Here is a 57,671-nt window from a genome sequence, read left to right on the forward strand (position 1 = left end):
ATAGATTTGTTGCTTGCTAAAGAGATGCATAATTGCGGTGGTCAAATTTTGCCCAGGTTTCGTAATAATAAATAGTTCATCTTCTAGCTGAGCAAGATCGATAAAGGGATATTGGTTGGAATTTCCATAATTGTTATCCAACTGTTTTATCAAGGGATGATCTATATTACCTGCTAGCAATATCTCCTCTTGCTTAAGCGTCTCATATGTGAGTTTTTCGTAATCCATCTCAGGGGGCAAATTCATTATAGCAAAATCTAGTTTTTCGTTAATTAACTCAGATACTAGAAAGTTAGATTTCCCTTCTGTAATATTTACTTCAATTTTCGGATATTTGGAGGTGAATGAAGGTAAAATGTCAGGCAATAGACAAGATCCTCTCCAAAGGGCAAGTCCGAGGCGGATTTTCCCTCGTTCATTATTTTGGATCTCTGAAAACTCTTTTTGAAGTTGTATATCTAAGGAAATATATTGCATTACATATGTATAGTAACGTTCCCCGATATGTGTCAATTTTAAAGGTGAGCTACTGTGATCAAATAATTCAACACCTAGATTCATTTCCAAGCGCTTTAGATATTTACTTAGAGACGGCTGAGTGATATAAAGTCGTTTTGCTGCCTTGGATAGTCCACCTTCTTCAACAATGGCTAAAAAGTATTCAAAGTTTTTGAAGATCATTCTTATAACCTCCTATATAATATAGCCAAAAGTCTATAATTACTATAGACTAATTCCCATTTGAATTCAAGGAATGACTGAAATACACTAAATATAAGCAACAAGCCTGATAATTTTGTTTATCTTGTAAATGTAAACGCATTCTATCCAAAGATAAACTACTAATTTTAAATTTGGCAGTTGTTTTTATGATTTTTCTGTACAGAGAAAATCTATAGAATATAAAAGTATGCACAGGAGGGAAATATGAATATTGAGGCGATCATTACTCTAATTGTACTTGTAATAATGGTTTTTTTCTTTGTAACAGAAAAATTACCATTAGCATTGGTTTCCATGTCTGGAGCTGTACTCTTAGCTACTGTTGGAATACTTGATAAAAAAGATGTCTTTATTTCCTTTGGAGGATCCACAATCGTATTGTTGGCTTCCATGATGATTATTGGCTCTGCTTTATTTCACACTGGAATTGCAGAGAAATTAAGTATATGGATAACTAAACTAACGGGAACATCGGAAAACGGTATTATGATAGCGGTGGTTCTAGTATCATTATTGCTTTCTTCAATTGCGAGTGGCCTTGGTGTTGTTGCAATGATGCTGCCCATTGTAATGGCGATGAGCATGAAAGCAAAAATTTCTGTCTCTAGACAGTTAATCCCTCTTTCATTTGCCGCAAGTATTGGTGGTAACTTAACTTTAGCAGGTGCTGCTAGTAATATCAGTACAGCAGGATTAATTGAAGATATGGGGATTGAGTTTGTTTCTTTCTTTGAAATTGGAAAAGTAGGTCTGCCAATAAGCATTCTCTTTCTTATTTACTTTCTCACAATTGGTAAGAAGCTACTAACCAAGGGGGATTCTTCTGACCCACAATATATAAAAGAATACACAAATAAAAGTGATGATCATCAAACATATAGTCCAATCAAAGCAATTATTGCAGGTGTTATCCTTGTTGCTGTTCTAATTGCCATGGCTGTAGATCATGATAGTTTTCCAATGTATTTTGTTGCTGCAATTGGAGCTGTTTTATTACTGTTAACAGGTTGTATGTCCGAAAAAGATGCTATAAAAGCTGTGGATTGGCCAACCTTATTTATTGTAGGTGGTATGAGTGCTGTTTCAATAGCAATGACTGAAAGCGGTGCCGGGGCAATGATTGCAGATGGTGTTATTTATATTTTGGGTGAAAATCCAAATAAACTTCTTTTTTTATTTTTTGTCTTATTATTAACAATGCTTTTAACCAACATGATGATGAATACATCGACCGTACTATTGGTAACACCTCTATTCATTCCAATAGCTGTAAGTCTTGGGGTGAATCCAGTAGCAACTGGGATAGCTATCTGTGTAGCTGCTTCTGCCCCATTCTTAACCCCGGTTGGTTCAGGTACTAATACCTTAATTATAAAACCTGGAAATTTAACTTTTAGAGATTTCTTCGTTCCCGGTATTGGACTTTCCATTGTTGTACTAATCGGGTGTATGATACTTATCCCATTATTCTGGCCGTTATAACAGGAGGAAAAAATGATATGAAAAAAGCGATTGTAGTTGATAAGAACTATGGAAGCGTTACTATTGAAGATTTAGTGATACTTCAAAAAAGATTTGCAGAAGCTGGAATTGAATTGGAACTAGCACATTTTAATTCTGAAGAAGAGATTATTGCAGGGTGTCAAGATGCGGATGCAATTTTAGGTACTGGCAATCCTCCAATTACAGAGAAAGTATTGAAACAGCTTCCCAACCTTAAAATCATTCAGAGGTTCGGTATTGGAGTAAATTCTATTAATCTACCTGCTGCAACAGAAACAGATACAGTTGTATTGTATATGCCGGGTTTTTGTGTGGAGGAGCTAGCGGCTCATGCTACCTCGTTAATACTAGGTTTATTTCGAAATGCAGCATATTATGATCGCCGCATAAGAAATGGAGAATGGCCAAAGGCAAAATATTATGCACCTAAGTCAATTCCTGAGATTACGCTTGGACTCTACGGATTTGGAGGTTCCGCTAAGCCTTTATATGAGGTTTTTAGAAAAGGTTTTCATTCAAGAGTGATAACTTGTGATCCATACTTACCGGAATCAATTAAAGAACAATTCGATGTAGAGATTGTTGACTTTGATACATTATTAAAAGAATCTGATGTCATTTCTCTTCATGCTCCACTTAATGACGAGACAAGACATATTTTCAACCGCGAAGCCTTTCGAAAAATGAAAAATGACGCAATGATTGTAAATATTGCTAGAGGTGCATTGATTGATGAAAAGGCGTTAATAGATGCTCTGCAAGAGGAAGAGATTCGCTTTGCAGGTCTTGATGTATTTGAAATCGAGCCATTAGATGCAAATTCGCCTCTTCGGAATATGGATAATGTTATTTTAACTAGTCATAGTGCATTTTATGGTGAAGGTTCTAAAAGAACTCAATTAAATTGGGCATACGAGCTTGTTGGCCAAGCATTAAATGAACGAAAAGTACAAAAGGAATTCGTTGCAAATAAAAAAATCTATAATTCCAATACTGAATTTTCTTTTGAATAGGAGCTGGAATAATGAAAAATGTAGGATGTTTAATTGTAAATAATTTTAATAGACCAGAATTAGAATTAGTGAACTTATTCTGTGATCTCCCTGTTGCAAATATTGGTGATTGTATGAATCGTATAGGGGCAATAGACCCGCATATCTATCCGATGAATAAAACACCATTACTAGGTGTTGCCTTTACAGTGAAGGTCCCTGAGGGCGATAATTTAATGTTTCACAAAGCGATGGATATGGCTAAACCTGGTGACGTGATCATGATTGATGCTGGTGGAGATATAAATAGAGCCATTCTTGGCGAATTAATGATTTCATATTGTCAATCTAAAGGTATTGCTGGTGTTGTTGTAGATGGTAGTGTGAGAGATGCTGAGGCGCTTAGAGAAATGAATTTCCCTGTATATGCTAAAGGTATAACTCCAAACGGACCATACAAAAATGGTCCTGGTGAAATTAGTACTCCAATTACTATTGGAGGTAAGGTTGTTAATCCCGGTGATATAATAGTTGGTGATCAGGACGGTATTGTGATTATTAAACCTGAAGATGCAGAGGAACTAGCTAAACAGACTAAACAAGTAATGGAGAAAGAAATTTCTATTATGGATAAAATATTAAATAAAGGGACCTATGATCGACCATGGGTTGATGAAAAACTAGTTGAGATTGGTTGTGAGTATAGGTAGTAGTATTAATTATTTTAAGGTTGATTCCCAACTATAGATATCAAATGCCTAAATCCTATAATGAGACAGGATTTAGGCATATTTTATTATAGAATTTTAAGCTGAATCTGCCTTAAGTTGATAAGCAACATCTATAAAAAAGACAATTACAGAAATAAATAATCATAGAAATGATACAGTTAACCTGTCTCTTACATAAAAAACAATCGGGATAGCAGGTGTACTAAACTAAAAGAAATAGTGAAATACTATTATTCCTCTGTCTTGTTCCTGGATTGGTTTGCTACTTCACTCTAGCCTTTAGTGAGTAAAGTCATTTACAAATAATTTAAACTAACTATATATTTCCTCAATATTTAACCTGTACAATTTGAAGATAAAGTATGTTGGATGATTCTTGTGAGGATCCAATTCTAAAGGGGATTTGTAAAGTGAAGGGAAAGCCGTTAGTTACATTTTTACTCCCTGCGTATAATGAGGGGGAAAATATTCATGAGTTGTATGACCAGTTGACCTCAGAAACGAAGAATTTATGTTACTCCTTTGAGTTTTTATTCATTGATGATGGCAGTATGGATGACACGTTAGAAAAAATCAAACATCTTACATATTGCGCTGATAATGTACGATATGTTTCTTTCTCTCGGAACTTTGGTAAAGAGGCGGCAATGTATGCTGGGTTAGAGCATGCGAGGGGGGAAGCTGTCATTATTATGGATACTGATTTACAACACCCACCCCATTTGATCTCATCTTTAATAAAAGGGCACGAGGCAGGCTACCACCAGGTAATTGCGAAGCGCAATCGAAAAGGCGAATCAAAGTTTAGCCAATTCCTCACGGGAAGCTTCTACCAGATGATGAATAAATGGAGTGCAGTCAATCTCCAAGATGGGGAAGGGGATTTCCGTTTGTTAAGTAGGAAAGCGGTAGACGCGCTTCTGAAGTTGAGTGAAGGGAATCGTTTTTCGAAAGGTCTCTATTCTTGGATAGGCTTATCCCAAACCACTGTTACGTATGAAAATGTAATCCGCAAAAAAGGAGAAAGCAAATGGAAGCTGTCTTCACTCATTACATATGCATTGGATGGCATGCTTTCATTTAACACGAAACCATTAAGATTGTGTTGTTATTTAGGACTCTTTACGATTTTGATCTCATTTATATATATTCTTATAACGTTTGTTTCTATTGTATGGAATGGTGTGGATGTGCCAGGATATTTTACAACGATTTCTGCAATTCTTTTTCTCGGTGGTGTTCAATTATTCTGTTTGGGAATTATTGGGGAATATATTGGTCGGATTTACAATGAAACGAAAAAACGCCCACACTATATTATTGATGAAAGTAATGCACGGAGATCGGATTTAGAAGTAAGAGCTATTATGCCATCAACACGAACGTGGGGATTATCAGAAAAACAGGAAAAAGAGAAAGTGAGTTCATGAATAAAGAATTTGTCCGTTTTGTCTTTGTGGGGATAATGAATACAATCCATTATTATGTTATCTATTTAATTTTAATACAGATATTGGGAGTGCATTATTTATCAAGTCATATTGCAGCAACGATCATCAGTATGTACATTTCCTATTTCTTGAACGTTTATTTTACATATAAAGTGAAGCCGTCATTAAAATCATTTTTGATGTTCCCGCTTACTCAAGTTGTTAACATCGGTGTACAAGCGTTATTACTCCTTATTTTAGTTGAGCTTTGGAATATCCCAAGTACATTTGCGCCAATTTTTGCGGTCGTTTTCACAGTACCAGTTACATTTTTCGTTACGAGGAGAATTTTACATTAATGCAAAAGCAAAATAGGAAGCAATGGATGATTATTGTCGTCGCTGCTTTAATTATTTCCATAGTATGCCATCTGTTTTTTATCGTTCAAAAAGAAGAAGGCATTCTTATGACAGGCTATAATGATGGAATTTCCCAGATGCTTCCATTCAAAAAATTTATTTATGATGAATATACGAGCGGTAATTTCTTTTATTCGGATTCGTTTGGTCTTGGGGGTGGATTTTATTCCCAACTCAGCTACTATTACACGACTAATATTTTTTTCATTTTTCATATTGCTTTTATTTTTATATTGGAAACGTTACATATTATTAATCATCCAGATTTAGCATTCTGGGCTTCAGCAATTTTACCAATGAGTATTGCGAAGCTTGCGGCAATCATCGTTATCACTACTATCTATTTTAAAAAAATAAATTTTCGACTTGCACCTGCATTGTTAGGCGCGATTGTTTACGCGACAAATGTTCTGTATTTCAGGCATGCAATGTATTGGGATTTCTTCACTGACGCGATGTTTTGGTTGATTTTATTACTAATCGGTGTGGAGAAAATAATACAGAAAGAATCCAAGGGAGTTTTTGTAGTTGGTGTAGCAGCAAATCTCATTACCAATTTCTATTTTGCTTATGTAAACTTCCTTTTAGCATTCTTTTATATTTTGCTTCGATTTGTAATCAAGTTTCATAAAAATGAAGAGAGTCCAGTAAAGCAAATCATACAATATTGTTATTTAGGGTTGATTGGATTTCTAATTAGTGGGTTCGCATTTATTCCGAGTATCGCTGCATATTTGGGAAATTATCGTCCGGAATATACGGATATAATTCCGTTATTGAATTTTACCGATAATATTTTATTTGACAGCCGAGTGCTTTTTTTGCCAGTTTTTATTGTCATGATGGTTTGTTTTATTCGTTTTTATAAATACCCTATTTTTCGCTTTTTTGCTGCTATATCAATAATGGGAACGTTTCTCCACTTTGTTCCTTATGTTGGAAGTATGTTTAACGGTTTTTCGGCACCACAGAATCGCTGGGAATATATCGTTTGCCTCGCTTTTGGAGGAGTAGCAGCGTTTGTTTTGCAACATATCAAGGAAGTAAAAGCAAAAGATGTTGCGATTGGTGTTGTTGCTTATACCCTTTTGGCTATTGCCTTTATCGAATATGATACGTATTCATTTGATCAAACATTTGATTGGATAATCCCGATTGCATCTGTTTGTTTCATTATTATCTTCTTTTTACGAAGGAATAAAACGGCGATTTCTATTAGTATTATCTTGATTATGGTCATTTCAGCAAATTTGTTTCAAGCAGTAAGATTAATGACTCCTCCCAAAGATGGGGAATTGGCTAGTGAATCGGTTTTGTTAAACTCGGACATCTACAATTCTTCAGAACAACGACAGCTCATTGAAGAAATGAAGAAAAATAAAGATACCGAGCATAGTCGAATTGATTGGATGGTACCGATGCGAAACAATACACCAATTGTCCAAGACTATGATGGGATGAGCGTATATTCGAGTATATTAAATGATAATCTGCTTTTTTTCTATTATCACTATGCTGAGATTAGTATGGACCGGGAAAGTGTGAGCAGATATGCAACACTTGGAGATAGAGCTAACCTTATGAGCCTATTTGATGGACAGTTTTATATGAGAGGAAAAGAAACAAAGACTGTGCCATATGGATTCATGCCATTGTTGGATAGTGAGCATTACGCAGCTTACGAAAATCAATTACTGCTTCCATCTTTTCGGAAAACCAATGTAAGGTATGATGCAAATGAATTGCTGGAGGAGCCTGTGTTAAAACGGGAACACGCGATGCTCTCAGGAGTAATTGTGGAAGAGGGCAATAATAATTCAGCTGAACAATTAGAGGCTACCGAGATTGATGATTACTCGATTCAAGCAGTAAATGCAACTTATGATGAAGAGAAGCTTCGTGTAGTGGAAGATGGTGGTGGGCTCGATATTTCCCTCGATCATCCAATAAAAAATGGAGATCTATATGTGTCCTTTTATATTGACGGGATTCGAAAACAAGATGAGTTTCTATTAGAGGTGAATGACTATCAAACGTTAAGGAAAGAGTCTGATTCCATTTATCAGACGAATATCAATGACCTTACGATTCGAGTTGAAGCGGATGACACCATTAAATTAAAGCTTCCAAAGGGGAATTACAGCTTAAAGAGTTTGCAGATTTTCCATGAGGATTATATGGTGTTGCGTGAAGTTCATGAACGATACGACGAGGAGGAAGCCTTACCTTTAAAATGGGAAAATGGCCTTGTGAAGGGGGAAGTTACTAGCGAAAAGAAAGCTGAAATGATTGTAACTCCTATTCCATATGAGAAGGGTTGGAGCTTGAAAATAAATGGTGACAAAGTGCCAATCGAAAAAGTTAACTATGCGTTTATCGGCATTCCATTAGAAGTTGGAGGTAATGAGATTGAGATGACCTACTATCCTCCGTATTTTGGCTGGACAGTCGGAATGACTGTTTTAGGGGTTGGAGTGCTTGGCTTTCTCTTTTATAGGGAGAAAAGGGAACCGGTAGATTACAGCAACAATGATAAAGGAGAAATCGACACACATGAATGAAACTATCTTACTCGAGAACTTACAAAAGAAAAAAATGGTTGCTGCCTTAAAAGAGCCAAAGTATATAGAAAAAGTAGTAAAATACAAACATAATTTAGGCGCGGCATTATTAATGACAGGTACGATTTTAACCGTGAAGCGCTATGTCGATTTTCTTCAAAAAAACGGACTCCCTGTTATTTTACATGTAGAACGAATAGGTGGTCTTGAAATGGACAAGGATGGGATCGACTTTGTGAAAAAATATGTAAAGCCAACTGCAATTGTTTCAACGAATCAGGGAATTATTAAACGAGCCAAAAAGGCAGGGTTATTCGTTGTTCAGCGTGTATTTCTAATCGATACTGATGTCTACCTCCACCTTGTTCAGGACCCTCGTAATATTCAAGCTGATATAATTGAATTAATGCCGAGCAGGGCACCGGACTTTATTGAAAAACTATCTAAAATATCACCTGTTCCTATCATTACTGGAGGGCTTCTGTCCTTACCGGAACATGCCAAAAGTGCATTTGATCATGGAGCTGCTGCTGTATCAACGTCTAACCCGGAAATGTGGAAGTTGGACTTGAACCAATTATAAAATTGAGCCAAAGAAAAGGCTGTTCACTCCAAACTATACGCAAAATTAACTTCTTCTTCACAATGATTTAGTATTTATACGTTACAATTGGGTGTGAAGTGAATAGTTTATTGGTGCAAATGAAGAGAGACCACAAATATTGAATGCTGTCTAAGGCATTTATATTATTTGTGGTCTCTTTTTTATGGAGGTGTTGGGAAACAAAAATTCTTCATTTAAAATCTTAGAAAACTTGGCAGTCGCCAAGCTCTTAGGCGATTGCCTTAGTTGCACTTATGCAAGCAGAAAAGTCATATACTTTCCTACTTGCCAAAAAAGGAGAGAACATGTGATTAAAATTGAAGATTATGATGTGTATAGTTTTGATTTAGACGGTACGATTTACATTGGAGATAGGCTATTGCCGGGAGCTGTGGAAACACTCGAATACATACGAAGCAACGGAAAGAAGGTTCGCTTTATTACAAATTCCTCGAACCTATCAAGAGAGGAATGTAAGGAGCGTTTAGAAAGACTCGGCCTCACCATTCAGCTGGAGGAAGTAGTAACTGCTCTTTATTTAGCGGGTCTATATTTTAAGGAACAGTATCCAGCAGCGAGGGTTTACGTTGTTGGCGATGATCAGGTGAAGGCGGAGTTGCATCGTCAATGTATTGAAACAATCGATGACCCAGCTAAAGCAACCCATGTTTTAGTTGGACATGACCGAGCTTTTTCCTATGATAGAATTCAACATGCAATGAATGCAATTTATCAAGGAGCTAAGCTTATTGTGATAAATCCCGATCCGATTTGCCCCGTCCCGAATGGATATATACCGGATACGATGACCTTTGCAAAGGCAATTGAGGTCGCTAGCGGTAGAGCGATCGACCAAATTATTGGAAAGCCAACTCATTATTATGCAGACAGATTGCTGGAGATAAGTGAGACAGACCCCAATCGGATTTTGATTGTTGGAGATAGGTTGGAGACAGATATTATGCTTGGACAAGCACACGGGTTTGCGACATGTCTTGTGCTAACCGGGGTAGTAAGTAAACAGGATATTCCTAAATCGAGAATCAAACCTGATTATGTGATAGAGAACCTATCTGAGCTGTTTGCATTCGAATTACCTTTAGAAAAAAGCCATCTTTTTGAACAACATCTTTAATAAAAGTTAACATTCGCTTCAAATCTAATTAATAGTAGTTTGATATAGTTAAAATTGTAAAGTGAATACATTCATGGTGCGATTAGAGAGACCTCAAAATAGGATATATGTGGGTATGCATATATATCTATTTTGGGGTCTTTTTTAGTATAAGAAGTGGAGGGGGTCATGGAAGAAATAAGTATCACTAATAGTGCGTGTACAAAAAGGAGGATGAAAAGGACCGAGGTCGGCTAAGGTCGCAACGTCCTGTTGCAACGCCGACACTAGCACGTCCTATGCGTCGAAGTTCGAGGCGGCGTAGCTTTGAGTAGCGGAACGTATGGGTTTAATACGTGAGCAGACGTTCTTGCACGCAGGAAAAGTGTTTTTTTGCGAGGAACGGAAAAGCAAGCCAACGAGCTTCTACAGGATGTGGTGACTTCGACGTTCGACACAGGACGTGTCGGTACTTAGTCGAAGATCTTCTGCTTTCGATGTGTCATTTTTACCGGACTTTTTGAACAACCTCTAATAGGTAAATAGAATTCTAATTTAAAACATGGAGGAATGAAAAATGAAGAAGCTATCTTATTTATTAATGTTTACTGTAATGATACTTGTACTTGCAGCTTGTGGTAATAGTGAGGCCACGGGTTCGAGTGGGGACTCAGGGTCAGAATCTGAAGGTAATGGTCCAATTGAAATTACGTATTGGTATGCATGGGGAGATAAGATTGGAGAAAACAATGAAAATCTAGTAGAGCAATTTAATGAAATGCAGGACGAAATACACGTTACTGCTGAATTCCAAGGTAGCTATGATGAGCTGCATTCAAAGACGCAAGCAGCATTTGCAGCTGGTAACGCTCCGGAAGTAACACAAAATGAAATTGCTTCGATTGAAACATTTGCAAAATCTGGTATGACCCAAGATTTAACAGCCTTTGTTGAAGAAGATGCAGATGAAATTGATATGGATGACTTTAATCCTGGTTTAATGGGGAACTCCTATGTTGATGACAAGCTTTATGGCCTACCTTACTTAAGAAGTACACCAATTGTATATATTAATAAGACAATGTTTGAAGAAAAAGGGATTGATCCAGCATCTATCCAAACGTGGGAAGATTTTCAATCAGCAGCTGAAAACTTAACAGATGACGAGCATGTTGGAATTTCAATGCCGGTAGATATTTGGTTCTATGAAGCATTTGTTGCTCAAGCTGGTGGAGAAATGGTTAATGAGAACGGCGAAATTGCATTTAACGGAGAAGGTGGAGTGGAAGCTCTTAACCTTTGGAAGGAAATGGTTGAAGCTGGAACAATGCGTGTTCCAGGTGGAGAACCACTGCAAGCAGCAGATATGGCGAGACAAGATTTTGCTACTGGCCGTGCGGGAATGTATTTCTCTTCTACAGCTGACTTAACATTAATGTTGCAGTTAGCGGAAGAAAATGGTTATGAATTGGAAACAATTATGTTCCCTGAAAATGAACAACGCAGTGTTCCAACTGGTGGGGCGAATTTAGTAATGACTACTGGATTAGATGAAGAAAAACAACAAGCTGCATGGGAGTTCATTAAATTTATGACTGCTCCAGAACAAACGGCTTATGCAAGTGAGTATACTGGATATTTACCAAGTCGACTTTCTGCAGTGGAGTCAGACACGATGCAAGAGCTTTATGAAGAAAAGCCACAATTTAAGGTTGCGGTAGATCAATTGCAATATGGAAATGCTCGTCCAATGATTGAAGGATATCCTGAGGTAGTAAAAATTCTTATCGAAGAAATTCAACGTTTAATGCTTGATCCAAGTTTGGAAGCTGGGGATGTGTTAGATCAAGCTGCAGAACGTTCGGCAAATGTGATTAAATAAGTGTTTTTACATAGGAACGTGGTGTTTCCTGTCACGTTCCTATGAATTAATTTTAACTTTAAGGAGTTATATCATGGCTAAAATTCAATTGAAAAATGTATCGAAAGCGTATGGTAATAATAAAAAGGTGATTGAGGATATGAATTTGGATATCCAGGATGGCTCATTTACGGTTTTGGTTGGTCCTTCTGGATGTGGTAAATCGACGACACTCCGAATTATCGCCGGTCTAGAAGACGTTTCAGCAGGGGAAATATGGATTGGAGATCAATTAGTTAATGATGTGGCACCTGGAAAAAGAGGCATTTCTATGGTCTTCCAAAACTATGCGTTGTATCCAACGATGTCTGTAAGAGGCAATATTGAATTTGGCTTGGAAAATATGAAAATACCAAAAGCGGAACGAAAAAAGATGGTAGAGGAAATAGCTGAGATTGTGGACCTTACCGAATACTTGGATAAGAAGCCGCAAAACTTATCTGGTGGGCAGCGTCAACGTGTAGCGTTAGCACGAGCAATGGTAAAAAAACCAGATGTTTTTATATTTGATGAACCATTATCCAATTTAGATGCGAAATTACGCGGGCAAATGCGAACGGAATTAATCCAGTTACATAAACGCTTGGGAACAACTTTTATCTATGTAACCCATGATCAGGTAGAAGCAATGTCGATGGGAGATGAAATTGTCATTTTAGATAAAGGTCATATTATGCAGCAGGCAGCACCGATGGAAGTATATCATAACCCGGCGAATCAATTTGTAGCGAATTTTATCGGTACACCATCGATGAACATTCTGTCAAAGTCAATGGTAGAAGAAAAAACTGGAACGATTACAGATGAGCGTATTTCCTATGTAGGTTTTCGCCCAGAGCATGCAGCTATGCAAGTGGAGAAGCTAGCTGCTTCTGGAATAAATCTCTCATGTGAAATAATTACAATGGAAACACTGGGTTCGGAAACACTATATTTGGTGAATAGTGATGCAGGGCAGTTTCAAGTGAAAAGCTTCCAAGCCCCATTAGTAGAAACGAAAAAAGTTGATATCACCATTCCAATGGATAAATTGTATTACTTTGATACGCAAGGTAATCGGGTTTTTGTAGAGGATATTCCTTTTCAGACTCCTGCCCGAGAGGTAAGAGGAGAGGTGCTCGTATGAGATCAGCGAAGTGGCGCCCATATTTTTTTGTTGCGCCCGCCATTATTGTTTTTCTAGTATTCTTCATTCAACCAATTTTTTATATGATTTACTTAAGTTTTCATGATTGGAACTTTATTAGCCCCGATAAAACATTTGTTGGTCTCGGGAATTTTAAAGATTTGCTGTCCGACCCTATGTTTTTAGAGGTAATTCGCAATACGCTGATGTATACATTTTTTACCGTTTTATTTTCAATTAGCCTTGCGCTGCTAATGTCTATTTGGTTGAATAAGCAAGGCTGGATGTACAGCTTTGTCCAAGGGGCTGTATTCAGTCCGCATATTATTTCGCTTGTATCCATTGCGATGCTATGGATGTGGATAATGGATGCTGACTATGGTTTATTAAATTGGGTTTTAAGTTTAGTCGGATTAGAAAAGGTTCCGTGGCTTACAGATCCCAACACGGCCTTGTCTTCGCTAATTATTATAGCAGTGTGGAAAAACATCGGTTATTTTACGTTAATCATTATAGCTGGCCTGCAAAGTATTCCAAAGCATTTATATGAAGCAGCTGCCTTAGATCGTACACCACCCTGGCGGCGATTTGCAAAGATCACTTTTCCAATGTTATCGCCTAGCTTATTTTTCTTAACGATTATAGGGATTTTGGACTCCATTAAGGTTTTTGAAACGATCAGCATTATTACAAAGGGTGGGCCACTTAATTCGACAAACACGCTTGTATACTACATATATGAAAACGGCTTTATATTCTTTAAAATTGGCTATGCATCAGCAGCCGGTGTTATTTTATTAGTCATTTTAAGTATTTTAACGTTGCTTTATTTTAAAGTTCTAAGTAAAAGAGTTCACTATCAATAGAAGGGAATGCGTACTTTGAAAACATCCTTGCCTTTAAAAATACTAAATGTGATTGGTTTAATTATAATGGTTGCAATCTTCGCTATGCCTTTTATTTGGATGATTTCCACGAGTTTAAAAACATTGGGAGAAACAATGGTGTTCCCGCCAAAGTGGATTCCAGATGAACTCATTTGGGAGAACTTTATATCAGCATGGAATTCTGGACCATTTTTACAATACTTTATGAATAGTGTCCTTGTATCGGTTGGAATTTTAATCTTTCAGTTTATTACCGTTATTCCTGCAGCATATGCATTTGCAAGGTATGAATTTCGCTTCAAAAATGTGCTGTTTAGCTTAGTCATGGTGACCATGATGATTCCGGCCCAGCTTATTTTCTTGCCAGTGTTTTTAAATTTAAGTGACTGGGGTCTTCTTGATACATTATGGGGCTTGATTCTGCCATTTGCTACAAGCGCGTTCGGGATTTTCATGCTGCGGCAAACGTTTAAACAAGTCCCAGAAGAATTATTAGAGGCTGCACGTTTGGACAATTCAACTGATTTCAAGATTATGATGAAGATTATGGTGCCAATGGCAAAACCAACGTTGATTACATTGGGCTTATTCAATTTCATTACGCATTGGAACGATTATTTCTGGCCGCTTGTTATGACAACTACAGAGAGTGCACGTACCCTTCCTGTTGGAATTGCACAACTGCGGCAGGTGGATGGCGGTGTTGCGTGGAATATTTTAATGGCGGGTAACGTTATTCTCGTCATCCCGATTTTAATAATCTTCTTCTTTGCACAACGCCATATTATTAGAGCATTTACGTATACGGGAGTTAAATGAATGGAGGATGGGCTTGTGGCTCATTCTTTTTTCGTTTGGGGAGAAGAAGAAAGGAGGTGCTAAATATAAGTCTCCATTCCAGAAAAAAAGGACCCTCCAGTAAAGGCCCTTGTTTCGTATTCTTAAACATATAAATTTCTTTTAATCAACTTTTCACGGTTAGGTGTAGTACCCATACCTAGTGGATTCAATTGGAAATGATTAATATTGGAACCAATTAGTTGTGCCATACCTCTTAATTCTGGACTTGCGACATGAGGCGATTGAATCGAAATTTCGTTATCATTTATTTCTAATATGCGGATACTTTGATCATCGAGTACAGCATTTGCTTGAACAAATGTCCAGTTATCTATTGTTTCAATGGAATCTTTGTGATTATGGCCGTTTATGTAAATACCGTTTCCTTTCTTCTTACGCAAAACGTCAAGAATTGGTACTTCAGGTTGAATGGATAAGTAAGGGAAATTAGAATTTGCTGTTGTATCGTAAACCGGATGGTGAGCAAAGATTATCACAAGCTTATCCTCACTCTCTGCAATTTCGGCTTCCAGCCATTGTAATTGCTTATCGTTTACGTAACCACTATAATCTTCGTGATCATGGTCCCGGGCAGTTTCCAAGGAGATAATGTTTACTTCATCTGTTGCAATTGAAATATTTTGTTCGCTGTTAGAAATGTTTAGAACTTCATCTCTTGAGACGCCGTATAGGTCATGGTTGCCAAATGTGTGAATAAAAGGTTTATCGTATTTACGAATGATTTCATAGACTTCGCGCAGTTCATCTTCTCTGCCAAAGTTGGTTAAATCACCAATAGAAACATAGTAGTCAGCTTCTATTTCAAAAAAAGTATGAAGAAATTTAGCATAGAATGCATCCCTAGCTTCTTTTACTTTCTCATTTTTACCAATCATAGATGGATAATGTAAATCTCCAATAAAAGCAATTCTCAAATGTATCCTCTCCTTATTGTTAATAACTCCATTATGCCAGTGAAATATTAACGGAGATTGGAGAGACTGTTAAGATTGCTTAAAATAAATCGCAAAGCATTGTTCTGAAACAGTATCATCCATAATAGAGTAAGAGGATTATATTATCTGCTTACTCTATCTAAGATGGTTTGTAAACATCTAAAACACACTTGGATAAGCTTTCACCATCGCATCGGAGATTGTATCCGCCATATGTCTTGCTTGTTTCTCAATTTCATCATATACTTCGATATCCTTTTGATAGTCTTTGTTAATCATCGCTACCGCTTCTTGTTTTGTTAAGTCTAAATGGTGATAAAACATTTCGCGGACTGCCTCTTCTGTTAAATAAGGATTAATGCTGTTTAGGAAAACAGCAATTTCATCTGCGTTTGCGTACCATTTTTGTTCTGCTGTCATTGCTGCTTGCTCATCACCGGCTATTGCTGCCTTGACAAGGTCTGCCGCAATTAGAAGATGCTCTTTAATTAAGTTGCCATACGTTTCCGCAACAACATCCCCGTATAGGCGGCGAATCATATTACCCATGTCTGTCGCATTTCTCAGCAGACGTGTGAGGACAAAGTCGATATCTGGCAAATTAAATGTAAGACTAATAATGGCCATTCTCGTCCATGCGACATGTTCCTCCCAAAGACTTCGCATATCATTTCGATAATCAACCTCTGCCTGGCTTATACAATGATCTGGTCGTACTTGCTGGTTGGGCGAGTGTGCGACTGGTATCGAAATTTTTTGTCCGGTATGCAGATAGTTGGGGTTTATTCCAGGATTAACAGCAAAAATTTCTTCTGCAGTTGTTTGATATCGATATGCCAATAACCAGTAATTATCGCCTGGTTGAACGGTATGGTAAAAAAGATTATTCATCTTACACGTTCACTCCTTTGTTTATATTCAACTCTAATAAAATTGAATTGGGTGTGATTATAGTTTATTCAAATTGTGTGGGTGGGTGCTTGGAGATGCGAGGAAAAATGATGGGGAATTTTATGGTCGCTCACTTATGATGATGAAAAAACTTGGTGCTAATTGTATAGCACCAAGTTTAGGATCAATAATAAAATTTAATCAATTCTTGAATAGGGCAATAAATAATACTTATCTGTATATAGGGTGCTTTTAAGGGCTTCTAACAGTGACCCCAATTGGGTGCAGTTCACCTGCCTCCATGTACTCTAAGATAATACGTCATTTAAGTATGTTTTTACAGCTTCTGGATTTCCTAAAATATTCTTAGCACGTTCATTATCTAACTCCAGCTTTTTTAACGCCTCTTTTAATACGTCTTGTTCTATTGGTCTTGGAATAACAACGACACCATCAGCATCACCTGCGATAATATCACCAGGATTAATGGCTGTTCCACCACACGAGATGGGTACATTAATTGTCCCTCCGCCTGCTTTACCGCATGCTGCAACGGTCGTTCCTTTACAGAAGACAGGAAACTCCAGGTTTTTACTGCCTTCTAAATCGCGAATAACCCCATCAGCCACTAATCCACCAAGGCTAAGGGTTTTTGCCATACCGATTACAAAGTCACCAGCAATTCCGCGGTACGTGTCATCCTTGGCGTCGACTACGAGGACATTTCCAGCTTTTGCTGTTCTAATTGCTTTTAAAACGGCAACATTATCACCGACAGGCATCTTCACAGTGTATGCCCTGCCAATTAATTTATCATTTGTTTTTAACGGTTTAATTGATGAATGTAGATTATTAAGTCCATTCATTGCGTCAGATATACAAGTTGTTGGAATACGGCTAAATTGTTCAAGAATACTCTACACCCGATTACCTCCTGATAATGCAGACTTGAAATTAATCACTTTCTTAAAATATAGTATACTAGCAATAGTTCGTAAAATACTAAAATCGTATTATCAACCATAATAAAAATGAATAGCAAAAAAGGTGGAGGAGTTGCGATATGCGGAGTCAAGATTGGTTAATTTTAAAGCATCTTTATGCAACGAAAAATATTACCAAAGCGGCACAGCGTTTATATATTTCACAGCCGGCATTTTCTAGTCGGTTAAAACAGCTCGAAAAGGAATTTGGCATCAAAATTGTAACTAGAGAAAGAAGGGGCGTGAATTTTACCCCTCAAGGAGAGTATTTAGCAAAGAGCGCAGAAGAAATGCTGCTGAAGATACAGGAGATAAAGGAAAATATAGCAAACATGGATCGTGAGGTAGTGGGCACCATTAAATTCGGTGTATCCAATTTTTTTACAAAGTACAAGCTTCCAAGGCTGCTGAAACTTTTTAAAGACAGGTACCCAAACGTTGATTTTCAAGTAACGACAGGGTGGAGTCGGGACATGTTTCATGCGTTATATAACAAGGATGTACATATTGCGTTTGTAAGAGGCGATTATCCGTGGCTTGGTCGGAAACAGCTATTATTTGAAGAACAGTTATGTATTGCTTCAGCGAAGGAATTAGATATTGCTGATCTACCTAATCTACCAAGAATTGATTATAAAACAGATAGCTTGCTCAAGTCTTTGATTGAAGAATGGTGGACAAAAACATATTTAAAACCGCCATTCATTACGATGGAGGTTGACCAAGTTGATACGTGTAAGGAAATGGTAGCAAATGGCCTAGGGTATGCCATCATGCCTAGCATGATACTGAACGGAATGGAAGATATCTATAAGATTAGCTTAACAGATAAAGAAGGAGAAGCTTTATTAAGGAAAACATGGATGCTTTACCATGATGAATCACTAGAATTAAATGTGATCAAAGTATTTGTTGCATTTATAGAAGATCTTGATACCCAAGATATGAATGGAAAAATATATGAAGAAAGATGAACCAGACTTATAGTGGACGAGTTTGGTTCATTTTTTTTAGGAAAGCATTTGTAACAGCTATCCAAAAAACAAATAGCTATCCATAAAATATCAGTATTTTAATTATTACTGAGTTTAAATTAATATAAACATAGATTGAATTATCAAACATTGATAGGAGTGGTCATGATTTCTCAGTTTCGGGTATCTTGTGCGGTTTATCGTGGTGGAACAAGTCGGGGGATATTTTTTAACAAGGAGGATTTACCAGAGGACAGAAAGCTTCAATATAAAATATTTATGTCTGGAATTGATGCCTATAATCCTTCGCAGATTAATGGGCTAGGAAGTGGGACATCGCATTCAAGCAAAGTATGTGTTATTTCCAAGTCAAATCATAATGAGATTGATGTAGATTATACTTTTTACCAGATTGGGATTGGTGAAGAGCTTGTAGATGACAAAGGGACATGTGGGAACCTGATGGCTGCTGTCGGTGCCTATGCTGTTGATGAAGGTTTAGTTGATGTGGAGCCTCATGCTAATCAGATAGATGTGAAGGTATTTAACACAAATATTAAGCGCGTACTCACCATAAATGTTCCTGTAATAAATGGAAAGGCAAAGGTAGCTGGAGATTACATGGTTCCTGGATTAAGCCAGCCAGGAGCAAAATTCGTAATAAGCATCCTTGACCCTGGTGGAGGAAAGACAGGAAGAACATTGCCACTTGGATCAGTATACGCATTAAAAACAGAGGAGAAAAGCTACGATGTAACCTTTGCTGATGCAGTCAATCCATTTGTATTTGTACAAGCGAAGGATCTAGGAATAACCGGAGTAGAGCCGAATCGTGAATTGGCGAGTAACAAAGCGTTGTTAGATGAAATAGAGACCATTCGCTCCAAAATGGCAGTAGTATCTGGAATGGCAGCGACTATTGCTATTGCAAAACAAGCCCCATCTGTACCGAAAATAGCTATCGTAACAGAGCCACAGGATTATGTGACACAGGAGGGGGAGCTTATCAAGGCAGATGATGTTGACCTAGTTGCAAAAATGCTTTCCATGGGTGCTTTTCATCGTACGTTTGCAGGAAGTGGACTTTATTGTATCGCTGCTGCAGCTATGTTGCTAGGAACCATTGTCAATCGTTTTACGAGGGAGCCAGACAATAATCATGAACGAATTATTCGTATTGGACACCCCGAGGGAGTCGCCAACGTAAAAGTTGCCAGGTATAAAGATAAACTGGATATCGCTTATGTTGGACTAGAACGAACCGCGAGGAGAATTATTAAAGGGGATTTGTACATTCCTGAATAATGAAGAAAGAAGTGGAGGTAACAGCATGCTGGAGCTGAAAGACAATGATATTTACAAGGCAAAATCGTCCTTTACTGCTAATGGAAAGAACTATCATTATTATCGTTTGCAAGCACTGGAAGAGGCTGGTATTGGTAATATTTCCAAACTGCCTTATGCAATTAAAATTTTACTGGAGTCTGTTTTACGGAAATATGATGGGAAGGTTATTCAACAAGAACATATTGAAAATCTAGCCAATTGGGGAGAAAGGGACAGTCAGAGAAATGCCGTTGTCCCTTTTATGCCATCGAGAATCGTATTGCAGGATTTTACCGGCGTTCCGGTCATTGTTGATCTCGCTTCGTTGAGAAAAGCGGTGAAAGAGATGGGAGGAGATCCGGAAAAGATAAATCCTGAAATACCAGTCGACCTTGTCATTGACCATGCGGAGCAGGTGGATAGATTTGGTACAAGGGGGTCACTGCAATACAATGTGAACCGTGGGTTTGAATTAAATTTGGAGCGTTATAAATTTTTTAAGTGGGCCACACACGCGATAAACAACTTTCGGGCTATCCCACCATCAACAGCAATTATTCATCAGGCAAATCTGGAACACCTTGCCTCGGTTGTATATTCTGTAGTAGATGGGGATAAGCGTCTTGTATATCCAGACACGTGTTTAGGTACAGATTCCCATACACCAATGATTAACGGGATTGGTGTTGTTGGCTGGGGTGTTGGCGGAATTGAAGCAGAAGCAGCGATGTTAGGTCAGCCATCCTTTTTCCCATTGCCAGAAGTAATCGGTATTCGTTTAAAAGGTAAGTTATCACCTGGGACGACGGGAACGGATTTAGCGCTTTATATTACAAATCTGCTTCGTCAGAAAAACGTAGTTGGCAAATTTGTTGAATTTTTTGGGGAAGGGCTTAACAGTTTGTCCGTAGCGGATAGGGCAACGGTTGCCAATATGTCACCGGAAAATGGGGCGACCATCACCTATTTTCCAGTAGATAATAAAACGCTTGATTATTTGCGATTGTCTGGGAGAACCGAGGAACAAGTGGAACTTGTAGAGGCATACTGTAAAGCGAATGGGCTTTTTTATACAAATGATGCCAATGCTCCTAGTTATTCAGAGGTTATTGAGCTTGACCTGACAAGCATAGAGACATATGTAGCTGGTCCAAAACGTCCTCAAGATTTAAACCGATTATCCGAAGTAAAAGATTCATTTAGAAAGGCGCTCGTCCATGAGGTTGGTAATCACGGGTATGGGCTAAATGAAACAGAGATTCATAGAGAGGCAAAGATCAATCATAAAGAAGGGCAAACATCTATCTTAAAAACAGGAGCAATTGTCCTTGCAGCGATTACAAGCTGTACGAACACATCGAATCCGCATGTGATGATGGCAGCTGGATTACTTGCAAAAAAGGCAGTTGAAAAAGGGCTTATCGTTCCACCTTACGTCAAAACAAGTCTGGCACCGGGATCACAGGTTGTTCCTGATTATTTACGTAAAGCAGGTTTATTAGATTCCCTAGAGAAACTAGGTTTTTATCTTGTCGGTTTTGGTTGCACAACTTGTGTAGGTAATTCTGGTCCACTACCGGAGGAAGTTGAAAAAGTAATAGAAGACAAGGATTTGATTGTAGCTGGGGTTCTATCGGGAAATAGGAACTTCGAGGGACGCATTCATCCACTAATAAAAGCGAACTTTCTTGCATCGCCGCCGCTCGTTGTTGCCTATGCATTAGCGGGTACAATGGATATAAATTTAACTACGGATTCACTTGGCAAAGACAAGTTGGGCAATGATGTTTTTTTGGAAGATATCTGGCCAACCGATTTCGAAATCGAGCAAAAGATTAGGGAGACGATTACACCTGATTTATTTGAGAACCAACATAAGAACATATTTACTGGAAGTGATGCGTGGAATAAGCTGGAAATAAGCGAAGGGCTGCTCTATAACTGGGACGAAGACTCCACATACTTAAGAAATCCACCATTCTTTGAAAATATATCAAGAGAACCAAACGGGATTCGTCCACTTCAAGGTCTTCGCGTTTTACTTAAGCTTGGTGATTCCATTACCACCGATCACATTTCTCCTGCGGGAGGTCGGATTCCGATACAAAGTATAGCTGGAAAATACTTATTGGGCAAAAATGTTGATCGCCATCACTTTAGCTCATATGGAGCAAGGAGAGGTAATCATGAAGTAATGATTCGTGGCGGCTTTTCCAACATTCGACTTAGAAACCAGCTAGCCCCAGGGAAGGAAGGCGGCTATACGACATACTTTCCTACTGGTGATGTAATGCCAGCGTATGATGCTGCCATGGAATACAAGCAAGATGGAATTGGCTTATTCGTTATTGCGGGAATTGACTACGGAATGGGAAGCTCACGTGATTGGGCTGCAAAGGCAACCCAGCTTCTTGGTATAAAAGCAGTTTTAGTGGAGGGCTTTGAACGCATTCATCGAAGCAATCTTGCGTTAATGGGGGTGCTGCCGCTTCAATTTAAACCAAATGAAAATGCCGAAACACTAGGATTAACAGGCAATGAGCTATACGATATTGATATAAGGGACGATGTAAAGCCAGGTCAGCATATTTATGTCACGGCAACAGGTATGGATGGGTATAAAAAGGAATTTCAAGTTATTGTTCGTTTGGATAGTGACATGGAAATGAGGTATTATCAGCATGGCGGCGTACTTCCAATGGTTTTGCGTGATAAAGTGAATCTTTAATCCGTTGTTATTTTTCATTCCCCGCTTATAAGGAATATAGAATAAGCCTTCGGGCGTCTTAAATCTGTGGTTCGCCTATCAAAATGCACTAATCCCCCAGGGGAACAGTGCATTTTTTATTTGTTTATCCACTTTTGAATAGTCAGAAATCTGCTTGATTTTCTTTACTGTGTCTGCGTAAAATGGGAATACAGTAACGATTAATTTTGGCTATATAGTAGAAGGGAGTTGAGCGGAAAATAAGAGTCTCATTACAAACAAAACTACTTACCCTTATTATTTCGCTGCTATTATTTATTTTCATTTCATTAACAGGAATCTATTCCTATTTTGAAGCGGAGCAAACAGAGGAACATATGGGACAGCTTGCCTTACAAGTTGCAACAACCGTCTCTTTTATGCCAATGGTAGTAGAAGCATTTGATGATGAGAATCCCTCACAAGTTATTCAGCCAATTGTAGAACAAATACGGAAAGAAATGGGGGCGGAGTTTATCATTGTAGGTAACAAGGAGAGTATCCGCTTTTCACACCCCCAGGAATGGAAAATTGGTCAAAAAATGGTGGGCGGAGACAATGACCAGGCATTAATTGACGGAGAGTATTACATTTCTGAAGCAGTAGGATCTTTAGGTCCATCTCTTCGTGGGAAAGCACCGATTTTTGATAATGATGGCAATATTATCGGGATTGTTTCTGTCGGTTTTATGCTGGAAGATATTAGAGAAGCAACAATTGAAAATTTAATTAAATACAGTCAAGCTGCATTATTCGTTTTACTACTGGGAATCGTTGGTGGTGTATTCCTTGCCAGAAACATTCGGAAGGATACCTTAGGGTTAGAACCGCATGAAATTGGTTCTCTATATCGAGAACGAAATGCGATTCTCGATTCGATTAAAGAAGGCGTAATCGCGATTGATGAAGATGGAAGAATCACAATGATGAATACCACTGCACAAAAAATTCTTGGAATTACCGATGAATCCAAGCATCAACCAATAGAAACAGTTATACCAAATTCACAAATGTACAAGGTATTAGAATCCGGAATCATTGAAAATGATCAAGAGCTCTTATTAAAGGATAGAATCATCATCGTTAATCGAACGCCAATAATGGAAAAGGGAAAAATCGTTGGTGTTGTTTCAAGTTTTCGTGATAAAACAGAGATGACAGAAATGGTTAACACACTATCAGAGGTTAGAAAGTACTCAGAGGATTTGCGTGCACAAACACATGAGTATACGAATAAGCTTTATGCGATTTCTGGATTGCTGCAGCTAAAGGAATACGACGAAGCGATTAAATTAATTCATGCGGAATCAGCCATCAATCGTAATCAAAATCGAATATTGTTCGAACAGATTCATGACCATAAAGTCCAAGCTATTTTACTTGGGAAATTAGGAAAAGCATCTGAAATGAGAATCACATTTTCGATTGATCGTAGCAGTTATTTGAGAGCGCTGCCAAAGCGTATTGATATTTCAAAACTAATCACCATATTAGGTAATATTCTTGACAATGCTTTTGAAGCAGTGTCTGAAAGTGAGCGTAAGGAAGTCACTTTCTTTGCAACAGATATTGGAAATGATATTGTATTTGAAGTTGCTGATACGGGAATTGGGATGAATGATGAGGTTCGAAAGGATATTTTTAAAAGAGGAGTCTCGACAAAAGGTGAACAAAATAGAGGATTTGGATTGGCCATTGTTAAACAGATTGTTGATGAATTAAATGGGACAATCGAATTGCAAATTCAGAATAGTGGTGGGGTTGCCTTTACTATCTTTATTCCAAAGGAAGTAAAAAATGTTGTTTAAGAGGTTGTTCAATCTTAAGGGGGCATAAAGATGATTCGAGTTGCCATTGCGGAGGATGATTTTAGGGTCGCATCCATTCATGAGAAATTTCTTTTAAGAATAGAAGAAATAGAAATTGTTGGTAAAGCGTTAAATGGGAAAGAGACACTTCAATTATTAAAGGACAAGCCTGTTGATTTATTGTTACTTGATATTTACATGCAGGATCAACTTGGCACCGATCTTTTGCAGGAAATAAGAAAATATTTCCCTCGTGTTGATGTGATTATGATTACTGCGGCAACAGATAAGGAGCTTGTCGAAATATCGATAAGAAATGGAGTTATTGATTATATTATTAAACCTGTATCATTAGAACGATTTACAGCAACAATAGAGGAATATAAAAAACGACGACAGATATTAGATAATAAAACAGACATTAGTCAGAAGGAAGTTGACCAGCTAATTGGTTTTACCAAGTCAGCTACGAAACAACGTGAAGTTATACCTAAAGGAATTGACCCACTAACATTAAAACGGGTAAAAAAAATCATGCAATCAATCGAAGGTGGAATATCTGCTGAAGAAATGGGAGAGAGAATGGGAGCATCACGAACGACTGCGAGAAGGTATTTGGAATATATTATTTCTACTGGGGAAGGAACGGCAGAGCATGAGTATGGAATTGTTGGGAGACCAGAAAGAAAATATAATATCTTGCAGGTAAAGAAGGTATAAAATTTTAGCAAGACGTGAATCCGTCGCAATTAAAATCTAAAGTCAAAGTTCGAAGGATAAGAAAAGCTAACACATTCGCTAGAGATAAGTGAATACAAATTTTTAAAATAATCGCCTCTTGGAAAAGGGGCTTTTTATTTTACTAAGACGGGATAAAATTAGGATTGCAGTAACTTTATTTCACTTGGAGCATTTACCTACAGCTGAATTTTAAGTTCGTATTCTAAAGGGTGGATGAAAAGGAAGAGGTCAGTAAAATTAACAACACCTTTGGGACTGTGCTTACTCGTCTCATCGAAAAGTCTTTTATAAATCACCGTGAACTTTATGAACAGAATAAATTTAATATATTTTAATTTTATTATTTTGAAAACGGTTACATTATTATTGTGAGCGCGTTATAATTTCATTCAGAAAAGAATTAATATTCTTTCATAAACGAAAACTAGGGGGGAAACGTATTGAAGAAGTTTTTATCAGTTATGTCTGTATTTATTTTATTATTTGTCGCGGCATGCTCAAATGATTCTACTGCATCGGGGGATGACACGTGGGAACCTGAGAAGACGATTGAGATCGTTGCACCAGCAGGTCCAGGCGGTGGTTGGGATACAACAGCACGTATGGCTGCTAAAATTTTTGAAGAGGAAGAAATTATCGATCAAGGCTTAGGTGTCGTGAACAAACCAGGTGGCGGCGGGGCAGTTGCTTGGGCATACATTCACGGTAAAGATAGCCCGTATAATTTATTCGTAAACTCACCACCATTGCTATTAGTCCCGCTTAATGGACAATCTGAGTATACATTTAATGATTTTACACCTATTTCTAACCTTATTGCTGATTATGCAGCGATTGCTGTGAGTGCAGATGCGGAATGGGATAATTTAAATGAGTTGTTTGAAGACATGAAAAAGGACCCGGAAAGTATTGCCGTTGTTGGAGCGTCATCACCAGGGAGCATGGACCACATTCAATTCGTTCATGTAGCCAAAGCTGCTGGGGTTGATATTACAAAGATTAAATATGTTTCAGATCAAGATGGAGGAGCGCTGACACAGCTTCTTAATGGCAGTGTAGAAGTATTTTCTACAGGTGTAGCGGAAACGGTTGAACAAGTAAGAGCTGGAAACATAAAGGTTCTGGGTATCACATCGGAAGAGAGATTAACTGGTGAAGTATTAGAAGACTTCCCAACAGCAATAGAGCAAGGAATCGATGCTTCATTCATTAACTGGAGGGGCTTTTTTGGACCAGCAGATATGGACCAGGCAGCACTGGATTATTACGAGCAGAAGTTTAAGGAGTTAAATGATTCGGAAGGCTGGGCAGGAGTTCGCGAACAATATGGTTGGTCTGAAATGTATATGGATCATGAAGAGTACGTGGATTTCTTGACAGAACAAGAGAAAGAAATGAAGGCATTATTAGATGAATTAGGATTAGGTAATTAAAATACTGTTCAAAAGGAGGATGAAAAGGACCGAGAAGTTCGAGGCGGCGTAGCTCCCCGTACCGGAAAGTATGCAACTAATACGTGAGGAACGGAAAAGCAAGCCAACGAGCTTCTACAGGATGTGGTGACTTCGACGTTCGACACAGGACGTGTCGGTACTTAGTCGAAGATCTTCTGCTTTCGATGTGTCATTTTCACCGGACTTTTTGAACATCCTCTTAAACAATTAAATATGGACAAAGAGCCGGCAGAATAACGATTCACTGGCTCTTTCCCAAAGGTGGTGCAGATATGTTAAATACACTAAATAAAAAATTAGCTCTTTTATTAGCAATCCTTGCTGCTTGCTATTTACTATTCAGTTTTCGTTTGCCGGATTATCCGTACGTTCCAGTAGATTCTGATGCCGTGCCAATTACACTTGGATTCATTCTTTTGCTCTTATCAATCTTTCTATATTTCAGTAAGGATGAGAGTAAAAAAGAGGAAAGAAGACTGCCAAAGGGCGAAACGCAGGTGATTTTATCTGTATTAGGTTTCGTAATTCTGTATGTTTTCTTTTTTGAAATAATAGGTTTTGTATTAACAACCGCATTATTTATATTTTTTAATTCATTATTCCTTGGATTTAAAAAATGGCTTCCCAATGTCATTGTATCTTTAGCTTTACCGCTTAGTATTTATTTTTTATTCGATTCGTTTTTGCAAATCTCATTACCTAGTGGAATATTACCATTTTAGAGGGGAGGGAATAATGTGGATATTTTTGACGGAATAATAACTGGATTTCAGGTAGCATTAAGTTTCCAAGGGCTATTAATTGTATTTATTGGTGCGGTAACTGGGACGTTAATTGGAATGATTCCGGGATTAGGACCCATCACTGCTATTGCTGTTATGATCCCAATCACGTATGGAATGGATCCTGCTATGGCGCTATTGTTAATGGCTGGGGTTTATTACGGAGCAGCATATGGTGGAGCGGCTTCCTCCATTCTGCTGAACGCACCAGGTGAATCGATGTCTGTTCCGACTACCTTCGATGGATACCCAATGGCAAAACAAGGGAAAGCTGGTAAAGCTCTAGCGATTTCAGCCATAGCTTCGTTTGTGGGAGGTACCATAAGTGTCATTCTTCTAACACTTTTTGCACCCGTGCTTGCAAGTGTGGCGGTATCTTTTGGTCCTGCTGAATATTTTGCCTTGATGTTGTTCGGGTTGCTCGCAGTGTCGAGTTTCGCTGATGGGTCCACGGTAAAAGCTTTAATATCAGCTACAATTGGATTTATGATTGCAACCGTTGGTATTGATGGACAAACAGGGACGACGAGATATACCTTTGGTAATGCCAATTTACTTGAAGGTGTTGACTTTCTTGTTATCGCCCTTGGTTTATTTGCTTTGGCCGAGGTTAGTTCATTAATTTTTGAGCGAAAAGAAAAGAGCGTCTTCGGGAAAAAATTAGGAAGCTTGCAGTTGTCAAAAAATGAAGTCAAAGAAATGGCAGGCCCAACGGGGAGACAATCCCTAATTGGTTTTTTAATCGGTATTCTTCCTGGCGCAGGTGGTACCATCGCTTCTTTCTTAGCATATATTTCGGAGAAGAAGTTATCCAAAAAACCCGAGGAGTTCGGTAAAGGATCGATTGCTGGACTTGCTGCACCAGAAGCAGCAAATAACAGTGCTTCCAGTGGTTCTTTTGTTCCATTATTAAGTTTAGGTATCCCGGGATCCGGAACAACTGCGGTGATGTTAGGTGCTTTGATTGTATTAGGTGTCCAGCCCGGACCATTACTGATGACTGAGCACCCGGATATATTCTGGGGAGTGATTGCAAGTATGTATATAGGAAATGTTATTTTGCTCGTTCTGAACCTACCATTAATACCATATATATCAAAAATACTTAAAGTACCTCGTCCATTACTTATATCACTCGTCATCGTCTTCTGTATCATCGGTGTTTTCGGAGTAAGTTATAACACGTTCGATTTATATTTGCTGGTATTATTTGGTATTGTTGGTTTCTTTATGGCACGGTTTAAATTTCCTGCTGCTCCCATGCTGCTAGCTTTTATTTTAGGTGGGATGATGGAACAATCGTTGCGTCAGTCCTTAACCATATCGAACGGCAGCCTGTTTATTTTTGTGGAAAAACCAATCGCTTTGACATTAATTGTCATCGCATTTCTGTCATTCATTGTTCCTATCTTAAGGAATAGAAACAGGAAAAAAATTGATGAAGATTCAGTAGACCAAAAATATAATTCGATGTGACACGGCAAATTGTGAATGATGAAAGTAGGAGAGCAATGCTAATTGATTTACGGAGTGATACGCTGACAAAACCTATCGATTCAATGAGGCAAGCCATGTTTGATGCGGTAGTTGGAGATGACGGAAGAACTAGTCGGGATGGAAAAGGTGAGGATCCTACCGTCAATCGGCTTGAAGATCTGGCTGCAAAAGTAACGGGAAAAGAAGATGCGATGTTTTGTAACAGCGGTACAATCGGAAATATAATTGCTTTAATGACGCATTGTACGAGAGGGGACCTTGTAGCTGTAGGAGCAAACAGCCATTTATACAAAAGCGAAAAATCTCCCTTTATGGAATCTTACTTTGGCCTCGATCCGGTTCTGTATGAGGCAGATAATCGAGGCGTTCCAAGGGTGGATAGCCTAGCATCTCATTTTAGAAAAAGAAATACGAACCTATTATGCCTGGAGAATTCCAATAACTTTTTCGGCGGTGCATGTATATCGGCTAAAGAGACGAAAGCAATTTGTGAACTTGCAAACGAATATAGCGTTCCAGTCCATTTAGATGGGGCGAGAATATTCAATGTCGCAGCATATTATGATCTGCCAGTAAGCGATCTAGTGGCTCCAGTTGATTCCGTTATGTTCTCCGTATCAAAAGGTTTAGGTGCACCAATTGGATCACTGCTTTGTGGAAGTAAAGCATTTATAAAGCAGGCAAGATCAACGAGAAAACTACTAGGCGGTGGCATGCGGCAAGTGGGTATTATTGCTGCTGCGGGTATTATTGGTATAGAAATTCAATCACAGAGGTTAAAAGAAGATCATGAACACGCTTATTTACTTGCTAGCAAGATTGTCGGAAACACAAAGATAAAGGTAAATCTCGAAAATGTGCAAACGAATATTGTCATCATAGATGTTTCGAACAGTGGTTATTCAGCTGCGAAATTTGAAATGGAACTTGCAGAGCGTGGGTTATATGTGAAAGCCGTGTCAAATAACCATATTAGAATGACAACATACCATGGCATAAGTACGGAGAATGTAGAAAAAGCAGCGGTTATTTTCAATCAGTACTGCCATAATTTAAAGGAAGTTGATTCTGACATAGAATAGAGTAAGTAAGGGCTGGTTCTTATAACCAGCCTTTAGCTAGAAGAGACGGAAAAAGTCAAGTGGAAATATTTGATTGAATGGTATAATTATTTTATATCAAAATTGTCTCTGTGAATGAGGGAAAGTTATGGAATTACTTAAGCGGATCAGTCTGTATATGGTTGGTATCGTTGTGTTCGTTGCGTTTGTGAATGGGTTTATTGATGAATCAAAAGAACTTTATCAATTGATTCAGCAGCAAAGCGATGAACAGCTGGAAGAAACTGTACAAGGTAAAGCTGTACATAACGGTCTGTTTGGAAAACTAACCTATTATGCCGTGTTAACCGATGGGGCTGAGGAAAATGTGATCTATAATAGTGAGGCTAGGGACTATGCAGAGATCCCAAAGAGTGAATTTGATGCACTTGAAATTGGTGATACGCTAAAGGGCACCTTAACCGGTGCAGCGTTTAGCAAGGAGGATATACGTTCCCAAATTTATGAACATCTTCTACTGATGGCTATCGCTCTTATCTATCCAACCTTTTTTATTATCTATCAGTTGATTCATATTCCATCAGTGAATAGATGGACAAACAGCCATGATAAATGGTTAAGTCGGTTATTTTCCGGGATATTTATCGCGGGTCTTTGTATTGGGCTTTTATTTTCCTATGTTTCGATGACAAAGGACATCGTCAGTACTGTTCAGGCTCATCATGGTAACCAGCAGGAGACAACTGCATTGATTACGGATAGATACGAAGATCACAGCTACAGCTATAAAGGTTATTGGCGCAGTTATTATTATCTTGCACTTGCCTTTGAAGATCAGGAGGGCAGTATGATCCATCTGACAAAAGCTGTGCCTCCAAGCATTTTTAACAATAACGATTTTTCGGTTAAAATCAATTATCCAGAAGAGAACCCATATCGGGTTTATATGGATGGCATTAAGGTGAGTGATAGCTTTTTCTATTTCAATGCGTTGATCTTATACATACTTACAATTGTACTCACGCTGCTATTAATTTACGCCGCTTTCTTGATGAGAAGAAAGAAGAAGACGGGAAGCTATTGGCCAGTGAGGAAGAAATCTCCTCCATTGGACTCCTTTCCTCCATAATTTATATTGGCTTTCACTTCAACGAACCATCCCTATTTCTCATCTATATATCGTGGTATAATGGGAAATCTAGGGATTGCTTTGATGTACCTTAACGAAATGGAAGAGCTAAAGAACGATAGATAAGGATCTGTCTATCTCTCTTAGGAGGATTTGATTTGATAACGATTAAAGATATTGCAGAGATGGCGAATGTTTCCCGGTCCACGGTTTCCAGAGTGCTGAATGACTCTGGTTATGTCAGTGAGGATGCAAGGAAGCGTGTAGAGAGTGTGGTTAAAGAGACTGGCTATGCACCGAGTGAATATGCGAAGTCGCTAAGAACGAAGAAAACGAAGGTCATTGGGGTGATTTTGCCAACGATTCAAACGGAAACGCCGAGTAGAATCGTGACTGGTTTAGGGCGAGAGCTTTCAAAGCACGGCTATCAAATTCTTTTGGCAAATACCGACCATGATAAAGAAAAGGAACTGGAGTATTTGGATTTGTTGAAAGTGAGACAAGTAGATGGGATAGTCTTGATTGCTACAAATGCCGATGCGAAGCTGATGAAAAAGATAAAAGAAATCAATATTCCGATAGTCGTGATTGGACAGGAAGCAGAGGATGTCATACATGTTACCTATGATGATTATCGTGCAGTACGAGAGTTGACAAGGCTTTTCATCCAAAAAGGACATGAGAAAATTGCCTTTATTGGTGTAGATGAATCGGATCGGGCAGTCGGATATTATCGGAAGAAGGGTTTTTTAGATGAAATGGCAGCGCAGGGGTTGTCTGTCGAAAAAACATGGGTTCAAAAAGCGATTTTTGATATTGCCTCTGGTCATGAAGCGATGGGGGAAATCCTAAAATATGCGAACAAGCCGACTGCAACTATTGCTGTTACAGATCGTTTAGCAATTGGAGCGATGAGCTATTTAAAGGAGCAAGGATTGGAAATTCCAACAGACATGGCAATCGCGGGAATTGGTGCATCGGAAATGTCGCAGTATATGGAACCGCCTTTAACAACAGTTGATTATCAAAATGAAAAAGCCGGTGAGGAAGGGGCTAAGCAAATTTTAGCCAGCATTGAATCCAGACCGTTTCAGGAAAAATTAGTGATGGACTATAGACTAATTATTCGGGGAAGTGTATAATTAATTTGGAAACCGATTTCACGCTGATTAGTGTGGAATCGATTCCATATACTTTTTCTTAATGCGTTTTTATATGGTTTCTATTTTTATGAACAATGTGGAATCGATTCCACAATTTGAAAAAGGAGAGTGAATAGTTTATGTCTGAAAATAAAAGAATAGCAGAAGAGCTAATTAAGTCTGTTGGGGGTCCTGAAAATATTGAATCCGTTACCCATTGTGCGACGAGAATGCGATTCATTATTCGAGATGAAGAAAAAGTTGATAAAGAAGGCGTAGAGGAAATTGACAAGGTAAAAGGTGCTTTTTTCAACTCTGGACAATACCAAGTTATTTTTGGAACAGGTACGGTGAATCGGATATATGAGGAAATAGCTAAATTTGATTTGAAAACGTCTACAAAGTCTGAGCAATCGAAAGAGGCTGGTAAGAAAGGCAACAAGCTACAACGAGCTATTCGTACGTTTGGAGATGTGTTTGTTCCAATTATTCCGGTTCTTGTTGCAACAGGACTATTTATGGGGCTTCGTGGACTCATCATGCAGGAAGAAATCCTGGCTCTTTTTGGATTGACCACAGATGATATATCCGCTAACTTCCTATTGTATACGGAAATCTTAACGGATACGGCGTTTATTTTTTTACCAGCTTTAATAGCTTGGTCGACCTTCCGTGTGTTTGGTGGGACACCGATTATTGGTGTTGTACTTGGACTGATGCTTGTTAGCCCTGCATTACCGAATGCGTGGGGTGTTGCGACAGGTGCAGAGCCACTGATGTTCTTTGGATTTATTCCGGTTGTCGGATATCAAGGTGCAGTACTACCTGCATTTATCGCCGGTATCATAGGTGCAAAATTAGAAAAGGCAATACGTAAGCGTGTACCGGAGACGTTTGATTTAATTGTTACACCTTTTCTTACGTTATTACTCATGAGTATTGCTTCCTTATTCATCATCGGACCAATCTTTCATATTGTTGAAACGTATATTCTTGATGCTGCATTGTTTGTATTGGGATTACCGTTTGGTTTAGCTGGAATTCTGCTAGGTTTCTTTAATCAAATTATTGTTATTACTGGTGTGCATCATATTTTTAACATGTTGGAAATTCAGTTACTGGAAAATCTCGGGAATAATCCGTATAACGCTATTATTACTTCGGCTGTTGCAGCACAAGGTGGAGCAGCGCTGGCAGTTGGTTTAAAAACAAAGCATAAGAAACTAAAAGCGTTAGCGATGCCTTCATCTTTATCGGCATTCTTAGGAATAACGGAACCAGCAATTTTCGGCGTCAACTTGCGCTATGGAAAGCCATTCTTAATGGGGCTAATTGGTGGAGCTGCTGGTGGTTTCCTTGCGGCGATTCTGAAGCTTGCAGGGTCTGGTATGGCAATTACTGTAATACCTGGTGCGCTCTTATACTTGGATGGACAGCTTTTGCTTTATATTTTAGTTAATCTTGTAGCAATTGCGGTTGCTTTCGTTTTAACATGGATGTTTGGTTACGCAGATAAAGACACACAAAAGGAACATGCATAATAGGAGATGTTTATGAAACAATCATTTAGTGAATTAAAGCAGCGTGCATACAAAAACATAGATGATAGGAAAAAGACTGTCGCTCGTGACCCTTACCGGCTGCACTTTCATATCATGCCACTAGTTGGGTTATTGAATGATCCGAATGGCTTCGTCTTTTACAAAGGACAGTACCATATGTTTTATCAGTGGAATCCGTTTCAGACAGAGCATGGAGCTAAATTTTGGGGGCATGCTGTATCTGATGATTTGGTCCATTGGGAGGAAGCCCCGATAGCATTAGCACCAGATCAGTGGTACGACAAGAACGGTTGTTATTCCGGGAGTGCGGTCGTTTTTCAGGAAAAATTATATGTTTTTTATACAGGCAATGTGAAAAATGAACATGGGAAAAGAGAATCCTATCAATGTCTAGCGGTTTCGGAAGATGGCATTCATTTTGAAAAAAAAGGGCCAATTATTCATGTGCCCCAGGGCTATACCATGCATTTCCGTGATCCCAAAGTGTTTGAGAAAGACGGTAAGTGGTACATGGTGTTAGGCGCACAAACAGAGGATGAGCAGGGCGAGGCCGTGATCTATACGTCTGCTAATCTGGCAAATTGGAGTTTCCAAGGTGTCTTAGCAGGAAGTGGGCATAATGGTCTTTCGGATTTCGGTTATATGTGGGAATGCCCAGATTTATTTGAACTGGATGGGCAGGATATTTTGGCTGTATGTCCACAAGGACTGTCGCCAAAAGGCTTTGCGTATAATAACATTTTCCAATCAGGCTATTTTGCCGGGAAGGTAGATTATGAGAAAATTTTATTTGACCATGGTAATTTTATAGAATTGGATAGGGGATTTGATTTTTATGCCCCACAAACGACAGCGGATCCCTCAGGAAGAAGAATTTTAGTTGGATGGATGGGAAATGCAGACGAGGGAGACTCCATCCACCCAACTATAAAACATGAGTGGATTCACGCACTGACATTACCGAGAGAACTTCAATGGAAGGATGGAAAACTGCATCAATATCCCGTAGAAGAACTTCAATTGTTACGTGAAGAAGGCGTTCATCATACTGACGTGGTCGTTTGGGAGGAGGCTGTGGACCTTCCTCGTGTAAATGGTCAGGTGTTCGAGTTGGAAATAGCTATCAAGGATTTAGCTGCTGCGGAATTTTCCGTGGAAATAGGTGAGAAGAGCAGCTTCCGTTATGATGCTAAAACACAAATTTGTACGTTTCAACGAGGGGAATTTTCAAAGAATGGTGTAGAAGGTAGGCACTGCGTATTGGAAAGCTTGCAAAATATCCAGATATTTAAAGATACCTCTTCCATTGAGATTTTTATCAATAATGGAGAAGAAGTTTTTACTTCGAGAGTGTTTGATAACCCAGACGTTGACGAAATCCGTTTCATTGCTAAAGCTGGACATGTTAAAATCGACGTAAAGAAATGGAATATCAAGAGAGTTACCGAATATTAAGTTGGAGGTTTGATTATGTTTGGAAAACTATTTAAGAAAAAAGAAGAAGTAACCGATGTTTCTATAAATGCACCGGTTAGCGGTGAAGTTGTAGCATTAGAGGAGGTTCCGGATCCCGTGTTTTCCGAAAAAATGATGGGAGATGGGGTCGCGATTAAACCGACAAATGGGGAAGTTGTTTCTCCCGTAATCGGGGAAATCATTCAAGTGTTTCCAACAAAACATGCGGTTGGAATTCGCGCTGAAAATGGAGCGGAAATTTTAATTCATATTGGTCTTGAAACGGTTAGCCTTGATGGAGAAGGATTCACTTCATATGTTGGAGAAGGCGATCAGGTGAAGCAAGGGGATAAACTGATTCACTTTGATATGGATATTATACGTGAGAAAGCAAAAAGTACTGTAACACCGATTATCATTACGAATACGGATGATATGAGCAATATTGAAGCTAAGACGATAAAAGAAGTAATTGCTGGACAAGATGAAATTCTACAAGTGACGAAATAATATAGAAATGGATGTTGAAAAACATGAAAAAGGTCTATACGATTGGGGAAGCGTTAATTGACTTTATTCCACATGAAATAGGAGTCCCTATTGAAGAGGTTGCAAGTTTTAAGAAGATGCCAGGGGGAGCTCCTGCTAATGTTGCTGCCACCGTTGCCAAGCTAGGTGGTCGCAGTAGTTTCATTGGTCAGGTCGGTGAGGACCATTTTGGATACTATTTAAAGGATATTTTATCTAAAAATGGTGTGGATGTAAGCCATGTGCTTCATACAAATAAAGCCAATACCGCACTCGCATTTGTCGCACTGAAGGAAGAGGGAGAAAGGGAATTCGTCTTTTACCGAAAACCGAGTGCTGATATGCTGTTAAATAGAGCTGATGTGCAGGAAGTTGGGTTTTCTGCAGATGATATTTTGCATTTTTGCTCGGTAGATTTAATTGAAGCTGATGTGAAGTATGCACATGTAGAAGTCATTCGTAACATCAAGGATGTAGGGGGAACGGTTTGTTTCGATCCAAATGTCCGGAAAAATTTGTGGGACGACCTGGATGCTTATCAAAAGACGATCCAGCAGTTTATCCCTTATGCAGATATTCTAAAGGTGAGTGTGGATGAACTAGCGTTTATCACAGGCGAGGAAGAAGAAACGAAAGCGATTCGCTCACTTTTAGCTGGATCTGCTTCATTGGTGATCGTTACTCGAGGTAAGGATGGCGTAAGCTTTTATACGAATACGGATGACGTGTCTGTGGAAGGGTTCAAAGTGAAAGCTGTTGATACGACTGGTGCAGGGGATTCCTTTATTGGTGCTTTTTTATATCATTTCGCTACAATGGAAAAAGATGTTATCGACCTTACCATAGGGGAGTTGGCTGAAATTGGCCGGTTTGCTAACGCAGCTGCAGCTTTAGTTACGACAAAGCAAGGCGCGATTAGTGCGTTACCTGGTATAGAAGAAATTAAAACGTTGATGGAGTAGTGAATGATAGTGTAGCGATTGGTTGTTAATTCATGTCTCAAAAGATAATAGATTCATAATAAAGTCCCTCGTTCATTACAGTAGTAGTGCAGCGAGGGACTTTTAATATATTGGGATGAGTAGTATCTTGGTTTCTGTTAAATGTACTCAAATTCCATCGATCTTTTTGCCTAAATGATTAAAACCTCTGTCCATTCTGGCTTCTAAATCAGTTCTCATGTTAACCATTTTCAATTCTAGTTCAGTTCTCATGCTATTCATTTTAGAATCAATATGTTGGAACTTTGTATCAAAAAGTAGTCCACTCTGGTTGCTACTCCTAAGTGGACTATTTCGAGAAAAGTCATTTTTGGATTTTATAAATAATCTCTGCGCAATTCTTCAGCCGTTTTCGGTGAAATATAGCCTGGGGCCACATCATAAACTGTTTTTGCACCGGTTTGTCCTTCTTTATTTAAGCGGTGTGCAGCACGTGCATAAGCAGTTAGTACACTTGCGGTAAACTCAGGGTTGCTTTCCAATTTCAAGCTGTACTCAATGATTTGCTTATTGCCTTCTCCAGTTTCACCACTGCGAATAACAAATCCGCCATGTGGCATTGCAGAATGCTCGCGTTTCAATTCTTCTTCTGAAATAAAATGAACGGTAGTATCGTAATCTGCAAAGTAATTTGGCATTGTTTTGATTTCATGTTCAATCTTCTGCTTGTCTGCGCCTTCCTCGGCGACAATATAGCATTCGCGTACATGACGGTCGTTTTTGGATACGTCTGGATTTTCCCCATTTCGCACTTGTTCGATTACCTTTTCAGAAGGGATCGTATACTGAACTCCATTTTTGACACCATCGACTCTGCGAACAGCATCGGAGTGGCCTTGGCTTAAGCCTTTGCCCCAGAATGTGTATGTTTCACCTTGTGGCAATAGTGCTTCTGAGAGCACGCGATTAATGGAAAACATGCCTGGGTCCCAGCCTACAGAAATGATACTTGTTTTCCCGCTTTCTTTGGCAGGCTTGTCAACGGATGCAAAGAATTCAGGGATTTTTGCATGGGTGTCAAAGCTATCCACTGTATTAAAAAGTTGAGCAAAATATGGGACCTGCTCTGGTAAGTCTGTTGCAGAGCCACCACAAATTAGCATGACATCGATATCCTCTTTATAATTTGGTGCTTCATCAATATGTAATACTTTCACATTACTGTTTAAGACCTGTACGCTTTCTGGATTTCTTCTAGTAAATACGGCAACGAGCTCCATATCTGGTTGTTGCATAATGGAAGCTTCGGCGCCTCTACCTAGATTTCCATAGCCTACAATGCCAATTTTTATCGTATTCTCCATTTGTCACACTCCAATGATTTCACTGTTTTTCTATTCCCTTTATACTACCCTTTTTGATTATTCTATACAACTTTATTGAACTATTTCGAAAAGGGAGTTGGGCAGGAAAAGAGGGGCACTTCATACTGAAGTAACCCCTTTTCCCTGCAGTTATTTAACGAAATAGATTTTTCAGCTTTTCAAAAAATCCTTCTTTTTCTTCAGGTGCATCATCTGCTGTTTCTGTCTCTTGCTCTTGCTTTAAGCTATCGGTACGAATGACAAACTGTACCGAATCGGTTAGCTCATTATTTTTTTCCGATACAAAGGAAATAGGCTCGAAGTCTGATTTATCGTATTGAGAAAGCATGGAATCGATTTCCTCCTGCATTTCTTCTGGAATGTTAGAGGTAGCATCATGCAGCTGTGTTGTTCCGTTACGAAGCTCACCAGCTCCATCTGTCAGTCGGTCTGCACCATCTGCAGACTCTCCGATTCCATCATGGATCCCTTGATAGGAAGTAGCTAATTCATTGACTCCATTTGTATAAGCAATCAATCCTTCGTGGAATTGATTGTAGTTGGTGGCCATCTCTTCAACGCCGGTGATTAATTGATTGACACTTTCATCCACATCGATTTGGCTGATGGACTCTTCAAGACCGGCTGTGAGTGCTCGTAAATAATTGGCTGCTTCTCGAGTCGACTCACTAAAGGTATGGAGGCTTGGTCCAACTGATCCGAATGCTTCTGATGCAGCATCGTATGCACCTTTAACCGTTTGGGCAGCTTGATAAGTAGCTACTAATTCTTCGATTACTTCTTGATCTGTATCACTTTCGTACAATGCCGCAATATCTGTTTCCGTAATGTTTGACTCAGGGATTTGCTTCATTGCATCCTGCAATGCTTGGTTTGCTTTTTCATAGTTTGAACCAAATTGATCCATTCCATCAGCAAGCTCTTCCAAGCCGGATATCATTTCAGAGACTGCTAGATCTAAGTCTTCTAGTTCTTCTAGAGCTGTTATGCCACTTGCCTTTTCAACCTCTTCTTGTACAGTTGCAAGTGCATCATTAATCTGTGAAGAGGCATCTGTCAATTGACTGCTGGACCCGTTCAATTCGTCCATTCCATTTTTATATTGAGCAGAGCCATCTTCCAGCTGATGAAGTCCGGAAGCTAACCCGTCCATTCCGTCACGTAATTCACCGACACCATTATCAATTTCACCAATTGCATCTGTCAATGACTGGAATTCCTCTGTTAATTCATCGGTATCTGGTGCATCCACAGCCATGGAAGGTGGTAAAGCAGCTATTTCGATACCGTCAATTTCAAATTGATCAGTTGTTGCTTCAATGGAAAATTTCTTTTCTTCATCTGGCATCATCGTAAAGGAGATTTGTTTGTTCTTCCCAGCATTTGCAATCGTCGCATCTTCTGCTTTGATATCTTGAAAATAATCGGTATTTAAAGGAACCGAAATTTGCAGCATATAATTTTCAAAGAAGGTTGCGGCAACGTCTTTATTTTGCTTCACATCGATGGTTATTTCGACATCTCCTGTCATGCCAGGGATATCATCTGGATTAACCTCTTTGCCATCGATGTAATAGTCAATTGTAAATTGCCAAGGTAACTCCTTTTTTTCTTCAAGATTACCTTGATAAAAGAAATTATCGGTCTCTGCGTTGATACGTACGTTGTTGTTATCCTGTTCAATCGCAGATGTATCGGTTAAGTTTTTAATTTCTGTATAATCACCGTAGTCATCGATGATGCCCGGCTTGGTTAGTTCAAAGGAGTTGACAACGTAGACCCCCTTAAGATTACCGCCGGATTGCAAATTTGCGTAAATAACTTCATTCTTACTAGCAATTTCTCCAATTTTCTGCTCTTCATCTGCTCGCTCCTCTGATGTATTTGGAGAGGCGTACGTTGTGAGTACAGGAAAGAAAAAGATTGCTAGTGTTAACCATATCCATTTAATTGCCTTCTTCATGGTGATCCTCCTTGTAAAATTTCATCTGAAACGAAGTCTTCTCAATGATTCTATCTAATGTGACAAGCATAGCTGGCAGGAAGGTGATAACGAGTATAAACGCAAGCAGCGCACCTCTTCCCAGCAGTAATCCGATCGAACCGACAATTGGATTCGATGAGGTCAGCCACAGAATAAACCCAACACTTGAAAGAATGGATGCCGATACTGCAATTGAAAACAGCTTTTCATCAATTGTCTTTTTAATTGCAGGTAATTTAGTCATTTTCTGTCGGTGGTGCTTATACGTTTCGGTTAGCAAAATGGCATAGTCGACCGTTGCGGCTAGCTGAACGGTACTAACTATTAAATAGCCAACAAAGACTAAGGATGTATCCGTAAAGTAAGGAACCGCTAAGTTAATCCAAACCGCTGATTGAATCGTAAGCAGTAAAATGACTGGGATAGAAATAGATCGAAAGGTAAACAGTAATACCAGCCCAATCGTTGCTACTGTAAGAATGTTTACTATTTGATTATCCTGGGTCACGGTTTCTCTCATGTCAAATAATGCAACACTTTCCCCAAGGGTCAGTGCGTCCTCTCCATAATAAGAGGCTGATAGTTCACGTATATTGTCTACGAGCTGGAACGGAATATCTCCTTCTGTTCCAGCATCGGTATTGATAATAATCCGACTATAGTTTTCCGACAAGAATTCTTCCGTAACATTTTTTTCTAAGAAATCCTGTGGAATCGTACTTCCAACCATATTAGCATAGCCAATGACAGAAGAGACATGATCCATATTTTCTATTTCTTGGGTCATTTCCAGCTCTTTTCCTATATCATCATTCGGAACCAATAATACGATTGCTGTTGTCTCACCAAACGTTTCCTCAATTTGCTTAATATCCATGCCTAATCGAGTGTCCTCTGGCTGCTCGCCCATACCATATGTAAAGGAGGTGCTATTTTGTGCCAAAAAGCTCGGTACTGTTAAGAGAAGTACAATTGCAATCGCAGGTATCTTTAACTTCAATAGCTTCGCGCCAACACCTTTAAATACTGGTGGGATAAGTGTTTTGTGCTTTGTTTTGTCAATCCAGCTGTAGCATACTAATGTCAGTGCTGGTAAAAATACAACAACACTAATAAAGCTGAATACAATCCCTTTAACTAGATTTAGTCCTAAATCCGAACCAATCTCAAAATCCATAAACATTAGTGCAGTAAATCCAAAGAATGTAGTTAGTGCACTGGAGCTTATTACTGGTAGTGATTCTTTTATCGCTAGTTTCATAGCTTCTCCGGGCTTGTATTCCTTATTTCGGTAGTCTTGAAAACTATGAAGCAGGAAGATCGCATAATCCAGCGAGACGGCCAGCTGGAGAATTGGCGCTACGGATTGCGTAATAAAAGAAACCTCTCCAATGAAGATATTTGTTCCAAGGTTAATAAGAACAGAAACCCCAATTGCGGTCAAGAATAACACTGGTTCTACCCATGAATTCGTTGATAATACTAGGATGATAATAATAATCGGGACTAGTAATGCCGCAGCATACATCGTCTCCTGACCGGTCATCTCTTGCTGTGTAGCTGTATTTACTGCTTCACCAGTAATTGCGTTTTCGTCTCCGATCAGAGCGTAAATCTGATTGGTCGCTTCGACCTCTTTTCCGCTTTCTATTGTTACAGAATAAAGTGCCTTTTCATCCTGAAAATAATTTTCAACGGTTGCTTCATCCGCAAACTCGATAGGAGTTCTCAGATCTACTACATCATCCAGCCATTGAACCTCTGTAACACCATCAATTGCTTCCAGCTCATGCTTATAGGTTATTGCCTCTTGAATGGTAACATCCTCAATCATGACTCGTGTATTCGGAACACCGCTGGAGAATTCCTGCTCCATCATATTTAAGGCAACTGTTGATTCTGCTTTCTCAGGTAGATAATCTTGCATGTTATAATTTACATCTACAAAAAAGAAAGCAATTGCCGACAGTACCGTTAATGTTAGAAAAAGAATAACGACGGACTTTTTGAAACGTATGATTATATTTGTCAATGTCATTTCCCCATATCTTGATGATTTAGTGCTTTTACTTTATTATTATATATACATCATGTTAGTTACACAACAAACAGTTGCGTAAATCGTGTTATTTGCGCAACATATATTGAAAATTTGTTGGAAAACGGGTAATGAAAGGGTTTTACAATGGAAGGAAAATTAGACCGCCGAAAAAAATATACACGAATGGTTTTAAAGGAAAGCTTATTGGAGCTATTAAACGATAAACCAATTTCATCCATAACAATAAAGGAACTATGTGCGCTTGCAGATATCAATCGTTCGACTTTTTATAGTCATTATACGGATCAGTATGATTTATTGAATAAAATCGAGGATGAAATTATTCAAGAGTTGGATCAAACACTGCTTCAATATGACTATAAAAAGGAAAAAGAAATGCTTGCAATGACAAAATACTTACTAGATTACGTCGTGAGCAGAAGCGAGCATTTGCGCATTCTCTTTGGTGATCATGGGAGCAAGGGGTTCCAGCACCGTGTTATGGAATCGGCTCAAGCTCATATACGGTCAAACTTGGAACAGGGGAGTCAGCAGATCGGGGAAAATCATTTAAACTATATTACGTTGTTTGTTATTAGCGGCAGTATCCATATCATTGAAAAATGGCTAAGTAGTGGCATGCAGGAATCCGCAGAAGAAATGACAAAAATTATTACGGAAATCAGTAATCACGGGATGCTACACTATACATAAGTAGAACGGTAGGAGAATTCATCAGCTGTATGTTAACATAGGCTCAAGAGGTGAAATGAATGAAATACGTAAGTGTCAATGTGCATGGTCGTGTACAAGGTGTCGGATTTCGTTCTTTTACGCAGCACAGAGCAGTGGAGTGTAATATTACGGGCTGGGTGAAAAACGAAAACGACGGTAGTGTGCATATAGAAGCCCAAGGCAACGAAGAAGATATGTCCCGGTTTTTAGAGCTGATAAAAAAAGGGCCTTCTCGATTCGCTAACGTCCGTGATATGGATGTCATAACCTTAGATGAGGGTCCGAAATTTAAAGCTTTTAAAATTAAATATTAGATTTATAAAGGATTAGCTATGTGTGTATTACACACATAGCTAATCCTTTTTCAATTGTTTATTCTTTCCACGGAATCAGTTTATTCTCCAACCACCTTAAAGCTCGATTAAAGATTAAGCCAAGGAGAGACAGAATAAGTACCCCGACCATGAGCTTCGACGTAATCATTAAATTCCCGTAATGGAGCACCATGGAACCTATTCCTTCCTGGGCAGCGATCATTTCTGCCGATACCAGTAACAGGAGGGATGTTCCAGCTGCGAGCTTCAGCCCGGCAAATATCATCGGGAGAGCCCCAGGTAAAATTACCTTGCGAATCACATTGATTCGATTAGACCCAAATGTGACGGCAGCTTTCACAAGCATCGGATCAACACTTTTCACACCGGAAAAAGTATTAATAACAACAGGGAAGAAAACCCCTAATGCGATAATCGTTACCTTTGATAATTCACCAATCCCTAACCATAAAATAAATAAAGGCAGTAAAGCAATTTTCGGTATTGGATAAATCGAATAAACAATAGGTGTTCCGATCGCATCTGCGACTCGGAAGAATCCCAGAATCAGACCAATTAAAATACCGAAGGCCGCACCAATGGCATACCCTAGGACAATTCGGTAGAGACTGGCAGTCAGATTCCCGTAGATTTCCCCACTTACAAGCATCTCCCAACCTGTTATTACAATGTTAGATGGTGCCGGTAGAAATAATGGAGAAACAATTCCAATTCGAGAGACGATTTCCCACAGGATTAAGATACCAGCGATACCTAGAAAGGAAGTGTAGAATGGAACTTTTTTATCAAGAAAGGCAACACGATTCGTAATGACTTGTTTTTGTTTTTCCATTTACTATCACTCCTTCAGTGCCGCTTCGGCATCATGCCGAATAAGCTGCCAAATTTCATCTGCATACTTGCTTGATTGTTCACGGTATTTTTCATCGTTTCTGCCCGTTTTCGGTAAATCAATGTTAATGATCTGTTTAATTTGACCTGGATGTCTCGATAATACGATGACGCGATCAGCCAAATAAACTGCTTCTTCAATGTTATGTGTCACATAAAGCGTGCTTAATCTCGTCCGATTCCAAATGGTAAGCAGTTCCTCTTGCATGAGGGTTCGGGTCTGGGCATCCAGTGCAGAAAAAGGTTCGTCCATTAATAATAGATCTGGTTCCACTGCTAATGCTCTTGCAATGCCAGCACGCTGCTTCATTCCACCTGATAATTGCTTAGGGTATGCGTCCTTAAAGTCAGTTAACCCGACCATATCAATATAGTGATTGCCGATTTCCTGCTGTTGCTTTTTGGAGGCGCCTCTTTCTTGCAAACCATAAACGACATTTTCAAAAACAGTACGCCATGGGAAAAGAGCAATTTCCTGAAAAACAATTCCTAAGGTTGGGTTCTCTTTAATTCCATCAAAATAAACACTGCCACTTGTAGGGGACAATAACCCACCAACGATATTAAGCAGCGTTGATTTCCCGCATCCACTTGGACCAACGAGGACAACAAATTCCTCTTCATGAATCGTAAAATTAATACTTTTTAGTGCTGTTACTTCATTCTTTTTGGAATCTATAAAGGTTTTTTCTACATTCTCGATGACGATGCTCATAGTTGTTCACTACTCCAATTCTTTTAAAGCTTGGTCGAGAAGGTTTGTATTCACGATTTTGTCTGCATCAACCGGTGCTCCGATAAGCTCTTCCTTTGCATACCAATCGATTTGGGTTTGGATATCGGATGCGAGAAGCTTACCATCACGATCCATGTATGGCAGACCACGCTCGATAACAGCTGGTTCCTGATCCGTGTATTCAGCGATAATTTGAATTACTTCATCATAGTTTTCTCCTGGTACAATCTCGCCGTTTTCCTTTGTCAGGACAGCGTCATAATAGTATTGTGTTGCTTTTGCATATGCTTTAAGAAATTTAGTCGCTGTTTCTGTATCGCCAGCAAACGATTTTGAGAAGAATATTCCGGAGGTTTGATAGTCGATCACATCGCCTACTTGTTTAATCACCTTGCCATACCCTTCATCTAACACCATTGTGATATTTGGTTCGTTTAATAAAACAGCATCCACTTGCTTGCTTTGCAATGTTTCCATTAGACCAGGAATACTGTTAACAGGAACAAGCTCTACGTCAGCTGACGTTAGACCGTGTTCCTCCAATAATCGACCAGCCATATAATGGAAGGTTGATCCCGTTTGTGTAATACCAACCTTCTTATCTTTTAAATCTTCAATTGTTTCGATATCTGAGTCACTATGTACTAATAATGCCGTCGAGGAATAGCCTTCCTGTTCTCTTCCTTTGTCCGCAACAATGACAAGTTCTTCACCGCCAGCAACCATATTGTAAAGACTTGCTGTAATTCCAGTTGCGCCGACATCAACGTCACCGCCGGCTGTTGCTACGGCAATTGGCTGTGCTGCTTCAAACCAGCTAGCCTGTGCATCAATACCTTCCTCTTCAAAGTAGCCTTTCTCAAGTGCGATAAATAACGGTGCGGAGCTCGTCAGCTTCAACATACCGATTTCAATGGAAGCATGGTCGCCATTTGAGTCAGCTGCCCCCTCAGAAGAATTGTTTGCTTCCTCTTGTCCACATGCAGCTAGTAAACATGCTAAAAATAATGCAGAAATAAGTGCAATAACAGTTCTTTTTCTCAATTCTATTCCCCCTTTAGTTTGTAAATGTCTTAATAAAAAGAAAATTAAAAAAGCACAGGCGAATGCCGACTTAATCACCGTGCTAGTTTAATTAGATTTTTATAAGGATAGCACAAATAAATCAATCATTCCATATAATTATTGAAAAAATAGAAATTTTGTTGGTTTATTCGATTATTTGGAGATTACGTGTCGATGTGTACCGAAATTTAAGGAGTAAGAGGTTTATGGTTGCATCTTTTTCCTAAAGTGATATAATACGTAATCATTACGATTTAAGTGTTATAGAAAAATTATTGAGGAGAGGAAGAGTGAATTCATTTAGGTCAGGGGATAGTGGTAAATCGCTTTAATCATTTAATAGAAGTAAGCTCTTTTAATCTGTAAACCATAATGATAGTTAGTTTCGTTTCTAAAGGAAGAACTTTCGTAAAGAGAAAAGAGAGACTTATTAATCTGTTCCGTAAATATGCAGGAATCAAAAAATTTTTGAATCTTAATCGTAATCATTTCGATTTGGGGAGGAGAACTCCATGAATAAGCATGTTGATGTTCTTATAGTTGGTGCTGGGGCTTCTGGAATTGGTGTAGGAATAGTGCTAAAGCAGATGGGTTGTGGAAATTTTTGCGTGATAGACAAGGGGGATATAGGAGAAACATTTCGCAGGTGGCCAAAAGAAATGAGGTTTATAACTCCTTCTTTTCCATCTCAAGGTTTTGGCCAGACAGACCTTAACGCTGTAGCTCCTAAGACCTCACCTGCTTATACGCTAGATGAAGAACACCCTACTGGTGAAGAATATGCAGAATACCTAGAAGTGCTGGCAGATCATTACCAATTACCGTTACGAACTAAAGTGGAAGTAAAAGAAATAAGGAAGCATAACAACCAATTGTTTGAGGTAGTAACTTCTAAAGGGAAATTATGCAGTAAATTTATTGTGTGGGCAGCCGGGGAGTATCAATACCCCGATTTTGACGTTTTCCCGGGAGCAGAACACTGTATTCATAGTAGTCAAATTCATTCTTGGGAGGAGATGAAAGCAGATGATTATCTTGTGATAGGCGGGTATGAAAGTGGAATTGATGCATTGTATCAACTGAATAGACTTAACAAAAAAACTCGACTTTTGGCTAAAACCGCCACATGGGAAATCGATAGCAGTGACCCGAGTATTGTTATATCCCCATATACATACGGTCGGATGAGAGAAGCGCTTGCTGATGACAGAATCGAGATGTATGAGAACCTAACTGTTAGCTCTGTGAGAAAGGAAGGTAATTCTTATTATGTGGAAACACGAGAAGGCGAACAATTTACCACATGTACGCCTCCTGTACTAGCAACGGGCTATAAAGGTAGTACATCCATGATCTCACAGCTTTTTGAGTTTGGAGAACATGGAAAGCCGTTAGTTAATGAACAGGATGAATCGACTTATTGCCAAGGATTATTTCTTTGTGGACCTGAATTGCGACATGGCAGTCATGTGTTTTGTTATATATATAAGTTTCGGCAACGATATGCAGTACTTGCTGAAGCAATCGGTTCCCGACTAAACCTTAATATGGATATTCTTGAATTATATCAGAAGGAAAATTTTTATCTGGACGATCTTTCAGGTTGCGGAGAGAGCTGTGAGTGTTAAAAATAAAACGGATAAATTGATCGCCTTAGTAGGTCTTGAATCTGTAGGAAAGTCTGCATTATTCAGACATATGACTGGTCATCAAACAGGAGTTGAAACCAATGTAAAAGGATCAACTGTCGTTCTTACGCGCAGAGGATTGAAACGAAATGCTGAAGTAGAACTAGTCGATACACCGGGGATTCGTTTTAAAGATGATAGCATGACTACGAGAATGACCTTGGGTGAAATTAAGTTTTTGGAAGAGATTATTATAGTTGTGAAATCTCCTCATTTAAAGAATGATTTTCTGTTATTAGAAGAACAGCTCCATCTGAGAGGGAAAAAAGTTACAGTTATAGCTACTCACAAAGATATATATGAACCGAGTGATGAAGAAAAGCATTTTATAAAGGATCTGTTGAATGTACCGGTTATCTGGTGTAATAGCCGTTCTATGGACGAAGCAGAACAAGATGAATTATGGGAGGCTATACAAGATGCTTCACCATGGAAGCTAAACAGCAGTTTACTCCATTTTCTGCCTTCAGATCATGAAGCAGAAAATAAAAATTGGCTGGAAACAGTACTGCGTCAAAAGGTGATTGGACCTTTATTTGCTCTGCTTCTAATCATAAGTATGTTTGCTTCTCCGGTATTTCTTGCATACCTGTTCTCAAGTTACGTAGAACCCTTTTCAGAAAAGATGATGATAGTTCCATTAAAGGAATACGCCGTTCATTTTCCTGCTTTTTTCCAAGTTTTATTAATTGGAGACTATGGCGCATTAACCCTTGGATGGTATTCCTTCTTATGGGCATTTCCAGTAGTCCTTTTCATCGGTCTTAGTGTTGCAGTTACAGAAGAAACAGGTATACAGGAACATATAACACATGCATTAGATCCATGGCTGAGGAAAATCGGGCTAACTGGAAGAGACTTGATACCAGTTTTAACTGGCTATGGCTGTAATGTTGTAGCTGTTATGCAAAGCAGAAGCTGCAGTAGCTGTACGCGGGCTTCATGCATCTCCATGATTTCGTTTGGCTCTGCTTGCAGTTATCAAATTGGGGCAACTTTATCCTTGTTCGGTTCTGCGGGAAAACCAATATTATTTTTCCCCTATATACTGATTTTATTTATTGTAGGTGCTATTCATACAAGGGTATGGAATAAGAATTCTTTACCGCTAACTACAGTATCTTCTTTGCCCTACTTGCAGTCTATAACATGGAGAGGAACTGCTTTTCGCTTAAAAGGAATGCTAAAACAATTCTTTACACAAGCGATGCCGATTTTTATCTTGATTTGTTTAGTCGCTTCTATTTTTGATTATTTGCATGTAATGAAGGGCTTATCTGCTTTGATTACGCCTATATTAGTGTTGTTTTCCTTACCAGCGGATGTTGCTCCTGGTGTGATTTTTTCGGTTTTTAGAAAAGATGGGATGATGGTATTGAACGAGGGACAAGGTTCCCTGCTTCAGAGTTTGGAGACATGGCAGCTATTTATAACCGTATATTTAGCTTCAACCTTATCTTCCTGTTTAGTAACTCTGTTCACGATTTACAAAGAATTAGGCGGGAGACACGCTGTAAAACTGCTGGGAAAACAAATGATTACGTCCATCATAAGTACGTTGCTAATAGCTATCGTTTTATATACTTATTTTAATTGAATACGAAGGAGGAAGCGTATGGAAAAGAAAATACCTGTTACCGTTTTGAGTGGCTATTTAGGGTCGGGAAAAACAACACTGTTAAACCATCTGTTAAATAATCGTAATGGACTGAAAGTGGCTGTGATTGTAAACGATATGAGTGAAATTAATATCGATGCCGATTTAGTAGAGAAGGGGGGTCATTTTTCAAGGACGGAAGAGAACTTAGTTGAGATGTCTAACGGGTGTATTTGCTGCACGTTAAGGGAGGATCTGCTGATAGAGGCTGGAAAAATCGCGAAGGCGGGCAATATCGATTATATCATCATCGAATCTACTGGAATAAGTGAACCTGTACCAGTTGCTCAGACATTTTCCTATATTGATGAGGAACTAGGTATCGATCTTACCCAGTTTTGCCGCCTTGATACAATGGTTACTGTTGTTGATGCATACCGTTTTTGGCATGATTATGAATCTGGTGATCGGCTGCTTGATAGAAAGCAAGCAGTTGGAGAAGCAGATGATCGTAATCTTGCAGATTTACTAATCGACCAAATTGAATTTTGTGATGTTCTTCTATTGAATAAATGCGATATGGTGACGGAAAAACAACTTCGTTCATTGACGAAAGTTATTCAAACTTTGCAACCCGATGCCAAAATTATTCATACAACATTTGGCAAGGTTAATCCAACAGAAATTTTAAACACCCGTCGGTTTAATTTTGAAACGGCTAGTCAAGCAGCTGGATGGCTAAAAGAATTAATGGCAGGCCCGGAAGAGCATACGCCAGAAACAGAGGAATATGGAATTAACTCCTTTGTGTATAGTCGAAGAATTCCATTTAACTCGAAGCGTTTTTATGATTGGATTAGGCAAATGCCGATGTCAATTGTCCGTGCGAAAGGAATTGCGTGGTGTGCGACAAGGAATGATTTGGCACTCCTTCTCTCCCAAGCTGGTCCTTCGGTCGCTATTGAACCAGTCTCCTATTGGGTAGCTTCACTTCCAGATGCACAAAAAGAACACACAATTAAGCAAAATCCTAACATACTAAACGATTGGGGTTCGGAATTTGGGGATCGAAAGACAAATCTTGTATTTATTGGCGTTGATTTGGAAAAAGGAACGATTATTCGGGAGCTTGACAAATGTCTGCTTACACCAGAAGAGATGGATATGGAATGGTCTGAGATGGGAGATCCATTTATTTGGGAGTTGAGAAATCACAATTAAATAAAAACGGGGGAATAGAAATGATTTTATCGAGTCAAACCATTCTCAAAAAGCTAGAGAAAGATGAGCTAGCTGTCGAACCTTTTAATCAGGCTAACCTTCAGCCGGCGTCCGTCGATCTATCGCTTGGCAGCCATTTTATGACATTAAATGAATATAGCACAGGTAAATTATCCATGGGTGAGAGAGCTTCCTACCGTGATATTTATATAGGAGCCCAAGAAGCGATAATCATTCCTCCTCACACCTTCATGCTTGCAACGACAAAAGAGTGGATTAAATTATCAAATCATGTTACTGGCTTTGTAGAAGGGAGGAGTTCTGTTGGGAGAATGGGACTTTTTGTACAAAATGCCGGGTGGGTAGATCCTGGATTCGAAGGGCGGATCACGCTTGAGCTATTTAACTCGAATCGTTTTCCGATTGAATTAATAGAAGGAAGAAGAATATGTCAATTGGTTTTTGCAGAAACGGATCAACCAACAAAACCGTATCAGGGCAAATATACAAAACAATCTAGTACAACTGCCAGCTGTATTTATATGGATGAGGAGAATTGCTCCAATTAATTGTAGATTAAGGAATCCAGGAGGGAAAGCATTGTCAAAGAAAGTACAAGTTACAGTGTTAAGTGGCTATTTAGGATCAGGAAAAACAACACTGCTAAATTATTTATTACACAATAAAGAAGGTAGGAAAATAGCCGTTATTGTAAACGATATGAGTGAAGTGAACATTGATGCCGACATGGTCAAAAAAGGAGGATTTAGTCGTACAGAAGAAAAATTAGTAGAATTGCAGAATGGATGTATTTGCTGCACGCTTCGGGAAGATTTAGTGAAAGAGGTAGATAAACTGGCCAAACTGGACATCGACTATATAGTTATCGAATCATCCGGAATATCAGAGCCAATACCAGTCGCGCAAAGCTTCACCTATGAAGACGAAGACCTTGGGATAAATCTTGCGGAACGTTGTGAATTAGATACGATGGTTACCGTAGTGGATGCAAGTTATTTTTGGGAGGATTATCGATCTGGAGAAAGCTTACTTGACCGTAATCAAGAGGCAGATGAGAACGACGAGCGGGACGTTATTGATCTATTAATTGATCAAATTGAATTTGCTAACATAATCCTATTAAATAAGGTCGACTTAGTGGATGCGGAAAGCAGAGAAGAATTAAAAGCTGTTTTAAAACAATTGAATCCAGATGCTCAAATTATTGCTACTGAATACGGAAAAGTTGCCTTAGAGACTGTACTGAATACACGATTATTTGACTTCGAAAAAGCAAGTCAGGGTGCAGGGTGGATAAAGGAACTAAATGAAGAGCATATCCCTGAGACGGAGGAATATGGGATTAGCTCCTTTGTCTATCGAAGAAAAAAACCGTTTCATCCTGAGCGTTGGGGTACATGGTTAGAAAATTGGCCAACTGGAGTTGTTCGATCGAAAGGTTTCTTTTGGTTGGCGTCAAGAAATGATGTTTCTGGTTTATTATCACAGGCTGGGCCATCCATTGCAATTCAAGAAGCAGGAAAGTGGATAGCTACGTATCCAAAGCAAGAACAATCGGGTATTTTAGAGGAAGATCCAGATTTAGCTAAGTACTGGGACGACAACTATGGAGACAGAATGACTGAACTAGTATTTATAGGGAAAGAGATGGATAAAGAAGGAATAATCAAAAGTCTAGATCAATGTTTACTGTCAGATGTCGAAATGAATTTGGATTGGAATATGTTTTATGATCCGTTACCATCATTTAGCAGCTATTAATTAAATTCACCAAGAAGATGGTGTGTTAGCAAATACCCGAAATAACATTTCTTAGAAGACTACACTTCCCCTGTTGAGGCTGGGACAAAAGTATTTTTATGAAGTGAAAACCGAACATGATTGATGCAAATAACTCGATCCGGAAATATAATTCGCGCATCCAGTGGCGGCTGGTGAGCCTCCCTGTGCTATCGCACTTCGGTGTCTCACCTATGCCTTTCCTCCCGCAGGAGTCTACGTATATTTCCTACGCTAAGTTTGTACATCATTCGTCTTTAACATTAAGTACTTTAGTTATGTCCCAGCCTCAACTTAATTTATATACATCTCACTTTCTAGGAAGGCACTAACTCAATATAAAAGCTGATTATAATACATTCATAATGACTTCTAAATGACGAGCATGATCTCAGTGAAATCTCCTGCTGTTATTAAGAAAATGTAAAATCTTAACGTATAATTTACAATTTATTGAGTGAATTATTCTGTCTATTGTTGTATCCCTTGCCACAACTTATTTATCAAAAAAATTGTTAAACCCTACCAAAAACCTCCATTGTAAAGTGAATTTACACAAGTCACACCATTTCTTCATTTCACCTTTAATCTTCCTTAATATTCGTTCCTTATAATGAAGCTAGGTTCAAAAGAGGAGGATTTGATGCGTAAAACGGAATTGCATGTTCACTCGACATTTTCAGATGGTGTCCAAACACCGGAAGAGATTGTGCATCTAGCGAAAGAGGCAAACATTCAAGTACTTTCCATTACCGACCATGATGAAATCGGAGCGTATAAGGAAGCCCTGCCATTAGCAGAGGCAGCTGGAATTGAATTGATTCCTGGAATTGAGCTGAACACGGATGGAGAAGCAGGTGAATTACATATTCTTGGATATTTATTTGATCCAGAGCATCCGGAAATGCTCCAGCATATTAGCTGGCGTAAAGCAGAGCGGAAAAACTGGGCAAAGAAAATCGTTGCTCGTTTGAACGAATTAGGCTATAGCATTACGTTTCAAGATGTAGAAAGGTATGCACCACAAGATATTATTGTACGCACGCATATTGCCAGTGCGCTTTGTGAGAAAGATTACTTTACTACGACCCACGAGGCCTATCACGGCCTATTAGTGAAAGGGAAGCCGGCATTCGTTGAGCGGGGGGCGTTTTCTGCAAAAGATGCAATTGAATTAATTCAAGCCTGTGGCGGGGAAGCTTACCTTGCGCATCCAGGTGCCTACCGGTTTCCTATAGATGAAGAAAAGGTTTTATCGTATGGGATTGATGGAATTGAGGTCTATCATTCCAAGCATCGTGAGACAGACGTTTCCTATTGGAAGGAATTTGCACTTAAAAATCAGCTGCTGATTTCTGGCGGGTCTGACAGTCATGGGCGGAAGCATACGAGAAATGCGTATGCGATTGGTAGTGTGCAGTTAGATAAGCATTCCCAAAAGCATTGGCTAGAAAAAGTTGGTGCAAAACGATGAAACTATTTATCGCTTCATCATTATGCTGGGACTATCATCCGAATGAAGTTATTACGATCGCAAAGGAATATGGCTTATATGGAGTAGAACTGTGGGCAGAGCATATTTATTATCATCAAGCAAATCCTGCTGAAATTCGAATTCATGCTGAAATGGAAAATATCGAATTAACGTTGCATGCATCGAGCTGGGATTTAAATATTTGTTCGATCAATAAAGGAATTCAGGAACAGTCCATTGTTGAATTAAAGAAATCGATTGATTTGGCAGCAGCACTAGGCGCATTGCATATGACTTTTCATCCTGGAAGGTTAACGGTTAAAAATTACTTAGTTGAGGAGCATATGCGCGCACTTGTCACCAACACAAAGCGGCTTTTAGAATATGCGGCAGTAAGAGAAGTCGTGTTATCGCAGGAAATGATGGAACCTATCGCGAAGGAGATTTTAACAGAGCCAAAGGCAATGAATCATTTCTTAGAGCAGGTTGGGCCGGGTCTTCAGGTGACCTTAGATATCGCGCATACGCCGCTTGAAGAAAACAACGAGGTTTATTTAGAAGAGCTGCAGCGTGTAAACAGTATTCATGTAAGTGACTCCAAAAGGGATCGATACCACGTTCCGCTAGGAGAAGGTGAGATTAATCTAGAGGAGATTCTATCATGCCTAGGCGAGAAAGACTTACCTATCGTACTCGAAGGAATGGATACAGATCGCTCCTTATCTTTTTTAAAGAAGCATCTGAACTTTTTACATAAAGAATGGAAGGAAAGGAAGATAAGCATTTGAAAATTATGATTACGAATGACGACGGTATTTTTGAGCCGGGAGTTGAAGCGTTGGCTGATGTCCTCTCTCACTTTGGCGAGGTAGTCATTGTCTGCCCAGACACGGAAAAAAGTGCCTACAGTCATAAAATTACACTAGGACAACCATTGAAATTAAAGAAAATTGATTTTGCACCTACTGCCGAAGCTTATGCGGTTAATGGTTCACCGGCGGATTGTGTAAAGCTTGCGATGGAAGTGCTGTTAAAGGAAAAGCCTGATATCGTCTTTACGGGAATTAACCTTGGTCCCAATGTTGGAAGGGATATGTATTACTCGGGAACGATTGCTGCAGCACAAGAGGCGATGCTATACCAAGTCCCGTCTGTTGCGGTTTCCTTAGATACATTTAAAAAGGAAAACATTAAGTTTGGAATTGTAAAACAGATGCTATATCGCGTTGTGGAGGTGATTCTGCAAAATAAAATCGCAAAAAATGTCATGCTGAACGTTAATTTGCCGTATACGTCGAAGGAGCTTTGCAAAGGAGTTGCCGTTGTCCCAATGGATCTAACCATTTCGCGTTATCACTATACAGCCTTGAACGATCCTCAAGGTCAGGATTTTTACTGGTTAAAGGACAACTATCAAAATTTGAAGGTGAATGAGGGAACGGATTATCAGTTGCTGAAGGAAGGGTATATAACTGTCTCTCCCATTGACCTCAAGCATACACAGAAAAGAAAAATCGATCAAATCAGTCGCTGGTTTACCAACTTTAATTATGTTCAGGAGGAGAACTAATGATGAAAAAACTATTATTCTTATTGTGTGCTGGACTTTTATGTATTTTGGCAGCTTGTGGTAACAGTTCCGATGAGGAAGCAGATGCTTCAAGTGAAGAAGGTGAAAGTGAGTTAAGTGGTGAGCTGGAGTTTTACACATCACAGCCTGATGTTGATGCGGAGCAGCTAGTAGATGCGTTTAATGAAAAATATCCAGATGTCGAAGTCAATATTTTCCGCTCTGGTACAGAAGAGGTTATCAGTAAATTGAATGCGGAAAGCCAAGCAGGATCTGTTGTAGCGGACGTTCTTTTGCTTGCAGATTCGGTAACATTTGAAGGATTAAAGGAAGCAGATATGTTAATGGAATATAATTCTCCTGAAGCAGAAGCAATTCCAGAAGAGTTCGTGGATGCTGACGGAACGTATACAGGAACAAAGATGATGGCAACTGGTATTGTCATCAATACGGATGAAGTGACAGAAGCACCAACATCATGGGATGCACTTGTTTCAGATGAGGGTAGTGATCAAGTTGTCATGCCAAGCCCATTGTACTCAGGAGCTGCAGCGTACAATCTTGGGATTTTTACCCGTAGTGACGGCTTTGGCTGGGATTTTTATGAAGGAATAAAAGCAAATAATCCAATGATTACAGAAGGAAATGGCGCTGTTATTGAAAACGTAGCATCCGGTCAAAAGAATTACGGCATGATTGTGGATTATTTAGTAGCTCGTGCTGCAAGTGATGGTTCACCAGTAGAGTTGATTTACCCTGAAGAAGGTGTACCTGTAATCACGGAGCCAATTGGTATTACGGCAGATACAGAAGAAGCAGAACTAGCAAAAGCGTTTGTTGACTTCGTACTTTCTGAGGAAGGACAAGCATTGCAGGCTGAGATTGGATATACACCAATCCGTGAGGGAGTAGAAGCACCGTATGGCTTAAAATCCTTGGATGAAATTAAAACACTTAGCGCACCAACAGATGAACTATATCAGAACCGTGAAGCTGATAAAGGGAAATTTGACGAATTATTTTCAAACTAGAATCTAATGCAAGGGCTATAGGGTGATTACAGTGAACAGTCAAAAAAAGAATGGATTCAATCAGGAGGGAAAGCGCATGAGCGCTATTTCCTCTGGCTTTTTCAATAGAAAGCTTTATAAAGTATTGGCAATTGGATTAATCATCATCTTTTTTATTATCCCGATTATCCGACTCATCATTATGAGCTTTCTGAGTGATGAAGGAATTAACTTCGATTATTATCATGCGATTTTAACAGATGGTCGGACGTGGCAGGTATTACAAAACACGTTAATTGTGGTGGTCGGATCAACGATTATTTCACTCATCTTAGGTACAGCTTTTGCCTGGATGGTAGCCTATACCGATATACGCATGAAAGGGATTGTGCAGCTGTTTATCTTTTTGCCATTTATTATCCCATCTTACATAACTTCCCTGGCATGGGTGCAATTTTTCGGCCCTGCTGGGTTATTGACGAAAATGCTGGATCAGCTTCCATCGTGGAATCTCTATAGTATGTCTGGCATTATCTTTGTTATGGGGATTAGCCATTTTCCGCTCGTCTATTTATTCACGGTTAATGTCTTTCGAAAAATTCCACGTGAAATGGAACTGGCAGCACGTATCTCTGGTGCATCAAGATGGACAGCTTTTTCCAAAATTGTCTTTCCAATGGCATTGCCAGGAGTTGTTGGTGGGTCGTTTATCGCATTTCTTGGAGGGTTAGATAACTTCGGAATCCCTGCCTTTTTAGGAACACCAGCCAATATTTCAGTGCTTTCGACATATATTTATCAGAAAGTCATTGGCTTTGGACCTTCTGCCTTTAACGAAGCCGCTGTACTGTCTGTCATCCTTGGAGTGATTGCGATTATTGGAATCAGTCTCCAATGGATATTGTTACGGAAGTCAAAACCGATTGAGACAACTAAACTGGATTATAGCCCACGCTATCATTTAGGAAAGAAAAAGCTAATAGCGGAGATTTTGATTTGGCTGTTTTTTGCTATGACCAGTATTTTTCCTTTCATCTCAATGGTTATGACATCATTTTTGAATGCCTATGGACTTGATTTTGTACCGGAAAACTTCTCTTTGAAAAATTACGCTTATATTTTATCCAGGAACTCTACGGTCGAATCAATTTTCACGAGCCTTAAACTGGCTGGTGTAACGACCGTGATTGGGATTATTGTCGGTACGATCTTTAGCTATTACCGTGTTCGGAAACCAAACGTAACGATGAGGCTTCAGGAATATGCAATTACGATTCCGTATGCTTTGCCTGGAATGGTGCTTGCGTTGGCA

General features: G+C 39.0%; 49 protein-coding genes (2 of these 49 cut by a window edge). 39 read left to right on the forward strand and 10 right to left on the reverse strand.

The features are described 5' to 3' along the window. Positions 1 to 681 carry the 5' portion of a LysR family transcriptional regulator gene (locus D1B32_RS00280; RefSeq protein ID WP_118888293.1) on the reverse strand. Its footprint begins 246 nt before the window's first position, so only the first 681 of its 927 coding nucleotides appear in the window; the start codon lies at positions 679 to 681; the stop codon falls past the left edge of the window. 246 nt (positions 682 to 927) lie between these two features. Here D1B32_RS00280 and D1B32_RS00285 point away from each other — a divergent pair, with 246 nt between their 5' ends. The 12 genes from D1B32_RS00285 to D1B32_RS00340 all read left to right on the forward strand — a co-directional run bounded on the left by D1B32_RS00285 (position 928) and on the right by D1B32_RS00340 (position 14,830). Further along, positions 928 to 2,205 (forward strand): SLC13 family permease, encoded by a 1,278-nt coding sequence (locus tag D1B32_RS00285; RefSeq protein WP_118888294.1) that lies wholly within the window; start codon positions 928 to 930, stop codon positions 2,203 to 2,205. A gap of 17 nt (positions 2,206 to 2,222) precedes the next feature. Continuing rightward, entirely contained in the window at positions 2,223 to 3,239 is a 1,017-nt protein-coding gene (locus D1B32_RS00290; RefSeq protein ID WP_118888295.1) for a C-terminal binding protein, read from the forward strand. Between the two features lie 11 nt (positions 3,240 to 3,250). Further along, positions 3,251 to 3,928 (forward strand): RraA family protein, encoded by a 678-nt coding sequence (locus D1B32_RS00295; protein WP_118888296.1) that lies wholly within the window; start codon positions 3,251 to 3,253, stop codon positions 3,926 to 3,928. A 431-nt stretch (positions 3,929 to 4,359) separates the two neighbouring features. Further along, on the forward strand, positions 4,360 to 5,379 hold the full coding sequence (locus tag D1B32_RS00300) for a glycosyltransferase family 2 protein (RefSeq protein WP_240033688.1): 1,020 nt from the start codon (positions 4,360 to 4,362) through the stop codon (positions 5,377 to 5,379). After that, positions 5,376 to 5,738 carry a GtrA family protein gene (locus D1B32_RS00305; RefSeq protein ID WP_118888298.1) on the forward strand — a complete coding sequence of 121 codons (363 nt, stop codon included), beginning with the start codon at positions 5,376 to 5,378 and terminating at the stop codon, positions 5,736 to 5,738. The genes D1B32_RS00300 and D1B32_RS00305 overlap by 4 nt, the downstream gene beginning before the upstream one ends. Next, the gene (locus D1B32_RS00310; RefSeq protein WP_118888299.1) at positions 5,738 to 8,359 is read left to right on the forward strand and encodes a YfhO family protein; all 2,622 of its coding nucleotides are present in this window, start codon (positions 5,738 to 5,740) and stop codon (positions 8,357 to 8,359) included. The genes D1B32_RS00305 and D1B32_RS00310 overlap by 1 nt, the downstream gene beginning before the upstream one ends. After that, entirely contained in the window at positions 8,352 to 8,942 is a 591-nt protein-coding gene (locus D1B32_RS00315; protein ID WP_118888300.1) for a glycerol-3-phosphate responsive antiterminator, read from the forward strand. The genes D1B32_RS00310 and D1B32_RS00315 overlap by 8 nt, the downstream gene beginning before the upstream one ends. Positions 8,943 to 9,270: 328 nt before the next feature. Next, positions 9,271 to 10,098 carry an HAD-IIA family hydrolase gene (locus tag D1B32_RS00320; protein ID WP_118888301.1) on the forward strand — a complete coding sequence of 276 codons (828 nt, stop codon included), beginning with the start codon at positions 9,271 to 9,273 and terminating at the stop codon, positions 10,096 to 10,098. A gap of 556 nt (positions 10,099 to 10,654) precedes the next feature. Continuing rightward, positions 10,655 to 11,959, forward strand: coding sequence for an ABC transporter substrate-binding protein (locus tag D1B32_RS00325; RefSeq protein ID WP_118888302.1), 1,305 nt, complete (start codon positions 10,655 to 10,657; stop codon positions 11,957 to 11,959). A gap of 73 nt (positions 11,960 to 12,032) precedes the next feature. Further along, positions 12,033 to 13,124, forward strand: coding sequence for an ABC transporter ATP-binding protein (locus D1B32_RS00330; RefSeq protein ID WP_095310322.1), 1,092 nt, complete (start codon positions 12,033 to 12,035; stop codon positions 13,122 to 13,124). Further along, positions 13,121 to 13,990 carry a carbohydrate ABC transporter permease gene (locus D1B32_RS00335; RefSeq protein WP_095310323.1) on the forward strand — a complete coding sequence of 290 codons (870 nt, stop codon included), beginning with the start codon at positions 13,121 to 13,123 and terminating at the stop codon, positions 13,988 to 13,990. The genes D1B32_RS00330 and D1B32_RS00335 overlap by 4 nt, the downstream gene beginning before the upstream one ends. A 6-nt stretch (positions 13,991 to 13,996) precedes the next feature. Then, positions 13,997 to 14,830 (forward strand): carbohydrate ABC transporter permease, encoded by an 834-nt coding sequence (locus D1B32_RS00340; protein ID WP_118888303.1) that lies wholly within the window; start codon positions 13,997 to 13,999, stop codon positions 14,828 to 14,830. A 122-nt stretch (positions 14,831 to 14,952) separates the two neighbouring features. Here D1B32_RS00340 and D1B32_RS00345 read toward each other — a convergent pair whose 3' ends face one another. The 3 genes from D1B32_RS00345 to D1B32_RS00355 form a co-directional block, all read right to left on the reverse strand. Further along, complete coding sequence (locus tag D1B32_RS00345; RefSeq protein WP_118888304.1) at positions 14,953 to 15,786, reverse strand: metallophosphoesterase family protein; 834 nt, start codon at positions 15,784 to 15,786, stop codon at positions 14,953 to 14,955. A gap of 180 nt (positions 15,787 to 15,966) precedes the next feature. Then, positions 15,967 to 16,698 carry a LysM peptidoglycan-binding domain-containing protein gene (locus D1B32_RS00350; RefSeq protein ID WP_118888305.1) on the reverse strand — a complete coding sequence of 244 codons (732 nt, stop codon included), beginning with the start codon at positions 16,696 to 16,698 and terminating at the stop codon, positions 15,967 to 15,969. 308 nt (positions 16,699 to 17,006) lie between these two features. Beyond that, positions 17,007 to 17,564, reverse strand: a complete 558-nt coding sequence (locus D1B32_RS00355; RefSeq protein ID WP_240033689.1) for an RraA family protein — start codon at positions 17,562 to 17,564, stop codon at positions 17,007 to 17,009. Between the two features lie 197 nt (positions 17,565 to 17,761). On the opposite strand from D1B32_RS00355, the gene D1B32_RS00360 reads away from it, so the two are divergent. The 15 genes from D1B32_RS00360 (at position 17,762) to D1B32_RS00430 (ending at position 36,848) form a co-directional block, all read left to right on the forward strand. Beyond that, a complete protein-coding gene (locus D1B32_RS00360) occupies positions 17,762 to 18,655 on the forward strand; it encodes a LysR family transcriptional regulator (RefSeq protein WP_118888306.1) in 894 nt (297 codons plus the stop codon). A gap of 165 nt (positions 18,656 to 18,820) precedes the next feature. After that, complete coding sequence (locus D1B32_RS00365) at positions 18,821 to 19,960, forward strand: PrpF domain-containing protein (RefSeq protein ID WP_240033690.1); 1,140 nt, start codon at positions 18,821 to 18,823, stop codon at positions 19,958 to 19,960. A gap of 25 nt (positions 19,961 to 19,985) precedes the next feature. Further along, positions 19,986 to 22,709: an aconitate hydratase AcnA gene (gene acnA / locus D1B32_RS00370; RefSeq protein ID WP_205126971.1), complete on the forward strand. Its 2,724-nt coding sequence runs from the start codon at positions 19,986 to 19,988 to the stop codon at positions 22,707 to 22,709. 296 nt (positions 22,710 to 23,005) lie between these two features. Continuing rightward, positions 23,006 to 24,535, forward strand: a complete 1,530-nt coding sequence (locus D1B32_RS00375) for an ATP-binding protein (RefSeq protein WP_338045033.1) — start codon at positions 23,006 to 23,008, stop codon at positions 24,533 to 24,535. Positions 24,536 to 24,565: 30 nt separating this feature from the next. After that, positions 24,566 to 25,255 carry a response regulator gene (locus tag D1B32_RS00380; protein ID WP_118888307.1) on the forward strand — a complete coding sequence of 230 codons (690 nt, stop codon included), beginning with the start codon at positions 24,566 to 24,568 and terminating at the stop codon, positions 25,253 to 25,255. Between the two features lie 461 nt (positions 25,256 to 25,716). After that, positions 25,717 to 26,709, forward strand: a complete 993-nt coding sequence (locus tag D1B32_RS00385) for a tripartite tricarboxylate transporter substrate binding protein (protein ID WP_118888308.1) — start codon at positions 25,717 to 25,719, stop codon at positions 26,707 to 26,709. A 293-nt stretch (positions 26,710 to 27,002) separates the two neighbouring features. Then, entirely contained in the window at positions 27,003 to 27,452 is a 450-nt protein-coding gene (locus D1B32_RS00390; RefSeq protein ID WP_118888309.1) for a tripartite tricarboxylate transporter TctB family protein, read from the forward strand. A 15-nt stretch (positions 27,453 to 27,467) separates the two neighbouring features. Then, entirely contained in the window at positions 27,468 to 28,988 is a 1,521-nt protein-coding gene (locus tag D1B32_RS00395; protein WP_095310337.1) for a tripartite tricarboxylate transporter permease, read from the forward strand. 35 nt (positions 28,989 to 29,023) lie between these two features. After that, positions 29,024 to 30,091, forward strand: coding sequence for a GntG family PLP-dependent aldolase (locus D1B32_RS00400; protein ID WP_118888310.1), 1,068 nt, complete (start codon positions 29,024 to 29,026; stop codon positions 30,089 to 30,091). A 127-nt stretch (positions 30,092 to 30,218) separates the two neighbouring features. Continuing rightward, positions 30,219 to 31,199 carry a hypothetical protein gene (locus D1B32_RS00405; RefSeq protein ID WP_118888311.1) on the forward strand — a complete coding sequence of 327 codons (981 nt, stop codon included), beginning with the start codon at positions 30,219 to 30,221 and terminating at the stop codon, positions 31,197 to 31,199. A 158-nt stretch (positions 31,200 to 31,357) separates the two neighbouring features. Continuing rightward, complete coding sequence (locus D1B32_RS00410) at positions 31,358 to 32,341, forward strand: LacI family DNA-binding transcriptional regulator (protein ID WP_118888312.1); 984 nt, start codon at positions 31,358 to 31,360, stop codon at positions 32,339 to 32,341. A 140-nt stretch (positions 32,342 to 32,481) separates the two neighbouring features. Continuing rightward, on the forward strand, positions 32,482 to 33,882 hold the full coding sequence (locus tag D1B32_RS00415) for a sucrose-specific PTS transporter subunit IIBC (protein ID WP_118888313.1): 1,401 nt from the start codon (positions 32,482 to 32,484) through the stop codon (positions 33,880 to 33,882). 12 nt (positions 33,883 to 33,894) lie between these two features. Further along, positions 33,895 to 35,358, forward strand: a complete 1,464-nt coding sequence (locus tag D1B32_RS00420) for a glycoside hydrolase family 32 protein (RefSeq protein ID WP_118888314.1) — start codon at positions 33,895 to 33,897, stop codon at positions 35,356 to 35,358. A 15-nt stretch (positions 35,359 to 35,373) separates the two neighbouring features. Next, positions 35,374 to 35,868: a PTS sugar transporter subunit IIA gene (locus D1B32_RS00425; protein WP_118888315.1), complete on the forward strand. Its 495-nt coding sequence runs from the start codon at positions 35,374 to 35,376 to the stop codon at positions 35,866 to 35,868. Positions 35,869 to 35,891: 23 nt separating this feature from the next. Continuing rightward, complete coding sequence (locus D1B32_RS00430) at positions 35,892 to 36,848, forward strand: carbohydrate kinase family protein (RefSeq protein WP_095310344.1); 957 nt, start codon at positions 35,892 to 35,894, stop codon at positions 36,846 to 36,848. A 356-nt stretch (positions 36,849 to 37,204) separates the two neighbouring features. Here D1B32_RS00430 and D1B32_RS00435 read toward each other — a convergent pair whose 3' ends face one another. The 3 genes from D1B32_RS00435 to D1B32_RS00445 form a co-directional block, all read right to left on the reverse strand. Continuing rightward, on the reverse strand, positions 37,205 to 38,191 hold the full coding sequence (locus D1B32_RS00435) for a diaminopimelate dehydrogenase (protein WP_118888316.1): 987 nt from the start codon (positions 38,189 to 38,191) through the stop codon (positions 37,205 to 37,207). 154 nt (positions 38,192 to 38,345) lie between these two features. Next, positions 38,346 to 40,175, reverse strand: coding sequence for a methyl-accepting chemotaxis protein (locus tag D1B32_RS00440; protein WP_118888317.1), 1,830 nt, complete (start codon positions 40,173 to 40,175; stop codon positions 38,346 to 38,348). Further along, positions 40,159 to 42,234, reverse strand: coding sequence for an efflux RND transporter permease subunit (locus D1B32_RS00445; protein WP_187393118.1), 2,076 nt, complete (start codon positions 42,232 to 42,234; stop codon positions 40,159 to 40,161). The genes D1B32_RS00440 and D1B32_RS00445 overlap by 17 nt, the downstream gene beginning before the upstream one ends. 147 nt (positions 42,235 to 42,381) lie before the next feature. Here D1B32_RS00445 and D1B32_RS00450 point away from each other — a divergent pair, with 147 nt between their 5' ends. Both D1B32_RS00450 and D1B32_RS00455 read left to right on the forward strand, forming a co-directional pair. After that, the gene (locus D1B32_RS00450; RefSeq protein WP_118888319.1) at positions 42,382 to 42,951 is read left to right on the forward strand and encodes a TetR/AcrR family transcriptional regulator; all 570 of its coding nucleotides are present in this window, start codon (positions 42,382 to 42,384) and stop codon (positions 42,949 to 42,951) included. A 59-nt stretch (positions 42,952 to 43,010) separates the two neighbouring features. Further along, positions 43,011 to 43,286, forward strand: a complete 276-nt coding sequence (locus D1B32_RS00455) for an acylphosphatase (protein WP_118888320.1) — start codon at positions 43,011 to 43,013, stop codon at positions 43,284 to 43,286. Between the two features lie 58 nt (positions 43,287 to 43,344). Here D1B32_RS00455 and D1B32_RS00460 read toward each other — a convergent pair whose 3' ends face one another. The 3 genes from D1B32_RS00460 to D1B32_RS00470 are packed head-to-tail and all read right to left on the reverse strand — an operon-like array spanning position 43,345 to position 45,978. After that, positions 43,345 to 44,139, reverse strand: coding sequence for an ABC transporter permease (locus D1B32_RS00460; RefSeq protein ID WP_095310351.1), 795 nt, complete (start codon positions 44,137 to 44,139; stop codon positions 43,345 to 43,347). A 6-nt stretch (positions 44,140 to 44,145) separates the two neighbouring features. Further along, positions 44,146 to 44,913, reverse strand: a complete 768-nt coding sequence (locus tag D1B32_RS00465; protein ID WP_118888321.1) for an ABC transporter ATP-binding protein — start codon at positions 44,911 to 44,913, stop codon at positions 44,146 to 44,148. A 9-nt stretch (positions 44,914 to 44,922) separates the two neighbouring features. Continuing rightward, the gene (locus tag D1B32_RS00470; RefSeq protein ID WP_118888322.1) at positions 44,923 to 45,978 is read right to left on the reverse strand and encodes an ABC transporter substrate-binding protein; all 1,056 of its coding nucleotides are present in this window, start codon (positions 45,976 to 45,978) and stop codon (positions 44,923 to 44,925) included. Between the two features lie 533 nt (positions 45,979 to 46,511). On the opposite strand from D1B32_RS00470, the gene D1B32_RS00475 reads away from it, so the two are divergent. The 10 genes from D1B32_RS00475 to D1B32_RS00520 all read left to right on the forward strand — a co-directional run. Further along, positions 46,512 to 47,627 (forward strand): NAD(P)/FAD-dependent oxidoreductase, encoded by a 1,116-nt coding sequence (locus D1B32_RS00475; protein ID WP_118888323.1) that lies wholly within the window; start codon positions 46,512 to 46,514, stop codon positions 47,625 to 47,627. Further along, positions 47,617 to 49,284 (forward strand): nucleoside recognition domain-containing protein, encoded by a 1,668-nt coding sequence (locus tag D1B32_RS00480; protein ID WP_147379882.1) that lies wholly within the window; start codon positions 47,617 to 47,619, stop codon positions 49,282 to 49,284. Before D1B32_RS00475 ends, D1B32_RS00480 begins: the two co-directional genes overlap by 11 nt. 18 nt (positions 49,285 to 49,302) lie before the next feature. Continuing rightward, positions 49,303 to 50,505 (forward strand): GTP-binding protein, encoded by a 1,203-nt coding sequence (locus tag D1B32_RS00485; RefSeq protein WP_118888325.1) that lies wholly within the window; start codon positions 49,303 to 49,305, stop codon positions 50,503 to 50,505. A gap of 20 nt (positions 50,506 to 50,525) precedes the next feature. After that, positions 50,526 to 51,074: a dCTP deaminase gene (dcd, locus tag D1B32_RS00490; protein ID WP_095310363.1), complete on the forward strand. Its 549-nt coding sequence runs from the start codon at positions 50,526 to 50,528 to the stop codon at positions 51,072 to 51,074. 31 nt (positions 51,075 to 51,105) lie between these two features. Beyond that, positions 51,106 to 52,287, forward strand: coding sequence for a GTP-binding protein (locus D1B32_RS00495; protein WP_118888326.1), 1,182 nt, complete (start codon positions 51,106 to 51,108; stop codon positions 52,285 to 52,287). Between the two features lie 661 nt (positions 52,288 to 52,948). Continuing rightward, entirely contained in the window at positions 52,949 to 53,779 is an 831-nt protein-coding gene (locus D1B32_RS00500; RefSeq protein WP_158586183.1) for a PHP domain-containing protein, read from the forward strand. After that, entirely contained in the window at positions 53,776 to 54,567 is a 792-nt protein-coding gene (locus tag D1B32_RS00505) for a sugar phosphate isomerase/epimerase family protein (RefSeq protein WP_118888327.1), read from the forward strand. Before D1B32_RS00500 ends, D1B32_RS00505 begins: the two co-directional genes overlap by 4 nt. A gap of 5 nt (positions 54,568 to 54,572) precedes the next feature. Then, positions 54,573 to 55,349, forward strand: a complete 777-nt coding sequence (gene surE / locus D1B32_RS00510) for a 5'/3'-nucleotidase SurE (RefSeq protein WP_240033711.1) — start codon at positions 54,573 to 54,575, stop codon at positions 55,347 to 55,349. A gap of 2 nt (positions 55,350 to 55,351) precedes the next feature. Then, a complete protein-coding gene (locus D1B32_RS00515) occupies positions 55,352 to 56,380 on the forward strand; it encodes an ABC transporter substrate-binding protein (RefSeq protein ID WP_118888598.1) in 1,029 nt (342 codons plus the stop codon). 76 nt (positions 56,381 to 56,456) lie between these two features. Next, a protein-coding gene (locus tag D1B32_RS00520; protein ID WP_118888328.1) for an ABC transporter permease crosses the window boundary here: on the forward strand, positions 56,457 to 57,671 show its 5' portion. 468 nt of this gene lie beyond the right edge of the window; the window shows 1,215 of its 1,683 coding nt (coding positions 1-1,215); the start codon lies at positions 56,457 to 56,459; its stop codon lies beyond the right edge, outside the window.

Source organism: Oceanobacillus profundus, assembly GCF_003515705.1.
Lineage (GTDB): Bacteria > Bacillota > Bacilli > Bacillales > Amphibacillaceae > Oceanobacillus > Oceanobacillus profundus.

What these genes read in the sequence shown, in the direction of transcription:
- D1B32_RS00365 (WP_240033690.1), top strand. Translation starts at nt 18,821, where the DNA reads ATGATTTCTCAGTTTCGGGTATCTTGTGCGGTTTATCGTGGTGGAACA.
- surE (WP_240033711.1), top strand. Translation starts at nt 54,573, where the DNA reads ATGATTACGAATGACGACGGTATTTTTGAGCCGGGAGTTGAAGCGTTG.
- D1B32_RS00405 (WP_118888311.1), top strand. Translation starts at nt 30,219, where the DNA reads ATGGAATTACTTAAGCGGATCAGTCTGTATATGGTTGGTATCGTTGTG.
- D1B32_RS00330 (WP_095310322.1), top strand. Translation starts at nt 12,033, where the DNA reads ATGGCTAAAATTCAATTGAAAAATGTATCGAAAGCGTATGGTAATAAT.
- D1B32_RS00335 (WP_095310323.1), top strand. Translation starts at nt 13,121, where the DNA reads ATGAGATCAGCGAAGTGGCGCCCATATTTTTTTGTTGCGCCCGCCATT.
- D1B32_RS00360 (WP_118888306.1), top strand. Translation starts at nt 17,762, where the DNA reads ATGCGGAGTCAAGATTGGTTAATTTTAAAGCATCTTTATGCAACGAAA.
- D1B32_RS00350 (WP_118888305.1), bottom strand. Translation starts at nt 16,698, where the DNA reads ATGAATAATCTTTTTTACCATACCGTTCAACCAGGCGATAATTACTGG.
- D1B32_RS00475 (WP_118888323.1), top strand. Translation starts at nt 46,512, where the DNA reads ATGAATAAGCATGTTGATGTTCTTATAGTTGGTGCTGGGGCTTCTGGA.
- D1B32_RS00515 (WP_118888598.1), top strand. Translation starts at nt 55,352, where the DNA reads ATGAAAAAACTATTATTCTTATTGTGTGCTGGACTTTTATGTATTTTG.
- D1B32_RS00445 (WP_187393118.1), bottom strand. Translation starts at nt 42,234, where the DNA reads ATGACATTGACAAATATAATCATACGTTTCAAAAAGTCCGTCGTTATT.
- D1B32_RS00355 (WP_240033689.1), bottom strand. Translation starts at nt 17,564, where the DNA reads ATGAATGGACTTAATAATCTACATTCATCAATTAAACCGTTAAAAACA.
- dcd (WP_095310363.1), top strand. Translation starts at nt 50,526, where the DNA reads ATGATTTTATCGAGTCAAACCATTCTCAAAAAGCTAGAGAAAGATGAG.
- D1B32_RS00390 (WP_118888309.1), top strand. Translation starts at nt 27,003, where the DNA reads ATGTTAAATACACTAAATAAAAAATTAGCTCTTTTATTAGCAATCCTT.
- D1B32_RS00460 (WP_095310351.1), bottom strand. Translation starts at nt 44,139, where the DNA reads ATGGAAAAACAAAAACAAGTCATTACGAATCGTGTTGCCTTTCTTGAT.
- D1B32_RS00285 (WP_118888294.1), top strand. Translation starts at nt 928, where the DNA reads ATGAATATTGAGGCGATCATTACTCTAATTGTACTTGTAATAATGGTT.
- D1B32_RS00450 (WP_118888319.1), top strand. Translation starts at nt 42,382, where the DNA reads ATGGAAGGAAAATTAGACCGCCGAAAAAAATATACACGAATGGTTTTA.
- D1B32_RS00500 (WP_158586183.1), top strand. Translation starts at nt 52,949, where the DNA reads ATGCGTAAAACGGAATTGCATGTTCACTCGACATTTTCAGATGGTGTC.
- D1B32_RS00440 (WP_118888317.1), bottom strand. Translation starts at nt 40,175, where the DNA reads ATGAAGAAGGCAATTAAATGGATATGGTTAACACTAGCAATCTTTTTC.
- D1B32_RS00435 (WP_118888316.1), bottom strand. Translation starts at nt 38,191, where the DNA reads ATGGAGAATACGATAAAAATTGGCATTGTAGGCTATGGAAATCTAGGT.
- D1B32_RS00340 (WP_118888303.1), top strand. Translation starts at nt 13,997, where the DNA reads ATGCGTACTTTGAAAACATCCTTGCCTTTAAAAATACTAAATGTGATT.
- D1B32_RS00325 (WP_118888302.1), top strand. Translation starts at nt 10,655, where the DNA reads ATGAAGAAGCTATCTTATTTATTAATGTTTACTGTAATGATACTTGTA.
- D1B32_RS00415 (WP_118888313.1), top strand. Translation starts at nt 32,482, where the DNA reads ATGTCTGAAAATAAAAGAATAGCAGAAGAGCTAATTAAGTCTGTTGGG.
- D1B32_RS00485 (WP_118888325.1), top strand. Translation starts at nt 49,303, where the DNA reads ATGGAAAAGAAAATACCTGTTACCGTTTTGAGTGGCTATTTAGGGTCG.
- D1B32_RS00380 (WP_118888307.1), top strand. Translation starts at nt 24,566, where the DNA reads ATGATTCGAGTTGCCATTGCGGAGGATGATTTTAGGGTCGCATCCATT.
- D1B32_RS00310 (WP_118888299.1), top strand. Translation starts at nt 5,738, where the DNA reads ATGCAAAAGCAAAATAGGAAGCAATGGATGATTATTGTCGTCGCTGCT.
- D1B32_RS00430 (WP_095310344.1), top strand. Translation starts at nt 35,892, where the DNA reads ATGAAAAAGGTCTATACGATTGGGGAAGCGTTAATTGACTTTATTCCA.
- D1B32_RS00455 (WP_118888320.1), top strand. Translation starts at nt 43,011, where the DNA reads ATGAAATACGTAAGTGTCAATGTGCATGGTCGTGTACAAGGTGTCGGA.
- D1B32_RS00305 (WP_118888298.1), top strand. Translation starts at nt 5,376, where the DNA reads ATGAATAAAGAATTTGTCCGTTTTGTCTTTGTGGGGATAATGAATACA.
- D1B32_RS00465 (WP_118888321.1), bottom strand. Translation starts at nt 44,913, where the DNA reads ATGAGCATCGTCATCGAGAATGTAGAAAAAACCTTTATAGATTCCAAA.
- acnA (WP_205126971.1), top strand. Translation starts at nt 19,986, where the DNA reads ATGCTGGAGCTGAAAGACAATGATATTTACAAGGCAAAATCGTCCTTT.
- D1B32_RS00290 (WP_118888295.1), top strand. Translation starts at nt 2,223, where the DNA reads ATGAAAAAAGCGATTGTAGTTGATAAGAACTATGGAAGCGTTACTATT.
- D1B32_RS00425 (WP_118888315.1), top strand. Translation starts at nt 35,374, where the DNA reads ATGTTTGGAAAACTATTTAAGAAAAAAGAAGAAGTAACCGATGTTTCT.
- D1B32_RS00400 (WP_118888310.1), top strand. Translation starts at nt 29,024, where the DNA reads ATGCTAATTGATTTACGGAGTGATACGCTGACAAAACCTATCGATTCA.
- D1B32_RS00315 (WP_118888300.1), top strand. Translation starts at nt 8,352, where the DNA reads ATGAATGAAACTATCTTACTCGAGAACTTACAAAAGAAAAAAATGGTT.
- D1B32_RS00420 (WP_118888314.1), top strand. Translation starts at nt 33,895, where the DNA reads ATGAAACAATCATTTAGTGAATTAAAGCAGCGTGCATACAAAAACATA.
- D1B32_RS00505 (WP_118888327.1), top strand. Translation starts at nt 53,776, where the DNA reads ATGAAACTATTTATCGCTTCATCATTATGCTGGGACTATCATCCGAAT.
- D1B32_RS00295 (WP_118888296.1), top strand. Translation starts at nt 3,251, where the DNA reads ATGAAAAATGTAGGATGTTTAATTGTAAATAATTTTAATAGACCAGAA.